This window comes from Gardnerella pickettii (genome assembly GCF_029226345.1).
GTDB classification, from domain to species: Bacteria; Actinomycetota; Actinomycetes; order Actinomycetales; family Bifidobacteriaceae; genus Bifidobacterium; species Bifidobacterium piotii.
In genome coordinates, this window is sequence record NZ_JAKNCU010000001.1 from 1,268,770 (window position 1) to 1,326,440 (window position 57,671).

The 57,671-nt window shown below is 40.0% G+C and carries 50 protein-coding genes and 2 tRNA genes (2 of these 52 only partly in view); 27 read left to right on the forward strand and 25 right to left on the reverse strand.

The window, feature by feature from the left end:
- On the reverse strand, nucleotides 1–527 hold the 5' portion of the coding sequence (locus tag MAF46_RS05115; protein WP_060785792.1) for an ATP-binding protein. It extends 841 nt beyond the left edge of the window; 527 of the gene's 1,368 nt are visible here — the first part of the coding sequence; the start codon lies at nucleotides 525–527; the stop codon falls past the left edge of the window.
- 256 nt (nucleotides 528–783) lie between these two features.
- Between MAF46_RS05115 and MAF46_RS05120 the strand changes: the two genes are divergently transcribed.
- The 3 genes from MAF46_RS05120 to upp all read left to right on the forward strand — a co-directional run bounded on the left by MAF46_RS05120 (nucleotide 784) and on the right by upp (nucleotide 3,624).
- Nucleotides 784–2,016 (forward strand): NUDIX hydrolase, encoded by a 1,233-nt coding sequence (locus MAF46_RS05120; RefSeq protein WP_004131097.1) that lies wholly within the window; start codon nucleotides 784–786, stop codon nucleotides 2,014–2,016.
- 46 nt (nucleotides 2,017–2,062) lie between these two features.
- The gene (locus tag MAF46_RS05125; RefSeq protein ID WP_016832426.1) at nucleotides 2,063–2,722 is read left to right on the forward strand and encodes a hypothetical protein; all 660 of its coding nucleotides are present in this window, start codon (nucleotides 2,063–2,065) and stop codon (nucleotides 2,720–2,722) included.
- Nucleotides 2,723–2,985: 263 nt separating this feature from the next.
- Entirely contained in the window at nucleotides 2,986–3,624 is a 639-nt protein-coding gene (gene upp / locus MAF46_RS05130) for a uracil phosphoribosyltransferase (protein ID WP_004120306.1), read from the forward strand.
- Nucleotides 3,625–3,756: 132 nt separating this feature from the next.
- Here upp and MAF46_RS05135 read toward each other — a convergent pair whose 3' ends face one another.
- The 10 genes from MAF46_RS05135 to ftsY form a co-directional block, all read right to left on the reverse strand.
- Nucleotides 3,757–4,188, reverse strand: coding sequence for a hypothetical protein (locus MAF46_RS05135; RefSeq protein ID WP_004116406.1), 432 nt, complete (start codon nucleotides 4,186–4,188; stop codon nucleotides 3,757–3,759).
- On the reverse strand, nucleotides 4,175–5,197 hold the full coding sequence (locus MAF46_RS05140) for an amidase domain-containing protein (protein ID WP_004131108.1): 1,023 nt from the start codon (nucleotides 5,195–5,197) through the stop codon (nucleotides 4,175–4,177). Before MAF46_RS05140 ends, MAF46_RS05135 begins: the two co-directional genes overlap by 14 nt.
- Nucleotides 5,198–5,413: 216 nt before the next feature.
- Entirely contained in the window at nucleotides 5,414–5,833 is a 420-nt protein-coding gene (locus tag MAF46_RS05145) for a type II toxin-antitoxin system HicB family antitoxin (protein WP_004116411.1), read from the reverse strand.
- Nucleotides 5,833–6,030: a type II toxin-antitoxin system HicA family toxin gene (locus MAF46_RS05150; protein WP_018634701.1), complete on the reverse strand. Its 198-nt coding sequence runs from the start codon at nucleotides 6,028–6,030 to the stop codon at nucleotides 5,833–5,835. The genes MAF46_RS05145 and MAF46_RS05150 overlap by 1 nt, the downstream gene beginning before the upstream one ends.
- 80 nt (nucleotides 6,031–6,110) lie before the next feature.
- Nucleotides 6,111–6,914: a type 1 glutamine amidotransferase gene (locus tag MAF46_RS05155; RefSeq protein WP_016801841.1), complete on the reverse strand. Its 804-nt coding sequence runs from the start codon at nucleotides 6,912–6,914 to the stop codon at nucleotides 6,111–6,113.
- A 14-nt stretch (nucleotides 6,915–6,928) separates the two neighbouring features.
- Nucleotides 6,929–8,305: a Mur ligase family protein gene (locus MAF46_RS05160; protein WP_060785791.1), complete on the reverse strand. Its 1,377-nt coding sequence runs from the start codon at nucleotides 8,303–8,305 to the stop codon at nucleotides 6,929–6,931.
- Nucleotides 8,289–9,752 carry a replicative DNA helicase gene (dnaB, locus tag MAF46_RS05165; protein ID WP_060785790.1) on the reverse strand — a complete coding sequence of 488 codons (1,464 nt, stop codon included), beginning with the start codon at nucleotides 9,750–9,752 and terminating at the stop codon, nucleotides 8,289–8,291. The genes MAF46_RS05160 and dnaB overlap by 17 nt, the downstream gene beginning before the upstream one ends.
- A 158-nt stretch (nucleotides 9,753–9,910) precedes the next feature.
- The gene (locus MAF46_RS05170) at nucleotides 9,911–11,266 is read right to left on the reverse strand and encodes an MATE family efflux transporter (RefSeq protein WP_060785789.1); all 1,356 of its coding nucleotides are present in this window, start codon (nucleotides 11,264–11,266) and stop codon (nucleotides 9,911–9,913) included.
- Between the two features lie 241 nt (nucleotides 11,267–11,507).
- The gene (locus MAF46_RS05175; RefSeq protein ID WP_060785788.1) at nucleotides 11,508–13,025 is read right to left on the reverse strand and encodes an ammonium transporter; all 1,518 of its coding nucleotides are present in this window, start codon (nucleotides 13,023–13,025) and stop codon (nucleotides 11,508–11,510) included.
- 121 nt (nucleotides 13,026–13,146) lie between these two features.
- The gene (gene ftsY / locus MAF46_RS05180) at nucleotides 13,147–14,268 is read right to left on the reverse strand and encodes a signal recognition particle-docking protein FtsY (protein ID WP_060785787.1); all 1,122 of its coding nucleotides are present in this window, start codon (nucleotides 14,266–14,268) and stop codon (nucleotides 13,147–13,149) included.
- A 217-nt stretch (nucleotides 14,269–14,485) separates the two neighbouring features.
- On the opposite strand from ftsY, the gene MAF46_RS05185 reads away from it, so the two are divergent.
- Together MAF46_RS05185 and MAF46_RS05190 are read left to right on the forward strand one after the other, a co-directional pair.
- Nucleotides 14,486–14,749 (forward strand): mycoredoxin, encoded by a 264-nt coding sequence (locus MAF46_RS05185; RefSeq protein ID WP_016635485.1) that lies wholly within the window; start codon nucleotides 14,486–14,488, stop codon nucleotides 14,747–14,749.
- Nucleotides 14,750–14,808: 59 nt separating this feature from the next.
- Nucleotides 14,809–14,881 (forward strand) — tRNA-Lys (locus tag MAF46_RS05190).
- A gap of 164 nt (nucleotides 14,882–15,045) precedes the next feature.
- Here the strand turns inward: MAF46_RS05190 and MAF46_RS05195 are convergent.
- The 3 genes from MAF46_RS05195 to MAF46_RS05205 all read right to left on the reverse strand — a co-directional run bounded on the left by MAF46_RS05195 (nucleotide 15,046) and on the right by MAF46_RS05205 (nucleotide 18,513).
- A complete protein-coding gene (locus MAF46_RS05195) occupies nucleotides 15,046–15,492 on the reverse strand; it encodes an RbsD/FucU family protein (RefSeq protein ID WP_004131125.1) in 447 nt (148 codons plus the stop codon).
- A gap of 275 nt (nucleotides 15,493–15,767) precedes the next feature.
- Nucleotides 15,768–17,204, reverse strand: coding sequence for a DUF4032 domain-containing protein (locus tag MAF46_RS05200; protein ID WP_060785786.1), 1,437 nt, complete (start codon nucleotides 17,202–17,204; stop codon nucleotides 15,768–15,770).
- A 181-nt stretch (nucleotides 17,205–17,385) separates the two neighbouring features.
- Nucleotides 17,386–18,513: an ABC transporter ATP-binding protein gene (locus MAF46_RS05205; protein WP_004131128.1), complete on the reverse strand. Its 1,128-nt coding sequence runs from the start codon at nucleotides 18,511–18,513 to the stop codon at nucleotides 17,386–17,388.
- Between the two features lie 348 nt (nucleotides 18,514–18,861).
- Between MAF46_RS05205 and MAF46_RS05210 the strand changes: the two genes are divergently transcribed.
- The 6 genes from MAF46_RS05210 (at nucleotide 18,862) to MAF46_RS05235 (ending at nucleotide 25,380) form a co-directional block, all read left to right on the forward strand.
- Nucleotides 18,862–20,631 (forward strand): serine/threonine-protein kinase, encoded by a 1,770-nt coding sequence (locus tag MAF46_RS05210; protein ID WP_060785785.1) that lies wholly within the window; start codon nucleotides 18,862–18,864, stop codon nucleotides 20,629–20,631.
- Nucleotides 20,632–20,715: 84 nt separating this feature from the next.
- Entirely contained in the window at nucleotides 20,716–21,654 is a 939-nt protein-coding gene (locus tag MAF46_RS05215; RefSeq protein WP_060785784.1) for a DsbA family protein, read from the forward strand.
- A gap of 107 nt (nucleotides 21,655–21,761) precedes the next feature.
- A tRNA-Thr gene (locus tag MAF46_RS05220) sits at nucleotides 21,762–21,838 on the forward strand.
- 455 nt (nucleotides 21,839–22,293) lie between these two features.
- Nucleotides 22,294–23,748 carry an aggregation-promoting factor C-terminal-like domain-containing protein gene (locus tag MAF46_RS05225; protein ID WP_060785783.1) on the forward strand — a complete coding sequence of 485 codons (1,455 nt, stop codon included), beginning with the start codon at nucleotides 22,294–22,296 and terminating at the stop codon, nucleotides 23,746–23,748.
- Nucleotides 23,749–23,751: 3 nt separating this feature from the next.
- Complete coding sequence (rsmA, locus tag MAF46_RS05230; RefSeq protein WP_060785782.1) at nucleotides 23,752–24,642, forward strand: 16S rRNA (adenine(1518)-N(6)/adenine(1519)-N(6))-dimethyltransferase RsmA; 891 nt, start codon at nucleotides 23,752–23,754, stop codon at nucleotides 24,640–24,642.
- 114 nt (nucleotides 24,643–24,756) lie between these two features.
- Nucleotides 24,757–25,380: a LytR C-terminal domain-containing protein gene (locus tag MAF46_RS05235; RefSeq protein WP_060785781.1), complete on the forward strand. Its 624-nt coding sequence runs from the start codon at nucleotides 24,757–24,759 to the stop codon at nucleotides 25,378–25,380.
- A gap of 48 nt (nucleotides 25,381–25,428) precedes the next feature.
- Here the strand turns inward: MAF46_RS05235 and MAF46_RS05240 are convergent, their stop codons facing one another.
- On the reverse strand, nucleotides 25,429–26,898 hold the full coding sequence (locus MAF46_RS05240; protein WP_060785780.1) for a CCA tRNA nucleotidyltransferase: 1,470 nt from the start codon (nucleotides 26,896–26,898) through the stop codon (nucleotides 25,429–25,431).
- A 42-nt stretch (nucleotides 26,899–26,940) separates the two neighbouring features.
- Between MAF46_RS05240 and MAF46_RS05245 the strand changes: the two genes are divergently transcribed.
- The 5 genes from MAF46_RS05245 to trxB all read left to right on the forward strand — a co-directional run bounded on the left by MAF46_RS05245 (nucleotide 26,941) and on the right by trxB (nucleotide 35,612).
- The gene (locus MAF46_RS05245; RefSeq protein WP_004131150.1) at nucleotides 26,941–27,705 is read left to right on the forward strand and encodes an NUDIX hydrolase; all 765 of its coding nucleotides are present in this window, start codon (nucleotides 26,941–26,943) and stop codon (nucleotides 27,703–27,705) included.
- Nucleotides 27,668–30,013, forward strand: coding sequence for a DUF6049 family protein (locus MAF46_RS05250; RefSeq protein WP_032835974.1), 2,346 nt, complete (start codon nucleotides 27,668–27,670; stop codon nucleotides 30,011–30,013). Before MAF46_RS05245 ends, MAF46_RS05250 begins: the two co-directional genes overlap by 38 nt.
- Nucleotides 30,010–31,815, forward strand: a complete 1,806-nt coding sequence (murJ, locus tag MAF46_RS05255) for a murein biosynthesis integral membrane protein MurJ (RefSeq protein ID WP_004132364.1) — start codon at nucleotides 30,010–30,012, stop codon at nucleotides 31,813–31,815. Before MAF46_RS05250 ends, murJ begins: the two co-directional genes overlap by 4 nt.
- 211 nt (nucleotides 31,816–32,026) lie before the next feature.
- Nucleotides 32,027–34,621 (forward strand): protein kinase family protein, encoded by a 2,595-nt coding sequence (locus MAF46_RS05260; RefSeq protein WP_060785779.1) that lies wholly within the window; start codon nucleotides 32,027–32,029, stop codon nucleotides 34,619–34,621.
- Nucleotides 34,622–34,658: 37 nt separating this feature from the next.
- Nucleotides 34,659–35,612 (forward strand): thioredoxin-disulfide reductase, encoded by a 954-nt coding sequence (trxB, locus tag MAF46_RS05265; protein ID WP_060785778.1) that lies wholly within the window; start codon nucleotides 34,659–34,661, stop codon nucleotides 35,610–35,612.
- 65 nt (nucleotides 35,613–35,677) lie between these two features.
- On the opposite strand, the gene MAF46_RS05270 is transcribed toward trxB, so the two are convergent.
- The 8 genes from MAF46_RS05270 to rpmH all read right to left on the reverse strand — a co-directional run bounded on the left by MAF46_RS05270 (nucleotide 35,678) and on the right by rpmH (nucleotide 41,837).
- Nucleotides 35,678–37,042, reverse strand: a complete 1,365-nt coding sequence (locus MAF46_RS05270) for a ParB/RepB/Spo0J family partition protein (RefSeq protein WP_060785777.1) — start codon at nucleotides 37,040–37,042, stop codon at nucleotides 35,678–35,680.
- Nucleotides 37,042–37,992 (reverse strand): ParA family protein, encoded by a 951-nt coding sequence (locus tag MAF46_RS05275; RefSeq protein ID WP_004132371.1) that lies wholly within the window; start codon nucleotides 37,990–37,992, stop codon nucleotides 37,042–37,044. Before MAF46_RS05275 ends, MAF46_RS05270 begins: the two co-directional genes overlap by 1 nt.
- 268 nt (nucleotides 37,993–38,260) lie before the next feature.
- Nucleotides 38,261–38,968, reverse strand: a complete 708-nt coding sequence (rsmG, locus tag MAF46_RS05280; RefSeq protein ID WP_060785776.1) for a 16S rRNA (guanine(527)-N(7))-methyltransferase RsmG — start codon at nucleotides 38,966–38,968, stop codon at nucleotides 38,261–38,263.
- Nucleotides 38,969–39,063: 95 nt separating this feature from the next.
- Entirely contained in the window at nucleotides 39,064–39,642 is a 579-nt protein-coding gene (locus MAF46_RS05285; protein WP_004131169.1) for a Jag family protein, read from the reverse strand.
- Nucleotides 39,643–39,782: 140 nt separating this feature from the next.
- Nucleotides 39,783–40,793 (reverse strand): membrane protein insertase YidC, encoded by a 1,011-nt coding sequence (gene yidC / locus MAF46_RS05290; protein ID WP_004131170.1) that lies wholly within the window; start codon nucleotides 40,791–40,793, stop codon nucleotides 39,783–39,785.
- On the reverse strand, nucleotides 40,793–41,113 hold the full coding sequence (gene yidD / locus MAF46_RS05295; RefSeq protein ID WP_004131171.1) for a membrane protein insertion efficiency factor YidD: 321 nt from the start codon (nucleotides 41,111–41,113) through the stop codon (nucleotides 40,793–40,795). Before yidD ends, yidC begins: the two co-directional genes overlap by 1 nt.
- A gap of 17 nt (nucleotides 41,114–41,130) precedes the next feature.
- Complete coding sequence (gene rnpA, locus MAF46_RS05300; RefSeq protein WP_060785775.1) at nucleotides 41,131–41,682, reverse strand: ribonuclease P protein component; 552 nt, start codon at nucleotides 41,680–41,682, stop codon at nucleotides 41,131–41,133.
- A gap of 20 nt (nucleotides 41,683–41,702) precedes the next feature.
- Nucleotides 41,703–41,837: a 50S ribosomal protein L34 gene (gene rpmH, locus MAF46_RS05305; protein WP_004114029.1), complete on the reverse strand. Its 135-nt coding sequence runs from the start codon at nucleotides 41,835–41,837 to the stop codon at nucleotides 41,703–41,705.
- 430 nt (nucleotides 41,838–42,267) lie between these two features.
- Here rpmH and dnaA point away from each other — a divergent pair, with 430 nt between their 5' ends.
- From dnaA to MAF46_RS05340, 7 genes are all read left to right on the forward strand, one after another.
- Nucleotides 42,268–44,004 carry a chromosomal replication initiator protein DnaA gene (gene dnaA, locus MAF46_RS05310; RefSeq protein WP_060785774.1) on the forward strand — a complete coding sequence of 579 codons (1,737 nt, stop codon included), beginning with the start codon at nucleotides 42,268–42,270 and terminating at the stop codon, nucleotides 44,002–44,004.
- Nucleotides 44,005–44,421: 417 nt separating this feature from the next.
- On the forward strand, nucleotides 44,422–45,540 hold the full coding sequence (gene dnaN, locus MAF46_RS05315) for a DNA polymerase III subunit beta (protein ID WP_004131176.1): 1,119 nt from the start codon (nucleotides 44,422–44,424) through the stop codon (nucleotides 45,538–45,540).
- 36 nt (nucleotides 45,541–45,576) lie between these two features.
- On the forward strand, nucleotides 45,577–46,923 hold the full coding sequence (gene recF, locus MAF46_RS05320) for a DNA replication/repair protein RecF (protein ID WP_060785773.1): 1,347 nt from the start codon (nucleotides 45,577–45,579) through the stop codon (nucleotides 46,921–46,923).
- Nucleotides 46,920–47,411: a DciA family protein gene (locus MAF46_RS05325; RefSeq protein ID WP_004131181.1), complete on the forward strand. Its 492-nt coding sequence runs from the start codon at nucleotides 46,920–46,922 to the stop codon at nucleotides 47,409–47,411. The genes recF and MAF46_RS05325 overlap by 4 nt, the downstream gene beginning before the upstream one ends.
- A 150-nt stretch (nucleotides 47,412–47,561) precedes the next feature.
- Nucleotides 47,562–49,637, forward strand: a complete 2,076-nt coding sequence (gyrB, locus tag MAF46_RS05330; protein ID WP_060785772.1) for a DNA topoisomerase (ATP-hydrolyzing) subunit B — start codon at nucleotides 47,562–47,564, stop codon at nucleotides 49,635–49,637.
- A gap of 68 nt (nucleotides 49,638–49,705) precedes the next feature.
- Nucleotides 49,706–52,342 (forward strand): DNA gyrase subunit A, encoded by a 2,637-nt coding sequence (gene gyrA / locus MAF46_RS05335; protein ID WP_004131185.1) that lies wholly within the window; start codon nucleotides 49,706–49,708, stop codon nucleotides 52,340–52,342.
- Nucleotides 52,335–52,826, forward strand: a complete 492-nt coding sequence (locus MAF46_RS05340; RefSeq protein WP_004131188.1) for a DUF3566 domain-containing protein — start codon at nucleotides 52,335–52,337, stop codon at nucleotides 52,824–52,826. The genes gyrA and MAF46_RS05340 overlap by 8 nt, the downstream gene beginning before the upstream one ends.
- 116 nt (nucleotides 52,827–52,942) lie before the next feature.
- On the opposite strand, the gene mscL is transcribed toward MAF46_RS05340, so the two are convergent.
- Nucleotides 52,943–53,353, reverse strand: coding sequence for a large conductance mechanosensitive channel protein MscL (gene mscL / locus MAF46_RS05345; protein ID WP_060785771.1), 411 nt, complete (start codon nucleotides 53,351–53,353; stop codon nucleotides 52,943–52,945).
- A 49-nt stretch (nucleotides 53,354–53,402) separates the two neighbouring features.
- Nucleotides 53,403–54,101: a phosphatase PAP2 family protein gene (locus tag MAF46_RS05350; RefSeq protein ID WP_004132376.1), complete on the reverse strand. Its 699-nt coding sequence runs from the start codon at nucleotides 54,099–54,101 to the stop codon at nucleotides 53,403–53,405.
- Nucleotides 54,102–54,312: 211 nt separating this feature from the next.
- Between MAF46_RS05350 and MAF46_RS05355 the strand changes: the two genes are divergently transcribed.
- The 4 genes in view from MAF46_RS05355 to MAF46_RS05370 are tightly spaced (at most 33 nt apart) and all read left to right on the forward strand, a layout consistent with a single transcriptional unit that may run on beyond the window.
- Nucleotides 54,313–55,005, forward strand: a complete 693-nt coding sequence (locus tag MAF46_RS05355; RefSeq protein WP_004131193.1) for an FhaA domain-containing protein — start codon at nucleotides 54,313–54,315, stop codon at nucleotides 55,003–55,005.
- Nucleotides 55,006–55,038: 33 nt separating this feature from the next.
- Entirely contained in the window at nucleotides 55,039–55,566 is a 528-nt protein-coding gene (locus MAF46_RS05360; RefSeq protein ID WP_060785770.1) for an FHA domain-containing protein FhaB/FipA, read from the forward strand.
- Nucleotides 55,567–55,570: 4 nt separating this feature from the next.
- Nucleotides 55,571–57,340 carry a PP2C family protein-serine/threonine phosphatase gene (locus MAF46_RS05365; protein ID WP_060785769.1) on the forward strand — a complete coding sequence of 590 codons (1,770 nt, stop codon included), beginning with the start codon at nucleotides 55,571–55,573 and terminating at the stop codon, nucleotides 57,338–57,340.
- On the forward strand, nucleotides 57,337–57,671 hold the 5' portion of the coding sequence (locus tag MAF46_RS05370) for an FtsW/RodA/SpoVE family cell cycle protein (protein WP_004131199.1). The gene runs 1,105 nt beyond the window's last position; the window shows 335 of its 1,440 coding nt (coding positions 1–335); it begins with the start codon at nucleotides 57,337–57,339; the stop codon falls past the right edge of the window. Before MAF46_RS05365 ends, MAF46_RS05370 begins: the two co-directional genes overlap by 4 nt.

The following is a 57,671-nucleotide window of genomic DNA, read 5'->3' on the forward strand; positions in this document are numbered from 1 at the left end:
TTAGAATATAAAAGACTGTTATTGTTTAGTAGGAACTCACCAAAAGTCATTGGATAGATTGTTATCTGGTCAATTTTGCCTACTGGAAAGAGGAATTGACCAACTGCTGATTTCGACGAATTTTGCTTGTGAGCTTCGCGATGCAATTTGATTCGCACCATTGAACCCGTTGCAATTACGTGAATTCTTCTAAAATCTTGGCAAAAATATTTAAGCGACGAAATAATATTTGGGCATTCTTGGATCTCGTCAAAAATCAGCAAAGTGCCTTCATCTATAGCCTTGGAAAATCGCAAAGACAAGTATTCTATAATCTTTTCTGCGTTTGCTGTGCTTTCGCAAAAGTTACGAACCTCATCTTCTTTTTTAAGATCGATGTAAATATAGCTATTTTTATAATACTTTTCTGCAAATAGATCTTTTACTAGATACGTTTTGCCAACCTGACGCGCACCCCATATTATTAGTGGCTTGCGATTTGGTTTACTATTCCAGGCGATTAATTTTTGTAATGCTAGTCGTTTCATGGCTTACTCTTTTTAATGTTGATATTACAACGATTATAGCATTATTTGCCAGTTTTGGGATGTTTTTTGAGTAATTATTTGCCAGTTTTAGGATATTTTTTACGCAATAATTTGCCAGTTTTAGGATATTTGGAAGATTAGCAAACAATAACAACACTTTTGCTACGCACGTTTATGCCAGTCATGCCTGCGTACAAAATATAAAACATTAAAGCACAACTAAAAGTTACAAAAGAAAAACGCTAAAATAGTGAATATGAGTGCAACAGTAGCGAAGAGATATGTTGAAGCAGCTGGCGGTATTATCTACCGCTTGCGCAAAACTGCTAGCAAAGAAAGCAAGTCAAGCAATCCGAACATCACAAATCCAAATAAAGATTTCGGTAATGTTGGCAGCGAATCCAACGCTTGTAATCAAGTGTTAAACGAAAGCAACATAGAACTTTGCCTTGTTTACCGCCCAAAATACAACGATTGGAGCTGGCCAAAAGGCAAGAACGAAGCCAATGAATCGCATCGTCACACTGCTGTGCGCGAAGTTGGCGAAGAGACTGGCTACGCAGTTACACTTGGACCACATATTGCGCAAATCGAGTATCCACTCGAAAACGAAGGCAAAAAATCGTCTGCAAAAAACGGCATAAAAAGCAGCACAAAAAACGGCTCGCAAAATAACGATCAGCCAGAAGTAATCAAGCGAATTCACTATTGGATGATGCGCGAAATCAGCGAAGGCGATGCAATAAAGCGACTTCCAGCATTTGGCCCAATAAAACCAGCAAAACCTACAGAAATTGGCAATGTTATTTGGCTTACACCCGAAGACGCTCGCAAAAAACTTACGCACGATAGTGATCAACTTGTTTTAGACGCATTCCTTGAACGAATAAAGTCTGGTCAAGCAAATTATAAAACGCTTATTCTTGTGCGTCACGGCAAAGCGGAATCGCGAAAAGCTTGGCAAGGCAGCGAAGCCACTCGTCCAATCACACCTCTTGGGTCCGCCGCCTCCTATGCGCTCGGTCGCGAGCTTGCTTGCTATGCTCCAAACAAAATTGTTTCTTCTCCTTGGAAGCGATGCTTGGAAACTGTAGACGCTTTTGCAAAAAACTCTTCAATCAACATAGAAAAAGTGGCGGAACTTACAGAAGATTTTCACGATAAAAATCCAAAATCAACTCTAAACGTGCTAACAAGTGAAATAAAAAATCTTATAGATACAACTAACGATAGCAACACAACAGAAACAACAACAAAAACAAAATCAGAAACAACAACCGCAACAACAGTTATGTGCTTGCATCGCCCAATTATTGGAACATTTTTTGCACATTTAAGGGATATTTCTAAGCCAAAAGCAAATAAACGCATACTTAGTCAAAAATCGCCATATATGCCTACTGGAAGTGCCGTAATTTTGCACATTGTAAGCACCGAAAAAGGCCCTAAAATCGTAAACATAGAAAAGGTTTTGCCAATTGTCTACTAATCTAAATTCAAAATCTGGCTCAATTCACTCGAGTAGATCTGCGTTTATGCCAAGTCCAATCGGCGCAAATCGCCCTAGTAGGCCAGCGCAAATGGATCCAGCTATGCTCGCGCAAATCGAAGGCGGCACAGACCCACAAATCGTAAGCGAGATTAGCCACACTTCCGCAGCCGTCTTGCTGAACCGCGTTCATAAAACGCAAACTCCCGAGATTGTTGCGCGCGTGCTTAACTTGGTAGAAAACGAAGGCATTGAGATTATTGCGGATTTGTGGAGTAAAGCAGAGGCACAATCGCTTCCTGGAATGCTTTGGAGACTGTATTTGCTTAGAACATCACTACGCAAGAATGGCGACTCTTATGCTGCATATTGGCGCATTGGCGAGCCAGAGGCCACTAGCGCTTCGGCGATTACTGGAGTTGACGAGTCTCCTACAAAAGAAGATATTGCGCGACTTGCAGACTCGATTCTTTCTGGCGCGTTTACTGGCGATTTTGCTGTTGCGCTATATCGCGCTTCTGCGTTTAGCGCGATTATTTCGCGCGGAATGCGCACGTACGCAAAAAGACTAGGCCAGACGCAAAATTCTGAAAGCAGCAGCGCGCAAAAAATTGCCAACGTTTTACACACTTGCGCAAACATGCACGCGCTTTCTTTAGACTTTGCTAGCGGCGCAAAATTATGGCAAGCAGGCAAGCTTGATTAGATTATTCGCGGCGCGCTGAAATCTAAAAGCATGTATACTCAGGAAGTGACGCTGGCTTGTGCTTAAGCCCCGGGCTCCATTTTTTGCCGCTGCGAGCGGCGTTTGCGCCGACAGGCGCTTTCACAAGTCAGCGTTTTTAAGATGTTTTAAATTCTCCAACAATTCACAAAATTCAACCTTCATTAACAATTGTTTATATTTTTTCTAAATAATCACGGCACGCCGCTAGCTTAACGTGCAATGCTTGCACTAATCTAGAAGGTATGGATCTTCATGTTTTACATCATCCGCTGGTGGACCACAAGCTCACCGTTTTGCGAGATAAGAATACACCATCTAATATTTTCCGCGAGTTAGTTTCCGAATTGGTAACTCTCGAAGCATACGAAGCAACACGCAACTTGGAAGTTAGCGATCGCGAGATTGAAACTCCTATTTGCAAGATGACTGGCAAGCATTTGAACCGACCACGCCCAATGGTTGTGCCTGTTTTGCGCGCTGGTCTTGGTATGCTCGACGGCATGACTCGCCTTCTTCCAACCGCTGAGGTTGGATTCCTTGGCATGAAGCGAGACGAGCAAACTCTCGACATCGTCACTTATGCTAATCGTTTACCAGAAGATTTGACTGGTCGTCAATGCTTCCTTCTTGACCCAATGCTTGCTACTGGTGGCACTCTTATTGCTGCTACGCATTATTTGGCAGAGCGCGGCGCTAAAGATGTTACTGCTATTAACATTTTGGCAGCGCCAGAAGGCTTGGAGCGCATTGAGAAGGAGATTGATCCTTCTATTGACTTTAAGGTTGTTGTTTGCGCTGTAGATGAGCATTTGAACGACAAAGCTTATATTGTTCCAGGTCTTGGCGACGCTGGCGATCGTTTGTACGGCTTGATTGACTAATAATCACCAGCTAAATCAAACGAAAACTAGAATCAAAAGCTAGAAATAAAACTACAAAATAGCCTGCTGATTTGCAACACTTTGCAAGCTTCAGCAGGCTTTTGTATTTACATCTTTAATTATTTGTCGGTCTCATATTCGTTTAATTTTATTACTATTAAATTCCAGTTCGTGAATACTCCATAATACCATTGAGACAACTACGATAGATGCAGCTGCAACAGTAGCAACATTAACTTGCGGTCCACGATCCATTGTGTACTTGACCATTCCACGATTCAAAACATGTACAACAATAAATTGGCCAAAGAATATTTCAATAAAGCCAGCAAGTATTAATATGCTATCAATAATAATTAATATTTTCTTACGAATTAATCCTCTATTACACAACCCAACAATCATTTGAATTATTGGTGAAATAATTGAAACTAACACAACACCCAAAAGACTTAAATCAAAATCTGCTGGATACTTTCCTGGCATTTTAATAAGCAATAAAACTGCTAAAAATACAAAAGATAATGGTAAAAACCATTCTTTCCAATATTTAACGACGAACACGATAATAAGCTCCTTCACCATTGAATGAATACCAATTCTTATCCCAATCTAAATAATTTTCAGTGTGTTGAGCTATACGCAATCTACCGTTGCTTTTTAGGAATACAAACCCTATGTGATCGACAGTACCATCATTACTTTCATCAACACCAATAAAATCTCCATCCCTAACATTATCTACTAACATTCCCCAATAACTTGTACTAAATCCATACCCCATATAATTTTTAAAAACATTGGCATTAATCCAAGAAACCGAACGATCTCCTCTAGCTTTCCACCACCACCCTTTAAATACATCATTATGCTTATCCATACCAATACCACCAGCATATAGAATTTGCGAAGCGAAATTTGTGCAATCTGCCGGAAATATTAACTTACTTTTTTCTTCACCATATTTTGGATTTATTTTCCACGCCCATTCTCGCGCATATGCTCTGGCCGCTTCAAGATTTATGCCTGAATTTCTCTCAGTAAGTAAAGGTTTGCGAGGTGTAACCTCCTGCTTTGATGGAAGCCACAATTTTGCAATATTAATAGCTTCCTTTTGTGTTAGTTCATTTTTTAATACTTTTAACTCTAATTTATGCAATTCTGATAGAATCTGATTATTTTCATATTTATTCTCATATATATCTAGAAATTGCAATATTTTTGTTACATTATTGTTATCTTTATGCGAGGAATTAAAAAGAGAATTTTTGTAAATAGTAGCTGTTTCTTCACTAAGAGAAGGAAGCATAGCTTCGCTCTGTATTCTTTGTAATTCTGTAAAATATTTTGAAATATAGAACTTTTTTACTAACTCTGGATTTTCATAAGTATCTAGTAAAGAAAAATACATACTCTGAAATTTTGTCTTATGCTGCTTTTTGGGAAAATCTACATAAGTCTCTGATTTATAGTCAGATGATTCAGCTTGAGCAACATTAGCAAATGACAATATTAAAATAATAGAAAATAGCGCAGCTATAAATGTATAATGCAAGACAACTTTGTTTTTCATATATAACTCCATTATTATATAAAATCCCTTTTCATTATTTTATCACAATAAATACCATTTGTCAAATATACACAGCGGCTATGTAATCATATACTCATCAGTTCTACATTTAAATAGCCTACTGATTTGCAACACTTTGCAAGCTTCAGCAGGCTTTTGTATTAATTGATTGTGCAATATTGCATAACAAATCAGATAATATAGCTAATAATACAACTAAGCTTTATTCACAGCTCCTTTAGCATATAAAGCCTCTAAAGCATCGCGCAAAGCCCCACTGTAGCTGATGCCAGCTTTTTGTGCCCAAGTGTCAAGCCAAGCTGGAACAGTAACATTTTTACGAACTGCCTGAGAACCGTATTTTGCAGCATAGGAATCCATATCAAGCGCAACCATAGACAACTTTGAATTAGGATTTTCTACAACAATATCACTAATATCACTAGCTTTTGGCGCAGTCTTACCACTTTCGAGTTCTGTAAGAACCCATCCACTTGCTGCATCTTCTGCCATAATCAGAGCCTCTGCAAGATTACTACCGCCAGTTACACACCCTGGCAAATCAGGGACTTCTGCAACAAAACCCCCACTATTATCTTCGTATGGAGTAAGAATAACAGGATACGCTAATTTCATCATTTCACCTTTGCTTCACTAATTCCCGCCTGACGCCAAATTGACTTAACAACAGATGGGTTAATATCACCTGGATGTTTAGGCACTGTGACTTTACCTGTTTTAGTTTTATGTACGAATTGACAATGACTTCCACGCTGTGCAAAAAGTATCCAGCCGTCCTTCTTAAGACGTTTTTCAATCTCTTTGTATCTCATAAAAAGATTATACACACTATGCGCATAAAATAAAATAATCAATCAAATTTTTACTAAATCGCGCATATGCCTATGTTAATTTACCGCGGACGAGTTATGGCAACTTGGCGAGCACGCTCGGCTAATTCGTCCAATTTGGCAAGCTCCGCGCGCTGAGCGTCACTTTGCTTTGGCTCAAATTCTCCATAACGATTTTGCGCAGCTGTGCGAATTAAAAAGTCAGCCAAACGCGGATTTTTTGGCAAAACCGAACCGTGCATATAAGTGCCGATAACGTTGTATTTGCGCGCACCTTCCGTGTGGTCTTCGCCGTTGTTTCCACAATTTTCGCCATCAACCGAGCCTAGTGGCTGCGTGCCACTCTCCAAGCTTGTGCGGCCAGAATGGTTCTCGTAGCCCACAATATCGCCAAAATCGCGGCTATGCTCAACAAGATTCCCAATCATGCGCACGTCTTGACCAACCGTATGCTCGCCGAGTACGCCAATGCCTTTAAGCTTTTGACCTTCAACAGTCTCAAAGTATTCTCCAAAAAGCTGGTATAGTCCACAAATCATTAACATTGGAACACCATCTTTTGCAAGCTCACGAATTGCGTCTGCGCGCGCAAATAAATCATCCGTAACTCTACTTTGACCATGATCTTGACCGCCGCCGCCAAGAATCATATCTACTTGCTTTGGCCAATCATCGCCAACGTTGTATTCGTGAAGCACAGGCTTGTAACCGTACAATTCCGCTCGACGCATAATCGTAAGCACATTGCCATAATCACCGTAAATATTCATGTCTTTTGGGTATAGCGACACAATGTCTAATACGCGATTTTCGGCTTTGCTTGCAACTACAGTATTCGCTTGACTAACATCACTAACATTATTCATGACGACTACTTTCTTTACTTTCCAACTCCAACGTCTTTAACGCTTGCGATTTGCCCTAATGCAACTCGCACGCGAAGCATTGCAGTGTATGTGCAATATATGCGTTTTGCGTTTTTAGCATTGCTACTAAAATCACCATTTACAAAGGCTTTAACGTCTTCTTCTAAATCAGTGTTCACGTTTCTAGAAGCAACTTTGTCGTATTGCAAACGCAAAGCCATATCCCACGCGCGTGTGCCAGAAACGCAAGCGACTCCAGTGCTGCTAAAGCACGTAAAATCAACGTCCCACAGCCAGCTCATGTCTCGACCGTCCGCGTATTCGTCGCAAATTGCAATCATTGTGTCATGATTTGCAGGCTTACAAGAAGCGAGCGCAAGTCTAAATCCAATAGGATTTTTCACTAGAACAAGCTCAACAGGAGCGCCGTTAACTTCGATTACTTCGCCTCGCCCAAATGCTGGCGTTACGCGAGAAATCGCATCCATAAGCGCATCGTCGTTGAATTTTGCGAGCGTTGCATCTTTTTTAGCAGCATCCGCCAAAATAGCGCGCACAATCGCAGACGCAGCAGCAGCGTTAAAAACGTTATATACGCCTCGCAACTTAACGCTAGTAGTTTTTCTATTACCATCAATCAAAAAATCGGCTTTATTGCCATCAACTTTTGCCAAAACAACATCTGCATGCGGAAGATTGCGCGAATCACTACGCGAATCGCCACATAAATCGCCACATAAATCGCCATCCAAATCACTATGCAAATCGTCGTCGGTTGGGAACATGCTTCTTAACGAATCATCCAAACCAAAATACTTTACTTTGCAAGGCGACAAAACGTCTTTAGAAAGCGCGGAAATTCGCGGATCTTCGCGATTTAACACAACTACTCGCTTAGTCGCGTGCGCAACATTACTCAGCAATTTAGCTGTAGTGTCAATCTCGCCAAATCTATCTAACTGATCTCGCATAACGTTTAGAAGAAGCGAATAGCGCGGCTTTATTTGATTTACAAAATGCACAGCATAAGCTTCATCAAGCTCTAAAACAGCTATATCCGCATCTAACTTTGTGCCAAAAACAGGCATTTCTTGCACAAGCGACGCCACGACTCCGCGCGTAAAATTCGATCCCGTAGGATTTGTAAACACGCGCAATCCAGCATCTCTGAGCATAGACGCAACCATGCGAGTCGTAGTAGTTTTGCCATTAGTTCCCGAAATTAGCACAACTCCATAAGGCAAACTCCCAAGCGTTCTAGCTAAAAACCCACGGTCTAGTGTTTCTACAACTTTGCCTGGCAAAGCGCTTCCACCGTGGTGCAACGCTCTAGAAACCGCGCGAACCAGCTTTCCTACAGCAGGCATAAAAGCATCAAGCAGCCTGGCCATCATAGCCTCCAACGGCATCGTTTCCTTGCGCATATGATTGCGGCTGGTATCCTTGCGGCATATCTTTAAACTTAGACGTTGCTCCAAGAAAAGCTAGATTAAACGTTTCTGTAGGACCATTGCGATGCTTTGCCATAATAATGTCTGCTTCGCCAGGGCGATCTTCTTTGTTGTAAAAATCAGGCCTATGCACAAGAAACACAACGTCTGCATCTTGCTCAATAGAACCCGATTCGCGCAAATCCGAAAGCTGAGGCTTTTTATCGTTTCGCATTTCTGGTCCTCGGTTTAGCTGGCTTAGTGCAACAACTGGCACTTCTAGCTCTTTTGCAAGCAGCTTTAACGCGCGCGAAAACTCGGAAACCTCTTGCTGCCTAGATTCAACTTTCTTTCCAGAAGTCATAAGTTGCAAATAGTCGATTACAACTAGCTTTAGGTCGTTCGTTTGCTTTAGTCGCCTGCATTTTGCGCGAATTTCCATAAGACTCATATTTGGACTATCGTCTATAAAAAGCGGAGCGTCTTTCATTTTTGACCAAAACGCGTTTAGCTTAGTCCACCTATCTGTTGTAATGTCTTCTGCAGTTCCGCGATGCATTGCCGTCATTGGAATATCCGTTTCGGCTGCGATTATTCTTTGAGCAAGCTCCAATTTATTCATTTCTAGCGAGAACACGATTGTTGTCATATTGTGATGCAACGCTGCAGAACGAGCGAAGTCGATTCCAAGAGTTGACTTTCCCATTGCAGGCCTACCAGCTACGACTACCATTTGCCCTGGCTGCAAGCCTTGCGTCATGTCATCAATATCTCTAAATCCTGTTGGAACGCCTTTTTCAATCTCGTTACTTTGCAACTTGTCTAACTGCTCGAGAGCGTCTTGCACAACTGGGCCAATAGCGGAATAATCTTGATGAACTTTGCCCGAGCTCATCTCGTAAACTTCGGATTGTGCAAGGTTCACAACATCTTCCGCTTGGTCTCCAGTGGCCGAATAGCCCATTTGCGCAATCTTTGTTCCAGCAGCAATCACATTTCGCAAAATCGCATTTTTGTGCACAATATCCGCGTAATATAGCGCGTTTGCGGCTGTAGGAACGCATGCTACAAGGCTATGCAAGTAGTCAGCTCCGCCAATTTTCTCCAGGTTTTCGTCTTTTAGAAGCTCGTTTGCAACTAAAACAACGTCTACTGGTTGCGACCCAGAAAACAGGCTTATAATCGCGTCGTAAATTGTTTGATGCTTTGGAACGTAAAAGTCTGCTGTTTCTAGGATTTGCGAAACTTCGCCAATAGCATCTTTGCTCATTAGCATTCCGCCTAGAACGGCCATTTCTGCGTCTTCGTCGTGAGGAGGAACCTTGTCAAACAAGCTAACATTAGCGTTAGCGTTGTTTAATCGGTTTGAGTCTTTTCGATTTGACTGCCACATATCATTATCTGCCATAAAATCGAGTATAAACGTCTGCACGGAGCACGCAAACAAAAGTTTATATAAACTAACACAAATCGTAAGTTAAATACTTCACGATTTTACAAATCAAATTAAAAGTCACAAATCACAAATCACACTTCACAAATCAACTTAAAAATCAACCTAACAAATCACAAATTTGCGCACTTCATCCAATCATCCGTTTTAATTCTAAGCGAATTTCCAAGCGCGCGTCCGCCAATATACACAGCATTAAGAGCAACCCAAAGCGATATTGTTTTAGTAACATCTCCAGCAAAAAGAGCCACATTCGCCACACAAACCGCGCTAATTACAATAAGATACACAACTGCTGTAATTGAGCACGATTTGGCTAAATACTTGTGATCTCCAGCCCCGATTAACACTCCGTCTAAAGCCCACATAAATCCAGATAGCGGCAAGAAAATTCCAAGAATCGTCATTCCTATTGAAACCAAAAGTTGCACTTCGGCATTTGGACTAAATAGCGGAGAGCATAACCATCCTGCAAATATCATTAAAATTCCAACGATTACGCTACTTAATGCTCCTACTTGTGCACAAACTTTTGTTATTACATTAGCGCGTTTTAATAAGCCAGCTCCAAGCGCGGAGGCGACTATTGTTTGAGCCGCAATTCCTATAGCGTCTAATATGTTCATAACAAAATTCCAGCAAGAATTTGCAACTTGATATGCAGCTAAAGTGTTGGTTCCAAGTCGCGCAGCAGCTGCAACAGTTGCCACCATGCACGCGCGTAATGCCAATGTGCGTATAAACAGCGGAATGCCGCTTCCTGCGCTTTTAAGTATGCTATGCGCTTGTGGTCGCAAACGTGCTTTTTCTCTAGCTGCCCAAAAAATCGCTGGCAGCGTTAAAACAATACCCATATACCATTGCGCTATCATTGTTGCTATTCCAGACCCAGCAATTCCAAGGTTCATTCCAAACACAAATAGAATATCTAAAATCGCGTTTAGCACAGCTCCACTTATTGCAGCAAAAAGCGTGATTTTTACTTTGCTAAGTCCTCTAAAAATGCCATTTGCAGCGTAAATTAGCAACATTGCAGGCAAACCTGGCATAACAGTTTGAGTGTAAATAATCGCGTTTTTAAGCGTTTCGCCATTTGCACCAAAACTTTGGCAAAGCGGACGCGCAAACACCATTAAAACAAGCGTTAGAACAACCCCAAGCACGAGAGCAAGCCACAATCCATCCATTCCAACGCTTAGCCCTTGGCGATTTTTGCCAGCACCCAATAGCCTTGCAACTTGGCTTGTTGTGTTGTACGCCAAAAACAGGCACAGCCCCGTTGTTGTTAAAAGCACGGTTGAGCCTATTGAAAGTCCTGCAAGTTGCGTTTTGCCTAAATGCCCAACTATTGCAGTGTCTACTAAAACAAACGCTGGCTCTGCAATAAGCTGGCCAAATGTAGGAATAGCTAGAGAAAATATGTGTTTCAGTAGGTCTTTTTTGTTAACGTTTTCACTCTGATCGCTCATAATAATGGCCTATTTAACGCCTTTTCATGCCTTTTTGGTAATTGAATCATTTATCTTGAATTATGCAATCGCTATCATAAAACTTTTTGAATTGCAAACTGAATATGATTTCAAAAAAGTTATCCGCAGGATATCCACAAAGTTATCCCCCATTTGTGGACAACTTTTATAGATATACACAGCAACACGCCTAAAATGTGGATAACTAAAAGTTTTATCCACATTGCGCAATCCGAGTGTGTCACATTTGCGTCTTATCTTCAGCGTCAATCGCAGATTTTTCTTGAGCAATACCAGAAAAATCATAAGCGCGCTCACCTTGATCCGCTAAATCAACACCCTTACGCTCTTTAGCTTCCGATATTCTCCAACCAAAAAGCTTCTCTAATCCAAACGCAAGCAACGCTGTAACAGCTCCAGAATAAAGAATCGTGATTGCAAGAAGGCATATTTGCGCAATTAGCTGATGCCAATCGCCAGTGGAAAGCAATCCGCTCGCATCCGCAAATAATCCAACAGCTAGAATGCCAATAAACGCAGCAATGCCATTTACGCTTACAACGTGTAGCGCACCATCGTAGCGAGTAAAAGTCTTAGAATGCGTAGCAAGGCATGTAACAACACCAACAATCGCACCCAGTACAACCGCCCACAAAGGCGCTATAACGTCCGCAGCGGCGGCACTAGCAGCCAAACCAGCCATGATTCCACTAGCTGCTCCAACGGCGCTAAAACATCCCGAGCGCAAGCGTTCCGTAACGCCCCAAGCAAGCATAGACGCAGACGCTGTAATAGTTGAGCTAACCCATGCATATCCAGCAACTCCTGGAAGACCTACAGAAGATCCAATCATTAAGCCAAGCCATCCAAACCAAATGATGAAAATTCCAAGAACAACAAATGGAACATTGTGCGGAGCTCGTGCAGAAACATTGGAAAAATGGCCATTAACCGCAAGCTCGCTAGAGTTTTCTAAAGAAGAATCGCCCTTAGCTTTAGAATCATCGCTAGAAGCAGCAGAATCATTAGTCTTATTAGACTTTGCGACTTCCATCAAAAGTGCGCGAACTAAATTGCCCTTGTGCTCCGAATTTGCGCCACCCAAAGTCGCAAAAGACTTGGTATGCAAAACAAAATTCTTAAGAGGAAAATGAGCATGACCGCCAATAATAAGAACAATTGCTAAAGCCGAAACAGCCGCAGCTACGTGCAGCAAAGATCCGCCTGCAAAATCGTGAACCTGGATTCCAAGAGCCTGAGATATAGCGCCATTTGGCGAAAGCAGACCGCCTCCACAAACCATGTGCGCAAGAGGCGCAAACACAAGAGTTACCCAAACAGCTACGAATATTAGCCAAATCGCGTAGCGCACACGACCAGCAAGCGCGCCAGTTATAAGAGCCACAGCAACAACCGCGCACGCAAGTCTAAATGCCGCTGGAATTCCGCCAGCAAGGCCAGTGTTTGCATCCATCGAAGTAAAAATGCCGTGATCTGCCACCATTGAATCACGTAGCAGCAATCCGCTTACAGGGTCGCCAACAACGCCGCCAATCATGTCTTTGCCAGCAAAGGCCATTGACCAGCCCCAAAGCGTCCAAACTATGGTTGTTACCGCAATTGCACCAGCAGAAAGCATCATCATGTTAACCATTGATGTTGCGCGCTCACGGCCACCATAAAACAGTGCGATTCCTGGAGTAATTATAAACACTAATGCGGCAGCTAGTAACGCCCATTGCGGATCTATTGCGGTCATTTTTCACCTCACAAACGCAGCCATCGGTGGTTGCAATTTAATTTATATTCTAATCAACTCAAGCTAAAAGTTACTAAAGCAAAATTACTTAATCTAAAATGCGACTAAAACCAAAAGCAACTCAAGCCAAAATGCCGTCTACAAAACTTTCTGGGTCAAACGGAGCAAGGTCATCTGGGCCTTCCCCTAGCCCAACAAGCTTTACAGGAACTCCAAGCTCGCGTTGAACAGAAATCACAATTCCACCCTTTGCGGAACCGTCTAACTTTGTTAGCACAACGCCCGTAATTCCAATAGCTTGAGCAAAGACTTTTGCTTGAGCCATTCCATTTTGGCCAGTTGTAGCATCAAGAACTAAAAGCACTTCGTCTACAGGGACAGTTTTCTCGATTACGCGGCGGATTTTGCCAAGCTCTTCCATAAGATTTGCCTTATTTTGCAACCTTCCAGCCGTGTCTACAATCAAAACGTCTGCGTTTGCTTCTTTGGCAGCCGCAGCGCCATCAAAAGCCACGGAAGCAGGATCTGCGCCATCTTTTTGACTACGCACAACTTTAACGCCTGCAGCATTTGCCCAAGTTTCAAGCTGATCGGCAGCAGCCGCGCGGAAAGTATCGGCAGCAGCAAGAATTACAGAACGATTTTTAGAAACCATTAGTCGCGCAAGCTTGCCAGCAGTAGTGGTTTTTCCAGTGCCATTTACGCCAACCATCATGATTACGCTTGGCTTATTTGCATCTTGCAAATCTGCTTTTAGACTTCTATCTGCTTTGACTCCAACAACATCCAGCAGTTTTGCGCGCAATGTTTCGCGAACCTCTTGCGCGCTTGCAGCATCAGAAATCCTGGCGTCTTTTTTAAGCGACTCAACCAACTCTTCGCTTGCTTGAGCACCAACATCCGCCATTAAAAGCGTATCTTCTACATCTTGCCAATCATCTTCACTAATATTATCTTTGCTTAAAATGTTAAAAAGCGCGCGTCCAAAAGGATTTTGACTATTCGCAAGCTTGCCTCTAAGCCTAGCCATTCTAGACGTTGCATTTTCTGGCAATTGCGCGCTAAAATCGCCATTATTTTCAGCGCTACTAGACAATGGGTCTTCTTTGCTAGTAGGTATTACTGGGCCATTCGATTTTCCAATAATTCGCAAAACAACAGCTACCGCCACTAAAGCAACAGCTAAAATAACTGCGCCAACAGTAAACCATATAACCAAATTTAAGTCCATAACCATGTTCATATAATAAGCCTATGAAATTAAAGGGACACATTAAAGGGAATTTGCTCAAATTTTAGTTAAAATTGTTGATTATTCGCAAAAATTACACAAATATTAGTGTTCTAATACAATGATTTTACAGACCATTATGAGTGAAAATTTATGCTACATTTGCAAACCACTTTAATGACCACTTTAATGGCCACTTTACAATCAAACTGAATTGGGGTGATAGTTTATGGAAAATTTGCCATTAGTCAATGTTTACGGAGCCGATTGGTGTGGCGATTGCATTCGCGCAAAGTCCGCGCTTAACCAGTTTAATGTTGCTTTTACTTGGCACAATATTGAGTCCGAAGACGGAGCTGCTCAAAAAGCTGTTGAGATTAGCGGTCAGAAGCATATTCCTGTTGTGACTTTTAGCGACGGCAGCTTTATGGTTGAGCCATCCGCAAGCCAAATCAAAGATAAGCTTATGCAATTAGGACAACTTGCAAACTAACACGCCAACATCAAAGAAGTTGGATTAGTCTACAAAATGTAGTACACTAAGCATTTGTTGCCCCTTTAGCTCAATTGGCAGAGCAGAGTCCTTTTAAGTCTTGGGTTGTGGGTTCGAGTCCCACAGGGGGCACAAAATAAGCACTGCACGTAGCAGATGGTTCTTAAATTCCAAATCATCTTGTTGCATGCAGTGCTTTTATGCTATAACACTTAGATTTCTATATCTCTACAAACAGATAACAAGCAAATAACAGATAAATAGCATATAAATATGAACTTATTTACCTATTTACGCTACTCTCCAGCAAACACCACGCCCTTACGCAGCATAATGTTAGCGTATTGAGCACGCTCACCCGTGGCAACAACACAATATGCCTTCTTTGCCTCATCGTAGAACGCAAATCTTTCAAGAGTTCCTAAAGTGCTTGCTCCACGTTTATCGTATTTAGCAATAATATCTTCATATTCTTTCCAGATTGGAGTTTCGCAAGGGTCTCCTGGAACAACTTCCATAAGTGTAGCTGGCTTATCTGTGTATTGATCAAGTGGCATCAACTTTAAGATTGCAGTTAGCAATTCCGAAGTTCCATGACCATCGCAGCGTACAACTATAGCGTCTTTTCCTACAGACTCAGTTGGAAAATTTCCATCGGCCAATACTAAAACATCTCCATGGCCCATTTCGCAGAGAACCTTCAGCAACGCTGGAGGAATTATAGAATCTACACCTTTTAACATAATAATCTCCCTTGATTAATTGATAAATAACTATGATTAGTTGGCAATCATTGACAACTAACAAGAAAATTCTATCACCATTCACAAAAGAAATTAACAAAATTCCTAAAATAAATACGAATTATTCCACATTTCAGAGAGAATAATTCCACACTTCACTAAACAAAAGTAAAGCAAATGTAAAACAGGTGTAAAACAGATGCAAAGTAAGGAATCTCTTAAAACGCTAGCAAAACAAAAATGCCCACAAAAGCACGCAAAAGCTCACAAAAAGCTCAGCTTGCCCAAACACTTGCGTCTTGATCGTACTCGTCATCGTCGTCGCTCGCCGCAACCGCAGGAGCGGCTGCAGGCGCAGGCGTGGAATACGTGTACTCGTCATCTACAACGCCAGAATCCGCATCCGCATTAATCGCAGCCAAAACGCGCTTATCCATCTTGTATTGAGGCAAAACGTTCTTAATGTAACTTGTTACTGCATCTTGCATAGAAACGTCGTGCCCAACGCGCTCTGCCATAAACCAACGATGATCCAAAACTTCATGGAAGAACTGCGCTGGCTGGATTTGCGACCTAAACTCAGGCGGAATCATGCGAACAGTAGGCTCAAACACTTCGCGCATCCAGTCTGTAGCAACAATCTCCAGCTCTTCGCCTTGACGCCATGTAGAAGTGCGATACGCATCTAAATCGTTAAGAAGCCTACGAGCTTGATTTTCTTGCACATCTAAGCCAGTCAAACGCAAAAGCTTTCTAGAAGCGTATCCAGCGTCCACAACTCGCGGTCTAACCAAAACTCTTCGTCCATCTTCGGAAGTCTTCATCTCAAGCTCGTCTACGTCAAATCCAAGCTCGTTAAGACGATTCACGCGGCGCTCAATACGCCACATTTCGTCTGGGCTAAACTTATCTACGTCTGTAAGCGTGCTCCAAAGCGAATGGTATCTGTCTACAAGCCTGTTTCCAATGCTAATTTCGTCAACTTCTCCAGGCAAAAGCTGGCCAGAACTCAAATCCATTAATTCGCCGATTATATTTGTGCGAGCTAAATCAATATCGTATTCTCGCTGACCTTCGGTAAGGCTTCCGTGCAAATCTCCAGTTTCCGCGTCCACCAAAAACGCAGTAAACGCGTCGGCATCGCGCAAGAATAGAACGTTAGAAAGCGAAACATCTCCCCAATAGAATCCCGAAAGATGCAAGCGAACCATAAGCACAGCAAGCGCATCAATCAAACGCTCCGCAGTATCTGGGCGCAAAGTTCTAGCAAATAGTGCTCGATAAGGCAGTGAGAATTTAAGATGACGAGTAACAAGCATTGCTTCAAGCGGCTCACCATTCTTATCTTTTCTACCAGCAACAACCGCTATAGGCTTAACTGTTGGAAGTTCCAGCTTGCGCAAACGTCTTAAAAGCTCATATTCGCGCTCAGCGACTTGACGAGTAATCTCCTTCATTGCGTACACTTCGTCGCCTACGTGCACAAAACGCACAACGTGCCTAGAGATACCGCGCGGCAAGTTTACAAAAAGATTCGTAGGCCATTGAGATAATGGAAGCTCCCACGGAAGCATAAACATTTGAGGATTAGAGCTTGCGGCAGTAATCTTCAAAGCTTGAGGCTCTGCAGAAGATACAGTTTCATCCTGCGCAGATACTGATGTTGCTTGCATAGCACGTGGATCCAATAAAGGAGTATCGTTCCATTCCATAAACTTTAATCTACCCGTTAAGTTCGAACGCCAATAATCGAATAATAAAATCGCAATTAAATTATAACTAATCGTAAATAATTCAAATGATGCGAAAACGGGGCTCGCCTAGCGAACCCCGCCATACCCTTATACAGAAATCTTGGGCACTCAAAACAAGAATCAAGTGCCCAAGAAAACGCTAGTTCAAACGCAACTCTGTAGAAGGTGCAAACAGGTGCATCTTGGATGGATCAATCTTAATCTTTACAACGTCACCAACCTTTGGAAGCGCACGTGGGTTCACGCGAATCGTTGTGAGCTTGTTCTGGTCGCTCATCATTGTAGATGCTTCTTCTGGAGATCCATCGGTGATGATGTTTCCGTAGATGTAACCGTCGGAGCCAAGATCTTCCACGTTTACAACCTTCAAGGAGAAGGCATTTGGATCGTCGGAAGTTGCCAAGCTTGCATCTTCTGGACGGAAGCCAACAATAATCTGACCCTTATCTTCCTCGGTAAGCTTATCAACAGCTTCTGCTGGAAGAGTGATGGAATCCTCGCCAATTTGAGCCTTGCCATCAACCACTGGATGCTGGTTAATATTCATAGATGGGGAACCAATGAAGCCTGCAACAAACACGTTTGCTGGGCGGTCATAAAGCTCGGTTGGAGCACCAACCTGCTGCAAAATGCCAAGCTTAATAACGGCAATGCGGTCGCCCATTGTCAAAGCCTCGGTCTGATCGTGCGTTACGTAAAGAGTAGTAACGCCGAGCTGACGCTGCAATGCTGCAATCTGCGTACGAGTCTGTACGCGAAGCTTTGCATCAAGGTTGGAAAGAGGCTCATCCATAAGGAAGACTTTTGGTTCACGAACAATTGCGCGACCCATTGCAACACGCTGACGCTGACCACCAGACAAAGCCTTTGGCTTACGATCCAAGTACTCAGTCAAATCCAAAACTTCAGCAGCTTTTTCAACGCGCTTGCGGATTTCTTCCTTGTTTACGCCTGCAATCTTAAGAGCAAAGCCCATGTTATCTGCAACAGTCATATGTGGATACAATGCGTAGTTCTGGAACACCATTGCGATATCGCGATCTTTTGGCTGCATTGTAGTAACGTCTTGACCACCAATAAGAATGCGACCTTTGTTAACCTCTTCCAAGCCAGCCAACATTCGTAGCGTTGTGGACTTACCGCAACCAGATGGACCAACGAGTACAAGGAACTCGCCATCCTTAATAGTCATGTTCAAATCATCAACCGAAGGCTTATCGTTGCCTGGGTAGATTCGAGTTACATGATCAAATACAACTTCTGCCATGATATTTTCCTTTCATCGGCAGGTACGTGCCGAACGATCCGTTGTGAAGGGTGTGCACTAAAGACCCCAAGTCCTACATCGGCGGCGTCAATCGTCCACATTTACTTACATGGTTCATTGAAGGTTCTCTTCGTTGAGCCATGATTCAATATATCATGTTTATTCAGTAAAAACAGCAAAATTACAGTATTTTCTAACACTTCGGCGTGTCGAGTATAAAAATCACTCATAAACAAAGGCTCATAAACGCGATTACTTTTACAGTAAATATCTAAACATTTGTTTATAAAATAGCGTGTTTAGTGTTAAAAAACAAATTGGCATAGCTGCACACTAACATAATGCATTATGGAAGATGTGAGCATGTTTGACTTGCGCTCTGGCCAAAATGTTGGCGGATACACGCTGATTGAGCGACTAGGTGGCGGCGCCATGGGCTCCGTTTGGCGAGTGCAAGACGACGGCGGCCATTTTTACGCAATGAAGATTTTGCGCGCATCAATGCTAGAAAACGAAGATGATAGTTTGGAGTCTGCCGAAGTTAGCAATCCGCAAGAGCAAGCAAGACTTAGACTTAGGCGCGAGGCGCTAGCTTTGCAAAAAATACACCACGAAGGCGTGTGCTCAATAGTAGACATGGAGCTTGATGCTTCAATCGCTTTTATAGTCACAGAACTTATTGACGGCCACAATCTTAAAGAAGACGTTGCAATTAACGGCCCATACGTTGGTGGCGATTTAGAACGACTTGCACACAAACTAATCGACGCTGTAAAAGCAGTTCATAGCGCGGGCATAATTCACCGAGATATTAAGCCTACAAACATAATGATTTCCACTACTGGCCCTGTTTTAGTTGATTTTGGAATATCTATGGGGCAGGGCGAGTCGCATGTTACGCGAACTGGCCTTGTAATGGGAACACCAGGATTTATTGCTCCAGAAATCATTGAAGGCGGAGAATCGAGCGAACTTACAGATTGGTGGAGCGTAGCTGCCGTTCTAGCTTTTGCAGCAACAGGAAAGCCTGTTTTTGGAACCAAGCCAATAATGGCAGTTTTAGAAAGAGCAGCATCTGGGAACGCAAATCTTAATGGCCTTCCAATAAGAACAATGCAAGCGTTCAAAAGCGCATTGAATCCTAAAAGAAGCGAGCGATGCACTCCAGAACAGCTTGAAAACGCAATTTTCCAAGATGCCATGAACCCTACAGACTGGCAGGATTCAAGCTACCCTTTTGAGAACAGCTTTAGTGGAGAAACTGTACCTAATAATGCCAAAACTCACGATTTTAACACGACTTTTCAAACAAAAAAACTTCCAGAAAACCCTAGAAAAATGTGGGTTTCTAAGAATATTGACAATACAACTTTGTTACACTCTACAGAATCGGATTTAATAGACCCCGAGCCAACATCTTTACTAGACACCACTAGCACATCCACTACCAAGGTATACGCAAACGGGTTAGAACAAGCTATAGATCCAGAGCAGATTACAGAGCCAGAACAAATCACAAACTCAGAACAAGCAACCAAAATTGCCGAGCCGCCTGAGTTAGATGAAAATCCGCATCCAAACGTAAATAAATACTTATTTCGCGGGCGAGTGGCGTCGGCTATATTCCTTACTCTCGCAAGCTTACTAGCTGCGATTTCTCCAATAGATGCGCTTGCAGCAAATGTTATTTTTATGCTAATTACAGCAACAATCGGATACAATGTTTGCTCAAGCGTACGCAGAAAACGCGCGAACGAATCCGTTGGCGGAAAAGACGTATTCATAAGAATCGCTAGCATACCTTGGCATTTTATTAAAGCAATAGCATACTCGATTAAAAAAGTCATAACTCTTGCAATAGCAGGAGTTATTGGAGCATACGTGTACCCAATTTTAATCCACGCATCTAGCCAATTAATCAAAGTTCAAGTTTGGTCAATTAGCGTGATTTTACCAACATACGCTCCAGATATTTGTTCGCCAACTTCAATTGGATACATTATTGGATTTATTGCAGGATGGATTATTTCTTTTATATTAGGTAAAACTAAAATATTCGCCGTTGGAGCAGGGGCCATTTGCGGCGCGGGAAAATCGCAAGCAACCGATGGCGATTAAGCCCGTTGATACCGTAATCTAAACTATTCTTTTAGATTAATTTACTTATGTATGTTATTTGTAAAAATCAGGGGAAGGATAGGCATGCCTAACAGTAGCAAAAGCGCGCAAAATCAATCAAATCAAAATCTTCAAGCGCGCAAAGCTAAAGAATTACGCCAACAAACAATCGTTGGAATTGTTGTTGTTGTCATTTTAATTGGCATGATTGCAGCAATTGGAATTACAGCCCTTAACGCCACTAATGCGCAAAATCAAAAGAATGTCGAGCAAGCTCAACAAGCAAGACGAGCTGTTAAAAAGCTTACGACTAATCAAAAGCCTAAGTACGCAAACGAACAAGGCGGAATTTTAATCAGCAAAAACGGCTATAACACAACGGCTCCAAACGCTCCGACTATAGCGGTTTATGCCGATCCTCTGTGCCCAGGATGCGGTAATTTTAATCGCGATTCCGATCAAATGCTTATTGCAATGATGAAAGCCGGCCAAATCAACCTTGAGATTCACCCAATGTCGTTCTTGGATCGAATTTCTAGCGACCACTATTCAACACGCGTAACTGGCGCAATCGCATACATTTCTTCTAACGACGACAATCCTTCGCACTTACTTCAATTTATTAACAACATTTTTGCCGAAGACTTCCAGCCAGAAGAAGGCGACGACTACAAGCCTGTTAGCAACAAAAAGCTGATTGAGCAAGCCATAAACGCTGGCGTTAGCGAAGATGTGGCAAACAAAGCATTCGACAGAAATTATCTTGATTGGCAAAACGCTATTAATGCCGATACACCAAATCGCAAGGCTTTGTGGAATGTTAGTGGAGCAAATAAGGGAGCTATGACAACTCCTACAACCACTATCAACGGGAAGCTGCTTGATATGGTTGAGGTTAGCAAGAAGAAGCTTAGTACACCAGATGCAATTCTTAAGTCTATTGGATTAGATAAGTCTAAGGTTGGAGTTGAAGGTGTTATGCCAAAGGTAACAGATAAAGATCAGCCAAATCCTCTTGACTAGTTCTTGTTGATTAGTGTGTTGGTTCCAAAAGTTGCACTTGGCAACGGGTGCTGATACACTAATCAATGTTTTGCTCGCGAAGATTTTTAACTAGCGTGCAAGAACTCGCCTCCTTAGCTCAGATGGCCAGAGCGGCCGCCTTGTAAGCGGCAGGTCGCCGGTTCGATCCCGGCAGGAGGCTCCATTTTATAGGCGTTTTGCATAACAAAAACGGTCTAAATTATAAAAATCCACTTGTATGCATATTATGAGTCATAAGCATATAAAAAGTTTTTAGTAAATTTACAATAACAATAATAAGATAATAAATTATAAATAGATTTATTTTATGATGAATCGTAAAGCTTACAAAAATACTTTATGCTGATTACTTCGCTTGAGTAAGTTCTCGGGAACCTTCCCCCAACTCAGGGTTTCCGAGCATGAGGATGGAGCGTCCCCCAACCAGCTCCTCCTCATGGGGGCAGGACAAATCCCCTTCTCTCCTGCCCCCCTTTACCTTTTATAGTTTTATAGTTTAAGTTTGATTCTTCTTAACCCATTTTTAATGAGTTAGATCATATGCTTATAGTCTTATTTTTGGCTGATTGTAATCATTGCTATAATTAAAATTCAGTTTTGCATTGAAAGTGAGGTTGAATGGCACGCAGATGGACGCCTCAGCGGTTTGTAATAATGAGAAGACTACGCGTTTTTATATGCGTTCTAGCTCTTGTTATTTCTAGCACTGGGATTTTTGCACTTTCTGCGCGTAAATCTATTGCTTTAATCATAAACGGCAAAACTAAAGTAGTAACAACTTATGCATCTACTACACAAAGACTTCTACAAGAACAAAAAGTACCAGTTAAAACACACGACCAGGTTATTAGTACTTCGGGAGACGTACTAGCAGATCACGCAACTGTTACCGTTAGAAGCGCTTATCAAACATCCATTACAGTAGACGGTGTAACAATACCATTTTGGACCGTTGCAACAAGCATTGACCAATTAATCGGATTCTTCCAAGCAAACGCAGATCATGCTGCAAAAATAACTGTTAATTTGCAAAACATTTATAACAAGCTTACTGGTGGACTTTCTATAAACAAAAAAGGACCAGTCACAGTTATTTGCGATAACAAAACAAGAGTTGTTCCAGACGGAACACTGCCAGCAAGCTCAATTCTTGATTCTTTAGGAATAGTCTTAGGAAAAGAAGACCAAGTAACTGTTAGCGAAGAAAATGGAAAAACTTTGCTTCGCATTCTTAGAGTAACGCATGGAAAAGAATCTAGAAACGTTGTTATTCCATTTAGCACTATAAACGTAAACGACTCAAGTCTTGCAATCGGAGCTAGAGTTATTAAACAAGCTGGCGCAAATGGCGAGCGCATAGATTTGTATAACGTGACTTATGTGGATGGCAAAGCTCAAAGTGCAACGCTAATAAAGCAGTCAATTGTTAAGCCGTCGATTGATCAAATTGTTGCAATTGGCGCAAAGTATACTCCTAGAACACAAAACGAATCTAAGCCAAGCAAACGAATCAATAAACAAGAAGAAAACAAGAAACCAAATAGTCAAACTAATCAAACTCAATCGCAAAAAACAAACACGAATCAACAAAATACACAAAACAAGAGCGCACAACAGGGCGCGCAAAATCAAAATACTCAACAAAATAATAACAACAATCAGCAAAATTCTAAGCAAACCGATGAAACTTCACAAGCTATAAAACAAACACCTGCCCCCGCACCTGCCCCAGCTCCTGCAGATAACCCAAACGGCATGGTTCATGCAACGCCCGAACAAGCAAAACTTTATGCTCAAGCAGCATGCGCACAACTTGGTTGGACTGGCGTAATGTGGGAAGACCTTGTTAAATTGTGGACAAAAGAATCGAATTGGCGTTGGAACGCAGAAAATAAAAGCTCTGGCGCGTACGGAATTCCGCAATCACTTCCAGCAGATAAAATGGCGAGCGCGGGAGCAAACTGGCACGAAGACGCGTCAATACAAATAACGTGGGGCCTTAGTTACATTAGAAGTAAATACGGAAATCCTAGCGAAGCATGGAAGCATTCACAAGAAGTTGGATGGTATTAAAGTTTGGATGGTATTAAATTGACGAAAGATAATATTGAAAATCAACAAGGCCGTCTTCTTGGAGCAGTAGATATTCGCGCAATCGCAGCACAAGAGGGCATTACACCTACAAAAAAGTTTGGTCAAAATTTTGTTATTGACCCAGGAACAGTTAAAAAAATCGTTGCTGCGTCAAAAATTAACTCAAACGATTTTGTTATGGAAGTAGGCCCTGGTCTTGGCTCTCTTACACTTGCGATTCTTCAAGCGGGCGCAAATCTTACTGCTGTAGAAATAGATCCGCATCTTGCTAAGCGTTTGCCAATAACCGTTAAAGAATTTATGCCTAATGCTTTAGAACGGTTTAATGTGATTCTTAAAGACGCGTTAGAGGTAAATGCTCAAGACGTTCCCGATTTAGCAAAAGCGGCGCACTTTACGCTTGTTGCAAATCTTCCATACAACGTTGCAACACCGATTATTCTTACTCTTTTAGAAAAATTCGATAATCTTACAAGCTTTCTTGTAATGGTTCAAAAAGAAGTTGCAGATCGCTTATGCGCGCAGCCTGGCAATAAAACGTATGGCACTCCAAGCGTAAAGTTGGCATGGTACGGTACTGCTCAAAAAGCTGGTTTGATTGGCAGAAACGTATTTTGGCCTGCTCCAAACGTTGACTCCGCGCTAGTGTACTTTAAGAGAAACGATAATCCAAAAGGCAGCGAGCAAGAAAAAGAAAAAGTGTTTAAGATTATTGATGCGGCATTCCAGCAGAGAAGAAAAACGCTAAACGCAGCACTAAAGAGCATTGTTTCTAAAGAAGCCTACGAACTTTCTAAGATTGATTCAACAAGACGAGGCGAAACTTTAACTTGCGACGAATTTTTAGCTCTGTCTAAAGCTTTTAACAGTTAAAATACGCTTATAAACGCCGTCATGCATAGTAAGTAAAATAGCTAACACTTATGCATACGCATATGCACGCACAATGCGCACAATACAAGCACACAGCACAGATCGGAAGTTAGCATGACGCAGTTTTACGACGAGCGACTAGCCCGAAGAGAGTTCATGTATCAAAGAAAACGATTTGTGCTATCGTCTGTTGCAATCGGAGTTGCAATTGCCTTTGTTTTAGCTCTTATTGTGCAATCTCATCTTTTTGGAATTGGTGCTCCTAGAACTCCAGAAGTCGACCCAAACTATGGCGTTCAAGCGCCTTGTGCTGTAAAAAACAAAGACGAAAATAAAGCGTCTTATATAGATAATCGTGCTGTTTCTATACGCGTTCTAAATGGAACAAAATTCCGCGGATTCGCGCGAGCAGTCGGGGAAGGCCTTAGAAATCGCGGTTTTAACTTAATCGAAGTTGGAAATAGCGAAACACGCGTTAAGCGCACAACAATCTATTTTGGAAAACAGTCGATTAACGAAGCTTATACACTAGTTGCCAATTTTAAGGACGCTATTTTGCGCATGGACGACCGTCAAGATAAGCTTATTGACATTGTTTTAGGAACCACTTTTAGCAATCTTCGTCCTAAAACCGACGTTCCTGCTGCTGGAGCTACGATTAACGAGATTAGAGGCTGCGCAGCGTATAACACAATTAAGAATCTTCCAAAAGCTGCAAACCACAAGCCTATTCAGTAGTATTCTAGCTTGTATAGACGCTTATATAGACGCTTTGCGTGATTCGCTTTATTCAGCTTGACTTTCGTACCATTTTTTAAGCTCTTCAACAGCAACACTGTGCTCTACAGGACCATTATCTAGTCTGTATTCCAACATGTGCTTATATGCCTTCCCAACAATCGGTCCAGGCTCCAAGCCAAGAAGATTCATGATTTCATTGCCATCCAAGTCTGGACGAATTGCGTTAAAATCTTCCTGCTTTTTTAATTCGCGTACGCGATCTTCCATCTCGTCCATAGCATGCTCAAACATAAGCGACTTGCGCCTGTTTTGTGTAGTAGCGTCTGCGCGAGTTAAGCGATTTAGCCGCTCGTACAAATGCCCAGAATCCTTAACGTACCTTCTAACTGCAGAATCCGTCCAAGGCTCGTCTACGTAGCCATGGAATCGCAAATGCAAATTCACAAGCTCGCTTACATCGTCAATAATATGATGGTCAAAATGCAAAGCTTTCATGCGTTTTCGAGTCATTTTAGCTCCAACAATATCGTGATGATGGAAGCTAACTTTTCCGCCGTCTTCAAACTTTCTAGTACGCGGCTTGCCAATATCGTGCAAAAGAGCCGCAAGTCGCAAAGTCAAATCAGGCCCAGGAACAGCACCTTCGTCATCTGTTTCAAGCGCTATTGCGCGCTCAAGAACCATCATTGTGTGCTCGAAAACATCCTTATGCCTGTGATGCTCATCAATTTCTAAGCGCAAAGCAGGAATTTCTGGCAAAACCCTATCTGCAATACCAGAATCAACCATTGCTTCAATTCCTGCGCGCGGATTTGCCGAAAGAAGCATCTTTGTTATTTCGTCGCGAACGCGCTCCGCAGAAACAATATCTAATCTAGAAACCATGCTCAAAATGGCCTCAGCCGTGCTTGCTTCAATAGTGAAACCAAGTTGAGCAACAAAGCGAACAGCACGCATCATTCTTAAAGGATCGTCGTCAAAAGATTGACGTGGGTCTACCGGAGTTCGCAAAATACCTTTAGATAAGTCGCTTGCTCCGCCAAATGGATCCACAAATTCTAGACTTGGCACGCGCAAAGCCATTGCGTTTACAGTAAAATCGCGTCTAGAAAGATCACCTTCCAAAGTATCGCCATATTTTACTTCTGGCTTTCTGGAATCTGGATTATAAGCATCGCATCTGTAAGTTGTTATCTCTACTTTTACTTCGGTTCCGTCTTTTCTGCGCTTCAAAGCTCCAAGCGTGCCAAACTTTCGACCCATGTCCCAAAAACCGTCATGACCCCAAGACCTAAGAAGTGGCTCAAACTCTTCTGGCTTAGCAGATGTGCAAAAGTCAAGATCGTGCGAAACTCTATGCAAAAGCATGTCTCGCACAGGGCCGCCAACAAGCGCCAACTCGTAATTGTGATCGGCAAATAATTTACCCAACTCTATGGCTTCTGGCCAAACTTCAAAGTTCACAGACACGCTTAAAAACACCCTTTCAGCAAAAATCAAACTACATTCCAGCATACCGTTACCCCAATGCACAGCGGATTGAGTAAGGTGGAGTGTATGGTTACTCCGAAAGACTTAAGACGCATGCTCGCCAGAGCCTCGGATAATCATACCCAAAACACTCCAAGCATTCGAGTCACTCCTCTTGATGTTGCTAGAATGAAAAGCAAAATTCATCCACAACAGGCCGAAGAAGAGGAGTCGATTTTTGTTGATATTTCGGGCTTTTCAGGCAGCTACACTGTTGAAAACATTCATGTTAATATAACGGAATCCAGGCAGCAAATATCTTCTATTAATGCCCCTTCTCCTGCATTAATGCCTCAAAGAAGAGTTAATGACGGCCCTAAAACTTTTGCTTCTCTAGACGCACAGGATTTGCCTATTGTTCGAGAATATTCCGCTGGAGGATTAGTTTTTGACTCTCTTGGGCGTGTCGCGGTTATAGCACGGCATTCGCGAAGTGGCCACATGGAATGGTGTTTGCCAAAAGGTCATATTGAAAAAGGCGAAACACCGCAACAAACAGCAGTTAGAGAGATTCGCGAAGAAACGGGTATTCTTGGCGAAGTTGTTGATTCAATCGCAACTATCGACTACTGGTTTACTGGAACAAGCCAGCGTGTGCATAAACTTGTTCACCACTTTGCGCTTAAGTATGTTAGCGGCGAATTATCTGTTCTGGGAGACCCAGATCACGAAGCAGAAGACGCGATTTGGGTTGATTTTAAGAACCTTAACGACATTTTAAGCTACCCAAACGAACGAAAAATAGCATGGATGTATGCTAAAAAGGCGAATAGGCGGCAAAACCGTGATTAACGTTACTAACGTGATTAATGTGATTGATTTTTCAAAAAACCAGTTGCGTAAGTCGCAAAAAAACGCGTTTTTAAGACTTTGCGTAACCACAGTTCTAATGGCACTCTTGCTTGCGACTTTCCCATTTTTCTTCGCACCAAAAGTCGCGTATGCTAATCAGTCTTCCTTAAGCTCCTACTCTTTGTATAACACAAAATTCAAAGGAATCTCGCTAAAAATCGTAAAGTCAACTTCGATTCTTACAGATAAAAGCGGATACCACATTAATCTTCTGCTTAAAAATAACAGTTCTAAAGATTTTCCAGAAGGCAAAATTCAAGTCACTTTTAACCCTTGGTACACTTTTATGTCTAGAACCGACTTGCAAAAATGGAGCCAAGCCGAGTCTAGGATTCCAACGCCTCAACTAATAGGCGAAGTTAGTGTTCCAGCGCTTGCAAGCGGAAAATCCTATAGTGCGCAAATTGACGTTGATGCAAACAGTCAAAATCTTTCAAACATTATTTATTGGGGTCCAAAACCTGTTTCAATAACGTATTCTTCTTTAGATTTTAAGCATTATTATTCTGTTAAATCGTTTGTAACTCGAGCAAATATTGGCATTAAAAACGTTCAAACTCCGCCAATTAATGTGACTTTACTAATGCCAATAATCGCAAAATCTTCCGATTGGCGTTTTAACATTAGCAAGCACAATATTTCTCCTTCTATTAACGCCATTAGTGAATCGCAAGAAGATTTGTCAAGCTCTACAGCAGGCTCTACAGCAGACTCCACAACTAACAGAAAAATCAGACTTAGTAAAAGCAGTATTAAGCGCATTACTTCTTTGATAAATCTTGTTCAAAAGCATCCAAAGTTGCAAACAATAGCAGACCCAAACACTCTTAAATTTAGTGAACCAACATTTACGCCTTCCGTATTTATGCAAAATAACGGTTTTAACATAAGCAGGTATGCGGAATCTGAAAATCGTGTTTCTTATAAACTAGCTGGAATTGGTTTAGATTCTTGGAGTAAAAAATCATCTATATTAGAAAATTCAACAACAAAGCCGCTAAATCTTGATTCCTACGCTTTTCAAACAGGCGAAAAATGGACTCTACGCGCACTAGAGAAGGCTGCCGCAAACGGATACAAAACAGTAGTGGCCACTAGCGGATTCGACCCTCTAGCAAACCGTTTTGCCGTAAAAAATGGTGTTTACGAGGTTCAAACATCTTCGGGAAGCGTAAAAGTGCTTTCTTGCCAAGAAACGCTTAACGAATTAATAAATGGACATTTTACAAGCGCTCAATCGGCAGCAGAAACTACTAGCGCAGGACTTCTAAACAGACTTGCAGCACAAAGCGCCTTCTACCAGATGGAACAGCCTTATATGCCTAGGCATTTGCTACTAACGTTTAGCCCAGATTCTTCTATACCTTTAATCGAATCAGTTGTAAGCATTCTAGAAAAATCGCCTTGGATTAGTCTTCTAGATATAAATTCTTTAACACACTCAAAAGCTATTACTAAAGAACACCTTGGATATAGCCCAGTTCCTAAGGCGAGTTCAATCGAAGGAAAATCATTAATCGCAAGCAAAGCTAAGATTAGCCAACTAGCTTCCGATAGAATGCTAGTAAACCAATTTATAAACAGCATTCTTGATCAAAATGAGCTTAATAACCATAAAACCAGCGAATCAGATGCTCAATCTCTTGCAAAGCAAAACGCAAAGCTAAAAATTAATCAAAATAGCAAAATCTGGAGCGAAAATCTTATTAAACTTTTTGACGCAATGGCTCAAAGAGAGCTAGATAATACGTTAAATAGCGCTAGCCAATCAAACAGTAGCGCTAGCGAATCGCAGACACAAACCAAAAATGGCACTCACGATTTGGCTAAAATGCTCATTTCTGGAATCAATATTATTCCTCCAAAAGACGTTACTCTTGTAAGCGAAACAGCAACCATGCCGATTACAATCAGCAACACAAACCCATACCCGATTAGCGTATATTTAACTGCGTATACCAATTCTATGGAAATAGTAACTAGAAGAAAAACACCAGTTAAAATCGCAGCAAATAGCGAATCCCAGGTGATTTTGCCACTTAGATCTACAACATCTAGCAAAGTTAAAGCCACTTTTGCTCTAGAAGATAGAAACCACAACGTTTTTAGTAGCACTAAAGAGACGGCAATCACAAGCACGCTGCAAATCAGCGATAAAAGCGGTACGATTATTATAATATTTGCTTTTGCACTTGGAGCTTTTGGGCTTTTCAGGCAGTTTAATCGTAAAAAGGATCCAGACGAATGAATTCAGTAGGCCGCAACTCGATTATAATGGCAAGCGGCACGGCTGCTTCCAGAATAACTGGCCAGATTAGAACAATTTTGCTCGCCGCAGCCCTTGGCACAACTGGTTTGGCAGCAAACGCTTACCAGGCTGGGTCTATGATTCCTCAGCTTATTTATACGCTTGTTTCTGGCGGAATTTTCAATGCTGTTCTTGTTCCACAAATCGTTAAGACTCTAGAAAAACAAGATGCAAAAAATAGGCTAAATAAGCTAATAACATTTGCTATTATTCTGCTTTTAGGCGTAACCGCTTTAATGGCGATTGCCACACCTGTTTTAACATGGCTTTACGTTGGATCAAACCCAGCAATGATTGCACTTACAAACGCTTTTACGCTATGGTGTATGCCTCAAATATTCTTCTACGGCCTTTATACCGTACTCGGCCAAGTTCTGGCTGCTAAAGGCAAATTTGCAATGTATGCTTGGAGCTCGGTTGCTGCAAACATTGTTAGTTGCACGGGATTTGGCGTGTTTATTGCGATTTTTGGAAAGGCAAGTAGACAGCCTGCGCATTTTTGGAACAACACTACAATGCTTTTAACTGCAGGCTTTTGGACTTTAGGCGTTGCAGCTCAAGCACTTGTTTTGTTTATTCCTCTTAAAAAAATCGGATTAAAGTATAAGCCAAGTTTTGGCATTAGTGGCATTGGCTTGCGCTCTATGGGACCTGTTGCAGCTTGGAGTTTTGCAATAGTGGCTGTTAGTCAGCTTTCTACAATGGCTACAACTCACATAACAACAAGCGCACCTTCTATAGCCGAAGAAACATTGGGATTAAGCCAATTTGATGTTGCAGGAAACGCCACTTTTCAAAACGCATACACAATGTTTATTCTGCCATATTCGCTTATAGCTGTATCGGTTGCAACCGCTGTTTTTCCAAAGATCTCCAAGTCGATTGCACAACACGATTTATCTACAGTTCGCGCAGATTTAAGCTCCTGCATTAGAAGCGTTAGCATTTTAATGTGCTTCTTTAGCGTTGCTTTTATTGTTATTCCAATGCCTATCTCTTTGGCTCTTTTGCCTTCAATTAGCATAAAAGAAGCATACTTAATGGCGGATCCGCTTATGATGCTTTCGATTGGCTTGCCACTATCTAGCGCCTATTTGATTATTCAACGCACATTCTACGCTTTTGAAGACGGAAAGCATCCATTTATGTTTTGTGCAGCGCAACTTTGCGTAGAGCTTGTTATTGTGTTTTCTTGCATAAAGTTCCTTCCACCAAACTACTGGGTTAGCGCTTTAGCAGCAGCTGCATCATTTAGCTACATTCTTACTTTCCCTGCGCTTGTTAAAATGATTAGGTCTCGTTTTAACAATAATTTAGACGATAAGCAGCTTATTGTTACTCACATAAAGGTGATTGCGGCTTCGATTGTTTCTATTGTTGTTGGAATTTTGACTAGAGAATTTATTTACAAGTGGATTTCTTTAGATTCACCAAAGCTTCGTGGTGTTAATCGATGGTTGCTTGCGATTTTTGTTTGCGCAATTATAACTATTATTCTTGTAATCGTTTACGTATCTACTCTTTTGCTTTTAAGAACAAGCGAATTGGCGATTATTATTAATCCAATTCTTAAAAAAATCGGCGTAAAATGGTCGTTCTTGCTAAATCTTGAGCGTGCAAATGCTGTTAAAAGTAATGTAAAAAGTAATGCCAAAAACAGCAGCGAAAGCAGCAGCAACAATGGCAACAAAAATAATTCGTCTCGCGTTGTTCGTTCAAAAATAGGCAAAAACAGTGCATAATGTGCAATAAAAGGCCACAATAGTCAACAATAAATCGTCGCAATAAAAGTCGATAAAAATAAATCAACACAGTGAGCAATAATTAAATCAAAATAATTAAACAACAATAATTGCAAAATAAGGAGCGTTTTACTAAATTCTGCAATTACAATAATTGATGGGATTTATTATTTACGCATATTCATTACTCATGTAGGAAGCCGGGGAGTAGATGAAACCTCAGTTGGGAGATATTATACTTAATCGCTATGCTCTAATATCACCTTTGCGAGAAGAAGCAGGCGTTCAAGTATGGAAAGCTAGCGACCGCATACTTGCTAGAGATTGCCAGCTCTTTATTGTGCGCGACCGTAGATTCCTTCCCGAAGTAAACACAATATCTTCTACTCTTGCACTATCTAGAATCCGCAAATTTACGCCAGTTCTAAAAATTCATAACATAGATGATGTTGCTATTATTATAACTGAGTTGGATTCTGGAATAACTGTAGACGACTACATAAAATCACATAGCTCTACACTTAGCTACGAAGCTATACGCTCTATTGTTGCCGAAGCAGCAAATGCACTTAGCAAACTTCTTGCATCTGGAATAACTCATTATGCTATTTCAACAAACACAGTAAGAATCACAAATAATGGAGTAGAGCTAGCTTGCGCGCCAATAAGCCCTCTACTAAAAGACGTTACTGTTGAATATTCAAAGCAAGATTCGCAAAAAAACAAACAAGATAAGCCGAATACTAAAAATAAGCAAGACGCGCAGGATTCGCAAAACGAAAGCGAAAATCAAGACAAAAGCGAAGAACAGTCTAACAACTTGCCACAAAGTGTAGAAAACATTGCAACACATCAGCTTTCTGCACTTTTATATGCTCTTCTTACGCGTACAGGATACACGCAAAATAACACAGTTTTTAACGTTTCTAGACTTGCAGACGGCGTTCCTGGCGAATTTGTTATGATTTGCAAAAGAGGCCTTTCTTCTGCTAAGGATTCAAGCATTATTCCAATGGCATCTATTGGGGAGCTTCTGGCACTTTTAGGCACATATACTCCTGTTAAAAAGCTTAGCGAAAAAGATATTATTCTTAACAATAATGCAAGCGAATCTTCTATTCAAAAAGCACTACTTTTACCTTGCAAAGACGAAGATCTTATTGATTTTCCAGAAGGATTATCTAAGAACGAAGATTTGCTTGAAAACCAATTATCAAGTCAAGAATCTATTGGTATTTTAGATTCAAGTGATTTATCAATAAAAAACGAAGACGAAAAGCCTAACAAGTTTGGCAAAAACGCTAAAAATACTGGTCTTAAAAATGCAAGCAAAACCATTGGTGCTTTAAGCGCTTTGCTAAAAAGAAATGGTGATAATTCTGGGAAAAAACTTGATTCTTTGCCAGAGTCCGATTCAACTGGAACAGACTACGACTTCCACGATATTGCTGCAGCAGAAATGGCGAATATTTTAGCTCCAACTGAGCTAGACGCCGATGATTCAATTTTCCACAATTTGTCTTCAACATACACAAGTTTCCCTAGCTATTCAACCGATAAATCGCAAGCAAGCGAAGAGAATAAGGTTGGCGAAAATAAAAATAATAAAAATAACGAGAATAGCAAGAATACAAACATTGGCAATGATTCTACAAACGACTCGTACGCAAAAGAAAATGGCAATAAAAGCGCGTTAAACGCTTTAGACTCGCTAACTTCTGGAAACGATTATTCACAAAAAGATGACTTATCTTCGCCACTAATGCCTAGAAGATTCGACTTTGAAGACCTTCTAAGCAGTAACACAAGGCACACGGAGTTGCTTTCTAAGCCGCAAATCTTGCCATTAGAAGCCGAATCAACAGGAAGAGTGCCTGTTGTAGACAGCAATGGGCGTTTTGTTGCTCCTGGCGAAGAATCCGCTAGAGCGTTGCGAGAAGAGGAGCTAGAAAACGAGGAATATGGCGATTATAGCAGCCAAAATACTGGATTATTGTCTCACTCATCCATGCCTCCTAGCTTCCAGCCTCACGAGCATCAAGACGACTTAAAAGCAAAGAAATCTTCTGGTCAAAACAATGTAGACATTGCAGATGCAAAGATTTTTGGAGGACTTTCTACAAAAGTCTTAGCTATTGGCATTGTTGCATTGCTGGTAGTTGTTGTTTTTGCAATATCTTTGCATAGTCTTTTTAACTCTCACGAAGCGCCATCAAACTTTGCAAAATCTAATTCTTGGGATTCGCAAAGTGTTGAAAATGTGCCTTTTGGAAGTCAAGGTGTTCTTTCAGAAGATAAAAGCGATTCATCTAAAGAAAAGCAACCAAATAAGCCTGGTACTAGTGAATCTGATGCAAATAAGGCTGGCGAAAAGAATAAGAGCAATAAGGATAATAAAAGCCTTAAAAACAAGCATAAGAAACAAAATAAACGCAAGAAAGTAAAGCAAGTACCAAAGCCTAAAATGCCTACTAACAACACGCCTTACCCTATAGATATTCAGCAATTCTTGGAAGATACGGGCAATCAGCGCGGCTACGGCTACTACATGCACTTAACTCAGCCTCAAGAAGCATACAGATTTGTTGTTTCGATTCGCTCTTCGGGCGGACATGGGTATTTGATTGCAAATTCCAAGAACGATCCTAGCGCTGGAGAAAAAGTTGCAGACTTTACTTTTGACGCTAGCGGAGTAACAGATGTAAAGTTCAAAAAGCCTATAACAGCGCAAGACTTTATCTTGTGGGTTCCACAAGGGTCTATACCAATGAATGGGCTATACATAAACTACGTTAGAATTTACTAAAAAATATTAAAACTGTTAGGAATATTAGGAATATTTTATGAAAACTGTACAAAAAAACGTAATTATTATTGGCTCTGGTCCTGCTGGGTACACTTCTGCTTTGTATTTAGCGCGCGCCGGCTACAGCCCTCTAGTTATTGCTGGAGCGCTAACACCTGGCGGGCAGCTTATGAACACTACCGAAGTGGAAAATTATCCAGGATTTGCAGACGGCATTTTAGGCCCAGACCTAATGGAAGCAATGCAAAAACAGGCAGAAAAATTCGGAGCACAAATCTTGCTTAACGATGTTATTTCTGTAGATTTTAATGGCGATTTAAAAGCGGTTACAACAGATGATGGTGTAACTTATACATCTAAGGCTGTAATCGTTTCTACGGGCTCACAAGTGCGCAAATTAGGCGTTCCAGGAGAGCAGGAGTACTCGGGTCGCGGTGTTTCTTATTGTGCAACTTGTGACGGATTCTTCTTTAGGGAAAAGCCTATTGTTGTTGTAGGCGGCGGTGATTCTGCTTTCGAAGAAGCACTTTTCTTGACTCGTTTTGGCTCTTGCGTAACGCTTATTCATAGGCGTGATTCATTCCGCGCGTCTAAGATTATGGTTGACCGCGCGCGCAAAAACAGCAAAATCAATTTTGTTTTAGATTCTGTTGTTTGCTCTGTAAACGGCGTGGATGGAGATGCACAATCTGTAACTGTTAAGAATGTTAAAACCGGCGAGACTCAAAATATTGAGGCAAGCGGCATTTTTGTTGCTATTGGACACTCCCCATCTACAAGTTTCTTAAATGGTGCTTTAGATCTTAACGAAGATGGAACTATTTCTGTACAAGGAGCATCTACTAGAACTTCAGTTCCTGGCGTTTTTGCTGCTGGCGATGTTGTAGATAGCGTATATAGGCAAGCAATATCTGCTGCTGGCATGGGCTGCCGCGCGGCCCTTGATGCACAAGCATATTTGAATGATTTAACTGATTTGAACGAAGAATAATTTTTTGTTCCACGTGAAACAATAACCCCCAATAGCTGTATTAACAGCTTATTGGGGGTTTATTATTAATCTTTTTTATCTACTAAAATATTGACTATTCGTTGCAATTCTTCTGGAGAAGAAAATACTATTTCGATTCTTCCGTGATTTTCACTTCCCTTAATGGCAACTTTTGTGGAGAATCGATCTTCAAGCTGCTTTCTAATTGGAGAAGACACCCACTTGTTGTTTCGTTTAACTCTAGTTCTTCTAGAAGAATCGTCGCCATTGTCTACTTTAATAGAAACAATTTCTTCCGTACTGCGAACCGATAAACCTTCTGCAATAATGCGCTTTGCAAGAGCTTCCATTTCTTCTGTAGAAGCTAATGCAAGAAGAGCACGAGCGTGACCTGCAGAAAGCACTCCCGACGCAATATGCTTTTGCACACTGGCTGGCAAATTCAAAAGTCGCAAGGTGTTTGCGATTTGCGGACGAGACTTAGAAACGGACTTAGAAAGCTGAATTTGCGTAAGTCCAAAATCATCAATCATTTGAGCATAAGCTGCAGCTTCTTCTAGCGGATTTAATGCAACTCTGTGCAAATTCTCCAAAAGCGCATCCCTAAGCATGTTTTCATCAGAAGTGGTTCTAACAATCGCTGGAATCTTTTTAAGACCTGCTAATTGCGTTGCTCTCCACCTTCGCTCGCCCATTATTAACTCATAATGAGCATTGTGTAAATCATCTTTACTTACATCCTTAATTTTTCGCACAACAATCGGCTGCAAAACTCCAACCTCTTTGATTGAAGCAGATAATTCTTGAAGTTCTTCTTCATCAAAAATTGTACGCGGCTGATGAGCGTTTGGAACAATATCACTTGGATCTAAATATTCTAAATACCCACCTTCAATAGGCTTTAGCTCTTGCGTTTGGCTTGTTTGTTTATCTTGCGATATTTTTTCTGCAACTTTATTTTTATCATTATCTTCGTTCTTTTGCTTTGAAGAAACAAACGACTTAGAAGCAGAATCACCAAAGAAAAAGTCAATTGGCCTTGTAACGTCATCAATTGACGGCATAGAAGTTCGCTTTGCTGAATGCTTGTTTTTGCTAGCGATTGACGGCACTGTTTCACGTGAAACAGAAGTATTTTCCCCAAATTTTTGGCTTAAATGCGGGGAAATTGAGTCATCAACGCTAGGAACTTTGGCGGTCTTTTTGACAAACACTTTGGTTTCACGTGAAACATTTTTTTGCGTATTTTTATCTATTATTTTACTGTCTGTTTCACGTGAAACAGTGCTCGAAGTGTCATTACTCTCTAATGTTTCATGTGAAACATCTTCAATCTTTTTGTTAGCAAACTCATCTAAACTATCTTCTCCAGGAAGTGCAGGGAATAATGCACCCAATCCTTTACCCAAACGCGATTTACTTGCACTCATCACTCATTACCCTCTCTTTTTGAATCAATAACAGACAAAATTACGTCAGACTTATTAGCTATCTCAAATGCAGCTTCTCTATAAGACACAGCACCTGTTCCATGCGGATCGTAGGTTATAACACTTTGATTAAAACTTGGCGCTTCTGGAATCTTAACAGTTCGCGGAATAGTGGTATTAAGAACAATATTTGGATAATGATTTTTAACTTCTTGAAAAACTTCCCTACCAAGAAGAGTTCGCTTATCAAACATTGTTACAAGCATTGTAGAAACAACAAGCGCAGGATTATAGTGCTTTTGAACCAAACCAATTGTTCTAATCAACTGACCCAATCCTTCGAGCGCATAGTATTCTGCTTGAATCGGAATTAGCATCTCGTGCACAGCACACATTGCATTAATTACTAAAAGCCCAAGAGAAGGTGGGCAATCAATAAAAACGTAATCGTAATGTTCGCTGCTAGAGCTTAAAAACTCATCAATTGCATTCTTAAGAAGATTATTCCTATCTTCCATTTGAGCAACTTCTAATTCAGCACCACTTAACTCGATCGAAGCTGGAACAACATCTAGCCCTGCAATATCTGGGCACTCTTGTTTAACATCAGCAATGGTCTTTCTTCCTTCAATAACATCATAAATAGAAGGATCTGCGGAAGAATGTGGTATATTCATTGCCGTAGAAGCATTACCTTGCGGATCCATATCAATTAATAAAACTTTTGACCCACCAACAGCCATTGCTGCCGACAAATTCACAGCGGAACTGGTTTTTCCAACTCCGCCTTTTTGATTCGCAACCGCAATAAAACGTGTAGTCTTCGGCTTAGGGAACACAACGCCATCAATGGCGTGAAAGCGACTGGTTATATCTGCCAACTCACTGCCCAAGGAAGATCCAGAATCCCCAAAAATACGTTTAATTGTATCTTCTGCTGATTCCACCATTCACACCACCCCGCCCACCTATGGGAAATTACCAAACTTAACCAATTTAACCGTAGTATTTTCAAGTTTCCTTTCTTCTATGGACATAAAACACCATAAAAATTGCAGAAAATACTACAAAAATATTATAAAAACACACAGTTTCACGTGAAACATATAACATTTTTATTCAGTTTCACGTGAAACATTCAATGAAAGTTAACGCAACAAAATAATTGCGCATAAAAGTACAGAACTAAATCACAAAACTTAAATCAGCCTTTATAAATCAGCCTTTATCAATTATTACAACACTTGTTGATTGAAGGCCTTTAGCAACAGGGGCATCAACTACTCTAGGATTTAACCCTTTTACTTTTTTAATCATCTTTTCAGCTTTATCAATCTCCGCTTGTGCAGACTTTCCTTTTAACGCGATTAGTTGGCCATTCTTGCCTAATAGTGGAATGGTCCATACAGCCAATTTTGTCATAGGTGCAACAGCTCTACATGTAACTACGTCAAAGGCTGGAATTTCGTGAGACTTAACTTTAGCAATAACTTCGTCTGATCTTCCATGAAAAACTGTAACATTTTTTAGGCTCATAACCTCTACGCATTCTTTTAACCAAAGAACTCGTCTTTCCATTGGCTCAATTAATGTTACTTTGCAATCAGGCAAACACGCAGCTACAACAATTCCTGGAAAACCTCCGCCACTTCCAACGTCTGCAATAGATTTCTTACTTGACTTTTCAACTGCTTTTTTAACAAATGGAACAACCGCAGCAGAATTTAGAATATGCCTTTCCCAAAGAATATTCATATCTCTAGGACCAACAAGGCCGCGAACTAATCCCTCTTTCTTAAGTTTCACGTGAAACATCTTGCATTTATCAAGAGCATTGCCCAAAACTTCACTCAACAAAGGGGAGTTGTCTAATTCATCTACATTGTTTTCATCTACATTGTTTTGTAAATTGTCAGCCTGTTCCATATCTAAAATCTTTTCCGCAAATCAGCCCCTCAAACAAAAAGTAACACAATAAAACATTTTTGTTCTATTGTGTTACTTTTTATTTAAGCTAATTGCTACTCTGTATATTCTTCGTCCAACTCTACGTCTACATCATCCATGTCTACATCCACATCTTCATCTAAATCATCGTCTTCAATGGCGCTTGCAGGCATATAAACAGTAACGTAGCGGTGTGGTTCTTCTCCATGAGACCTAGACCTTAAGCCTTCTTCTCTAACTGTATCGTGAATAACTTTACGCTCAAACGAATTCATTGGCTTCAAATCAACAGAATCGCCAGTTTCGCGAACTTCATCAACAGCATCCAACGCAATATCTCGCAAATGTTGACGCTTACGCTTAAGGAACCCATCAACGTCTACAATTAAGTGCGATCTTTCACCAGTTTTTTGCTGAATAGCTAGACGGCTCAATTGTTGCAAAGCATCAACAACCTCTCCATCTCTACCAATCAAATGCTTAATATCTGAATCGTCGTCTGCAACAATTTGAATCATTGGTCTATTGTTGCGAACTCCCATTTCAATATCACCTTCGTAATCAGCAATATCTAAAAGTCCTTCTAAGTAATCGGCAGCTATATCAGCTTCCTCATTGAGCTGGTCAATGCTCCTGGTCTCGTCTTGTGCCATTTACATACTCCTTAATTTCAATAAATGTCAAGAATCACAATTCTGTGTACAGTTTAACTGAAGATAAATCCAAATTTATAAATTATTTTAATAATTTTAATAAATCTAATAAATAAATTCACATTTACCTTGTTTTTACATTATTTACTTGTTTTTCGCTTGCGATTAGGCTGCTTACGTTGGAACCCTTCGGATTCTCTGCGCTTAGCTTCTTCTCGAGCCTGTTGAAGCTTTTCTTCTTCAATAGAAGGCAAACCTTCGCGCTTTCGGCGCTCGGATTCTTTTTTGTAATCGCGCTTTTCTTTTTCCTCTGCTGCAGGAGATCCTGGAGTTGGGAAGGCATACACCTGCCAAATAGAGCGAAGCATATTAATAATGTTGTTTACAAGCCAATAAACAAGCATTGCAAATGGAAGAGCAAATGCAGAGAAAACATAGATTAATGGGAATCCCCACATCATAAGTTTTTGCATTGTGTACTGGGGACCCTGCTTCGATTCTGGCGGAAGATTCTTACGAATATTGTTAAATTGCATGTACCACATTGCAGCACACATCAATATAACAAAGATTACAATAACAACTTTTCCGCCTGCTTGAACCGTCATAAACGTGTCGGAAACACCAACACCAAACACATGCGTTTTAACGAATTGCTGTGCTGTAGTAACATCAAAAGCACCCAAAGAAGCATGCTTTCCACGAGCAATGAACGGAATCACAGAAAGCGTATACCAAATACTCATAAATGCTGGGCCTTGAATCATCATTGGCAGGCAGCTTCCAGCAGGATTTGCGTTATTCTCCTGATACAGCTTCATCATTTCTCGCTGCATGGCTTCTTTGCTAGCAGAATCGTTTTTACCCTTATACTTTTGCTGAATTTTCTTCATTTTAGGAGCGATCGCTTGCATATTGCGCATACCTTTAATGCTTTTTATAAAGGCAGGGAATATGCACGCGTGCACAACAAGCACAAGAAAGACGATTGAAAGAACCCAGGAGAATCCAATTTCATTCATTCCAATAAGAACAAATAGCTTGTGGAAAAGCGCCATTACTTGAGTCATAAGCCACTCAACTGGCGTAAGGATTTTATAGAACCATCCCCAAATTCCATTATCAAGTAAAAAGTGGTCTTGATTAAACATTAGTTTTCCTTGTCTTGATCAGCCAAGGGAGTTAACCGTGGCTCTTCATGCGCTTTGGACCAAGCGCAACGATAAAAAATTGAATATTTGCGTGGTACATCGTCAATACTGCAGCTGGTCCATGGTCTACAGCGCAATAGTCGCAAAGCAGCTAGGATACCGCCCTTAAACGCTCCATAGCGGCTAATTGCTTCAATAGCGTATCTTGAGCAAGTTGGGTAGTATCGGCAGCAAGCTGGTCTATTAGCAGAAATCGCGCGTTGATACCAGCGAATCGCTTTTATAATCAAATTCGCTACAACACTTTTTCTGCTATTCATAGCTGTATCACTATTCCTTAAACCAACTTATTGTTGTTTTCGCCGATTTTCAACGATTCTGATGGTTGATTTAGTTGGCATTCTTGGTGTTCTTCTTGCGCTATTTGCTGGCTTTGATTTTGAACAATTTTGGTTATTTTCTCAAAAATCTTTTTAACCTGCTTATTTAATGATTCAAACGATGCACTAGCAGCAGTAGATTTAGCTCTTAGAACTACGTCACAACCATTTGGAAGTAACGATTGATGCTGTTTTGCTATTACTCTAAAGCGTCTTTTTACTTTATTTCTAATAACAGCTTTTCCTACGCTTTTAGATACAGCAAGCCCTAGCCTTAAGTCAGCTTCATTTTGTTGAGGCTGATTTAAGGTACCACAAAATGCCGCGGGTGTATTACCATCACGACCCGTGGCAATCTGATTCAGACTTGTTTTTTCGCCTTCGTTAAGCGCGTTTAACACGGCTATACCGCCACGCATGTTGTAATGCGCGACGATATCCCGTGAACACACCTTGCGTCGTTTTTTGAGCACCGCAACAAAATCGCGATGGCTTTTCAGCCTATCCATGCTTTACGACGCGCCCCATCTCAGGCAGATAGTGTCTTACGGCCCTTGGCGCGACGACGATTAATCACTGCGCGGCCAGCACGCGTACGCATGCGAACGCGGAAGCCGTGCTTCATGTGACGACGACGGTTGTTAGGCTGGAATGTCCTCTTCATAACTAACGCTCCTGTATTTAGCCATGCAAAAGCACGGCTCCGTATGAGTCAAGCTATACTAAATTACTATTACCCCTCACCAATAGTCAAAAAACTTTTGATTAAACGTGTTTATAAGTACGCTTTAATAAGTCAAATTTTTCAACACCGTAAAATTTTCTGTACCATTTTCACTAAATCAAACAACTTGTAAAAGCCTTGAAAAATGTGGATTAAAAGCTTTTATCTTATCCACAAATTACACACATGTTATTCACAATTAAGTATTTTCAACACGCGAGGCTGTGGATAACTTCTTAGGGTCGGAGTAAACATATTCTACTAGCACTCTTTACGCGCGCGAATGGATATGTATCTCTGTTTTGCATATCTGTTTTGTCTAAGCGTAAAGAATTGAATAAATGTTTCTGCAAGTTTATGGGGGTGTAGCATGACGGATTCTTTTAGCGATCCAAATGCGCAAGCCACTATTGTGTGGTCAAATACCCTTGCAGTATTGCGTCATAATGCCCTTTTAAGCAACCGCGATAAAAGCTGGTTTGAAAGCGTAAAACCTGAATCTATTTTTGGAACTACTATTGTTCTTTGCGTCTCTAATATAGAAACACAGCAAGCTTTGCAAAATGAGCTTAGTTCAGCTCTTCTTACATCATTAAAAATTTGTACTGGAAAAGATATGTTTCCAGCATTTAAGATTGTTTCTCAATCAGAAAATAACAATACTTCAACTAACAGTGCAGCCGCTAACATCAATGCCACTAACAGCACTTCCGATTTAAGCAATCTTAATCAAAATGTAAGCGAGACTTCCCGAGTATTTTCAACATCTTTAGAAGAAAATACAAACGTTAATTCAGACTTATCTTCTTCTAAAAGCAACTCTTTAGAGAACGTAAAATCAAATTTTGGCGCACAATCTGTTGAAAATACTAACAATCTTGTAAACACTAATAGCGTTGAAAATGTTGGTTCATCTAGCAATACTCCTATTCAAAAAGATTTTGACTACGCAACCGGCTTAAATACCATGCAAAACACTGGTTTAGATGTTTCTGGTATTAATTCTGGTATTAATAATCCGCAAGCAAAAATTCCTTCTTCAATAAAAAGGGATCCCGTTACTCACTTAAATACTTGCGCAACTTTTGATACTTTTGTTCCTGGAGATTCTAATCGTTTTGCGCGCACAGTTGCTTTAGCTGTTGCAGAAGGCTCTGGAAAAGACTTTAATCCTTTATGTATTTACGGCGGATCTGGTTTAGGTAAAACACATTTGCTTAATGCTATTGGCAATTATGCTCTTGTTAAGGATTCTTCACTTAAGGTTCGTTATATTACAAGCGAGGAATTTACTAACGAATTTATTGAGGCTTTACAAAACACAAGTCAAAATCAGGGTCAAATCGCTAATTTTAATAGGCGCTTCCGCGAAGTTGATGTTCTTTTAATCGATGACATTCAGTTTTTGGGAGGAAAAGAAGCAACTCTGGAACAATTCTTCCATACTTTTAATGCTCTTTATCAAGCAAGTAAAAGAATTGTTATTGCTTCTGATGTTGCTCCTAAAAATCTTAGAGGATTTGAATCAAGACTTATTTCTAGATTTGAGTCTGGCTTAACTGTTGATATTAAGCCGCCTGATTTAGAAACCCGAATAGCCATTCTAAGAATGATGGCATTAATGAATAATTCTAACGTCCCTAGCGATGTTCTAGACCTTATTGCGGAGCGTTTTACAGAGAATATCCGTGAGCTTGAAGGTGCTTTAACTAGAGTTACAGCCGTTGCATCTTTAAGTAATCAACCTGTGAGCAAAGCCTTGGCAGAACAAGCTTTACAAGACTTCTTTGCTTCCGATATTGAAATTCGTCCAACAGATATTATTGGTCAAGTTGCTAAGTACTTCCATATGACTTTTGACGAGATTGTTGGCAGATCTAGAACTAAGAATGTTGCTTTGGCACGTCAAATTGCAATGTATTTAGCTAGAGAAATGACAAGTATGAGTCTTGTTGATATTGGCGAAGTCTTTGGCGGCCGCGATCACACGACTGTTATGCATGCTTATACGCGCATTAGCGGAGAGATGCAAGAAAAGCAGGAAATCTATAACTATGTTATGGAATTAACTGTTCGATTAAAGCAAAATCCTACGAATAAAAAGTAGTTTTACACAAATCTATACAACTCTGTTAATTAAAATAAAAAAAGTTATCCACATAGTTAGTCACAAATGTGGTTAAACCCTGCGAATAAGTGGTGGAAAACGCCGTTAAAAAAGTGAATAAACTGTTTATAAAGTCGCTCAAAATGTGGATTAATGAAAAAATAGCTTCGAATGTGGATAACTCGACTCTTTTTGCACACAATTACTCATAGGTTATCCACATTTTTCTTATGTGGATGATGGCTTTAACAAAGCTTTTCTAGTCACATGTTAACATTTCCACATTGCTTATTACTATTATTACTTTATTTTTGAATAATAATAATATTTTTTATTAACGATTCGCACTTATTTCTAAATTAGATTTTCATTAGCCAATGAGATAGAATAAACACAGTTTTACTGAAATGAGGAAATATGAAAGTTGAAGTTAATTCCGCTTCTTTTGCAGACGCACTATCTTGGACTACTCGCGTTATAGATAATCGTCCAGCAAATCCTATTCTTGCTGGCTTAAAGCTAGAAGCAAAAGACGGAACTTTGCAGCTTTGCGCATTTAACTATCAACTTTCTAGTCGTCATCACGTTGAAGCGGGTGTAGATGAAGCAGGGAGTGTGCTCGTTTTAGGCAGACTACTTGCAGATATAACAAAATCTTTGCCAGCAGAAAAAACATATTTATCTTCTAACGAAACAACTCTTACAATTACTTCTGGAAAGTCAACATTTACTTTGCAACTTATGCCAGAAGGAGAATATCCAGATTTACCAGAAATTCCTTCAAAACTTGGTCAAGTAGATGCTCCTACTTTTGTTCAGGCTGTAAATCAGGCTTCTGTAGCAGTTTCTAGAGAAGAAGATAGGCCAGTTCTAACAGGAATTCATGCTCATTTTGAAGACGATACTGTTACTTTTACAGCTACTGACAGATATCGTCTTGCTCGTTCCACTTTTAAGTGGACTCCAGAACATAGCGATATAAATACTTCAACTCTTATTAAGGGAAGCATTCTTAAAGATATTTCGCGCTCTGTTGACGAACATCAAAATGTTGTTATTAACTTAAACGAGCAAGAACCTTCTATTCTAGGATTTGAAAATTCTGGAAGAGTTAGCACTTCTCAACTTATTGATGGAGAATTTCCTTCTGTAGATCGTCTTTTTGTTGACGAGTATCCTATTCACGCAATTATTAATCGACAAATGCTTATTAACGCAATTAAACGCGTTGCTATTGTTGCAGAAAAAGATGCTCCAATCTACATGTCTTTTGCGGAAGATGAACTCACTCTAAGTGCTGGAAACGACAGTGAATCTAAAGCAAAAGAAATTATTGACATAGATATGGATGGTCAAGATATTATTGTTGCTTTTAATCCTAACTACTTGATTGAAGGATTAAGCGCTATTAGTGAGCCATTTATTCACGCTAAAATCACGTCTGCTGTTAAGCCTGTTGAATTTAACGGTCAACAAGAAGCAGATGGAGATGAATCCATGAATTACAGATATCTTGTTGTTCCAATGCATCCTTAAAACTAATAAATGTAAACGAATAACGTAGCCAAATAAATGTATGTTTCAAAGCTTGCATTAGACCATTTTCGCTCGTGGAGTAGTTGTGTATTCGACTTTTCCCCCAAAATTAATATTCTATTAGGTTCAAACGGTTTAGGTAAAACTAATATTGTTGAATCGTTAGAAGTTATTTCAACGGGAACAAGTCATAGAGTATCTTCTTTAATGCCATTAATAGAGATAAATCATAATTGCGCTACAATACGTGCAAATGTTAAGGATTTTAACAATACTTTCAATAGCAATACTTTAGATAGTTCAAATGATTTAGACGAAACAACATTTGAGCTAAGCATTAATCTAAAGGGTGCTAATAGAGCAAGGATTAATGGTAAAAAATCTCTATATATGAAAGATATAGTTGGCTTAGTTCCTTGTGTTTCTTTTACTCCAAGAGACCAAAATTTGATTGTTTCAGATCCTACTGTTAGAAGAACTTTTATTGATCAAGCTGGAGCATTATTAATACCAAACTATTTGCCTATTTTGCAAGAATATAATCATATTGCAAAGCAGCGTTCTGCACTATTAAAAAGTTTATCTAATAATTATTCACCAAATTCAATGAATAATTACAATACGGTTTCTGATTTAGAAGTATGGACTGCTAAGTTTATTGAAACTGGAATAATTCTTACAAAATTACGCAAACAAATAATAGAGTTACTTAATAATGTTTTTTCAAATATTGTTAAACATCTTTCTAACTCATCTAATTTTGCTTCAATCGAATATAATCCTTCTTTTAGTGAGATTGATTTTAGCGAAAACGATTTTGAAGAAAATAATGATAATTCTATTAGGCTTGCGATTAGTGAGCATTTTCAAAGAATTTATAATGGAGAAGTTGCAAGAGGATACAATCTAATAGGGCCTCATCGAGACGATTTTACTATATTGCTTAATAATTATAATGCAAAAGAATTCGCTTCAAACGGTGAATCTTGGACTCTTGCATTAGCGTTAAAAATGGCTTTATTTAAGTCATTAGAAAAAAAGAATGGGAAAAAACCTATTGTTATTTTAGATGATGTTTTTGCACAATTAGACGAGTTTAGAAGAAAACAAATTTTAGAATTTGCAAAAAATCAAGATCAAGTTTTTATTACTGTTGCGTCTTTAAGTGATATACCAAAAGATAAAAGTGTGTTAGAACACTCGATTATTGATGTGTCTAAAATAGCAAAAGATCAAAATGAAGATGATTCTAAATCTTTAGAAAACAATATTGATATTAATCATAAAATTTTATTGGAAAATATTGTTAATAGTCGTAAAAATAGTGTTGATTATATTGAAAATAACCAAAATAAATCTACTGACTTAGGGGATATTAGATGAAAATTCCCGTAAATAAAATACTAAAATTAGATACAAGAAAGCTTCCAGAACTAATTTTTACGCCTATTAAAAAGAAAGCAATAAAAAAGGTAGTTAACGAGCAGAATGCTTATAAAGCTTTAGAAAGTTTTGGAAAACCTGGTAGAGATCCACAAAATCTTTATTCTTTACTTGCAAATTTTGCTAATCAAAACAATTGGAATGAGCAACTTTCTATAGCAAAAATGCGCGAAGATTGGTGGAAAATAGTTGGAAAAAGCGCATCATTGAATTGTTATATAGACAAAATAAAAGATGGCGTTTTAATTGTTAGAACAAAATCAAATGTTTGGTATACGCAACTTAGCTATTGCAAGCCTATGCTTGAGAAAAAAATATTTGAATATTCTAAGAATATTAATATTAAAGAAGTCAAAATAGTTGGCCCATCTTTGCAAAAAACAGGCAAAAAATCAATAAACAGTAGGTTTAATATTAAGAATCACTAATAATGGCTCTTAATAAAGAGCGGTCATTATGCATGTGTAGAATGTTATGTAATATAGTTAAATCGCTAGAAGACCCTTTTTTGTGCTTTCTAGCGTGTATCGACCTCGTAAATGCCTCTTGGCATGAGGTAATACGGGAAGGGATCTAAAGTGTTAAACACTGAAGATAATTCAATGGAAAATTCTGTTGAAGAACATAAACTAGATGATGCTCAGCTAGATGATTCACTTTCTCCTGAACATTATGATGCTAGTGATCTTCGAGTTCTAGAAGGATTGGAAGCAGTTCGAATTAGGCCAGGTATGTATATTGGTTCAACTGGCCCTAGAGGATTGCATCATCTTGTATACGAGATTGTAGATAATTCAGTTGATGAAGCTTTGGCTGGTTATGCTTCTCACATTGAAGTGACAATTTTGCCAGACAATGCAATAAAAGTTGTGGACGATGGACGTGGTATTCCAGTTGACGAAGTACCAGGCGAAGGTGTTTCTGGTGTTGAAACAGTTATGACTAAGCTTCACGCTGGCGGAAAGTTTGGCGGCGGCGGATACGCTGTTTCTGGCGGCTTGCACGGCGTTGGCATATCTGTTGTTAATGCTCTTTCTACGCGTGTAGAAATCGAAGTTCGTCGTCAAGGATTCCATTGGACTCAAACGTATGTAGATCAGCATCCAACGGCTCCTCTTAAAAAAGGTCAGCCAATGGAAGATGGTGAATCTACGGGAACTTCTGTAACGTTCTGGCCAGATGGCGCAATTTTTGAAACAACTACGTACGATTTTGAAACTTTGCGATCTAGATTCCAGCAAATGGCTTTTCTTAACAAGGGATTGAAGATTTCTCTAACCGATTTGCGTAAACCCGATGAAGCAGGGGATGAAGTCACTGGAGAAAATGAATCAACTAGCGAAGAAAAGCATCAAAGCGTTAGTTACAAGTATGATCACGGAATTAAAGATTACGTTGATTACTTAGTTAAATCTCGTAAAGCTGTTCCAGTAGAGCCAGATGTTATTGATTTTGAGGCAGAAGACCTTGAGATTGGTATTTCTGCAGAAATCGCTATGCAATGGACTGTTGCATATTCGGAAGCGGTGCACACTTTTGCAAATACGATTTCTACTACAGAAGGTGGAACTCACGAAGAAGGATTCCGTGCTGCGCTTACATCTCTTGTAAATCGTTATGCTCGAGAAAAGAACATATTAAAAGAAAAAGATACTAATCTTTCTGGAGACGATGTTCGAGAAGGCTTAACAGCAGTTGTTTCCGTAAAGCTTACAACTCCACAGTTTGAAGGTCAGACTAAAACAAAGCTTGGTAATTCCGAAGCTAAGACTTTTGTTCAGCGAGTTATGACCGAAAAGCTTGGAGATTGGTTCGACGCTCATCCAAGTGAAGCAAAGAACATTATTCAAAAAGCAATTGAAGCATCGCGTGCGCGTCTTGCAGCTAAGAAAGCTCGCGAAAATACTCGTCGCAAGTCGATTTTTGAAACTGCTGGAATGCCAGATAAATTGAAGGATTGCCAGTCTAATAATCCAGAAGAATGCGAGCTGTTTATAGTGGAGGGTGATTCCGCAGGTGGCTCCGCAATTCAAGGACGAGATCCTATTACGCAAGCAATTTTGCCATTGCGCGGTAAGATTTTGAATACTGAGCGCGCATCAATCGACAGAATGATGAAGTCGGAAACTATTGAATCCTTAATCACTGCTGTTGGTGGCGGTTATGGTGAAGATTTTGACTTAAGTAAAGTTAGATATCACAAAGTCATTATTATGGCTGATGCTGATGTTGATGGTGCTCATATTGCTACATTGAATTTAACACTGTTCTTCCGCTATATGCGTCCAATGATTACAGCAGGCTACGTTTACGTTGCAATGCCTCCTCTTTATCGCTTGAAGTGGAGCAAGGGTGCGCATGATTTTGTTTATACGGATGCAGAACGAGACAGAGTTCTTGCAGAAGGTAAAGCTGCAGGCAGACAACTTCCTAAAGGCGAAGGCATTCAGCGATACAAGGGCTTGGGTGAGATGAGCTATCAGGAATTGTGGGAAACAACAATGGACCCTGAGCACAGAATCCTAAAGCAAATTCATATTGAAGATGCTGCTCGAGCTGATGAAACTTTCTCAATGCTTATGGGAGACGAAGTGGAACCTCGTAGGCTCTTTATTCAACGTAATGCTCACGATGCAAGATTTATTGACGCTTAAAAATTGTTAAAAATTGTCAGTAAAAGCATTAAAGCAAATAAACTTAAAGCTAATAAAAAGGAATTACAGTGGTAGACGAAATAAATGCCGCTAATAATAGCGAAGAGCCAGATCAGTTACCTGACGGTTCAATGGAGCCACAAAGCCCGCAAGAAGCAGATAATACGGATTATGGCTTAATGAAGGGTGCTCGCGTAAAGCATATGGATTTGCAACAAGAGATGCGCGAATCCTATCTTGCTTATGCACTTTCTGTTATTGTTGAGCGTGCTTTGCCAGATGTTCGAGATGGTTTAAAGCCAGTGCATCGTCGCGTTATTTACGCAATGTACGATGGCGGATATAGGCCAGATCGCGGATACAACAAGTGCTCTCGTGTTGTTGGCGATGTTATGGGTAAGTATCACCCTCATGGTGATTCTGCTATTTACGACACTTTGGTTCGTATGGCTCAATCCTGGTCAATGAGATACTTGCTTGTTGATGGTCAAGGAAACTTTGGATCCCCAGGTGATGATCCTGCAGCAGCAATGCGTTATACAGAATGCCGTATGGCGCCTCTTGCTATGGAAATGGTTCGAGATATTGACAAAGATACTGTTGATTTCTTGCCAAACTACGATGGAAAAACTCAAGAGCCAACAGTTTTGCCATCTCGTTTCCCAAATCTTTTAGTTAATGGTTCTGCAGGTATTGCTGTTGGTATGGCAACTAATATTCCACCTCACAATATGCGCGAGGTTGCCGATGGCGTACATTGGGCTTTAGATCACCCAGATGCCAGTAATTCCGAGCTTCTAGAAGCATTAATTCAGCGAATTAAAGGGCCTGATTTTCCTACTGGAGCAACAATCTTAGGCCACAAGGGAATTGAGCAAGCGTACCGCACTGGTCGCGGATTAATTACAATGCGCGCTGTTGTTAATACCGAGGAAATTAAGGGACGTATGTGCTTGGTTGTTACTGAGCTTCCATACCAAGTTAATCCTGATCGTTTAGCTGCTTCTATTAGAGAAGCTGTGCGAGACGGTAAGATTCAAGGCATTGCAGATATGCGCGATGAAACGTCTGGCCGTACTGGTCAGCGTTTGGTTCTTGTTCTTAAGCGAGATGCTGTTCCAAAAGTTGTTTTGAACAACTTGTATAAGCATTCGCAATTGCAGCAAACTTTTGGCGCTAACATGCTTGCGCTTGTTGATGGTGTTCCTAGAACTTTGAGCTTGGATGCGTTTATTCGTCATTGGGTAAGTCATCAGCTTGAAGTTATTGATAGGCGTACACGCTACTTAAAGCGCGAGGCAGAAGAGCGAGATCATATTTTGCAAGGCTACTTAAAAGCTTTGGATATGATTGACGAAGTTGTTGCATTAATCAGATCTTCTAAAGATGTTGAAACAGCTCGCACTGGTTTGATGAATTTGCTTGATGTTGATGAAGTTCAAGCAGATGCTATTCTTGCAATGCAACTTCGTAGGCTCGCAGCTTTGGAACGTCAAAAGATTCTCGACGAGCATGAAGAATTAATGCGCAAGATTGAAGATTACAACGATATTCTTGCAAGCCCAGAGCGTCAGCGCAAGATTGTTGGCGATGAGCTTGACGAAATCGTAGCAAAATATGGAGATGAGCGCAGAACTAAGATTCTTCCATTCTCGGGAGAAATGAACGTTGAAGATCTTATTGCCGAAGAAAACGTTGTTGTAACAGTTACTCGCGCAGGCTATATTAAGCGTACAAAAGCAGACGAGTATCGCGCACAACACCGTGGAGGTAAGGGTATTAAGGGCGCAAAGCTTCGTGAAGATGATGTTGTAGATCACTTCTTCTTAACATCTACTCACAATTGGCTTTTGTTCTTCACTAATCGCGGACGTGTTTACCGCATTAAAGCATATGAGCTTCCAGAAGGATCAAGAGATTCTAAAGGTCAGCATGTTGCAAATCTTCTTCAATTTACTCCTGGAGAAACAATTCAAGCGGTATTGTCAATTCAAAATTATGATGTAGCAAAGTATTTGGTTTTGGCAACTCGTTCTGGAAAAGTTAAGAAAACTGCTTTGCAAGAATATGATTCTCCACGACAAGGTGGCTTGATTGCTGTTCGACTAATGGCAAACGAAGAAACTGGGGAGCCAACAGACGAGCTGATTGGTGCAGCTTTGTGCAACCCAGAAGATGACATTATTCTTGTTTCTAAACTTGGTATGAGCCTTAAGTTTAGAGCAGATGATGAGCAACTTCGACCAATGGGCCGTCAAACTGCAGGCGTTCAAGGCATGAGATTTAGAGAAGGCGACGAATTGCTGGATATGGATGTTGTGTCGGTAGATACAAGCAAAGATCTTCTTGTTGTTACAAACGAAGGATTTGCTAAGCGTACAGCTATTGAAGAGTATCGTTTGCAAGGAAGAAACGGCTACGGTGTTAAAGCGGTACAGCTTACAGAAGGCCGCGGTTCTTTGGTTGGTGCTTTGATTGTTGAAGAAACAGATCAAGTAATGGCAATTATGAAGTCTGGTAAAGTGATTCGTTCCGACGTTAACGAAGTTAAGCGCACAGGTAGAACCACTCAAGGAGTGACTTTAGCAAAGCCAGATAAGGGTGATGAAATCATCTCGATTGCTCGAAACGAGGAAAGAGATGATGATGAAACTCAAAATGAAGAATCATCAGAAAAAACTATTGGAAGGAACTTAGATGAGTGAAGATTTTGAAGCATCCAATAGCAAAGTTAGTGGAGAATCTAATACTAGTTCTCCAAGAACAGTAGGTGCAACAGCTACGTCTTCTTCTAATGCGTATAGCGTTAGAAAATCTACTCAACCAAGAGCTAGAAGGATGAGTCTTTCCCTAGTTAGAGTAGATGCTTGGAGTGTTGCAAAAGTAACATTTTTGCTAAGTGTTGCTGGCGGAATAATACAAGTTATTGCAGCGGGATTAGTTTGGCTATTTCTAAACATGATTGGTGTTTTTGATCAAGTAACACAGATTGTTTCATCAACAGGCTTAAATAGCAACGGTTTTAACCTTGCAGACGTTTTTTCTTTGCCAACTGTTTTAAGTGCTGTAATAATTTTTTCTGTTGTAGAAATAGTTATTGCAACATTATTATCTGCAATTGGATCTTTGCTTTATAACGTTGTTGGATCATTAGTTGGTGGAATTCACTTAACTCTTGGTGATGACTAAAGCAAAAGCACTTATAATTAATAATTTAATCTCATAAAATTAATCCCCACTAAACTTTAAGTAGATTAGTGGGGATTAGTTTTTATAAAAATCATTTATAAAAATCATTAAACAAACTATTTTTTATAAGATAGATCTCTAATATCTTCCAAAATTTTAATTATCTTTTCTTCGCGATCTTTGCGTTTTTCTTCATCACTCTTTTCTTTTTCAAATTGTAAGAAAGGAAGACCAATCTCCCTTAACTTATTAATAGGAAGAACAATGCAAAAATAAACAGCTGCAGCAACAATAAGGAAGTTTAAGATTGATCCAATAACTGCACCAAAAGAGATTGTTGCACCATTTATTGTTATTGTTAAAACACCATCAAGATCTGGCTTTCCGCAAATTATTGCTATAAGCGGATTAATAATGTTTTTAACAATCGAAGTAACAACGGAAGTTACGGCGCTGCCCATAACAACACCAACCGCCATGTCGATTACACTACCTCTTGCAATGAATTTTTTGAAACCGTTAAACATAGAAAATCCCTTCTGCTATTTAATATTTGATGTCTATTTGATATCTATATTATTTTAATTTTCTTAATATTTTGTTGTAAATAAAACTATTACTTTTAGATAGATTAAGAATAGACAAAACAAGTATTGGGTACATTATTGCAGAAGTTAAAACATCACTAGGGAAGTGTGCTGCAACAACAAGTCTAGAAATTGCAACAATAGCAACAATAATAATGCTAACGATTAATCCAAGCCTTAAGAAAGACTTATTTGCAATATAAATAATCATAAGAGCCATTGAACAAATAGCTACTGCTGCTGCAGTGTGACCGCTTGGAAAACTTGGATCTGGTGGAACTTTAATTTTTACACCAATAAATGGCCTAGGTCTATGAACTATGAATTTAACAGCAAAAATATAAATCATTGGCAAAAGGCAAGTCGCAAGCTGTATTAGAGTTATGCGCCAATCTCGTTTTATAAAATAAGAAATAACAGCCAAAATAAAAAGTATAACAATGCATGATTTTGTAGAAAAAACTATTGCAAGCAATTTAGAAAGAGCCATTATAAAAGACGGAGAATAGTTGTGGAAAAATGCTACGATTCCTGCTTCAAAAGATCTTTCTGCACTATTAACAAGCAAAAGTTTTCCAATTAAAGGAACTAAAATCGCAAGAAGTATAACAGTAGAACACTTCTTATTATTAGTTATATAGAACTTTATTTTTTCTAAAAATTCGTAAAGCTTATTTTTTTGATTCATAATTAAAGATTACACTTAGAAATATATAATAAACTTGTAATATTAAATTGGTTTATAAGTTTTATTTGTTTATTTTGCATAATTTTGTAAAAATGTAGTATATAAACAAGTATGTAAATAAATTTAGCAAACGCATGTTTGGTATTTAGATGTGATTTGTACACCGTACGAGGTGACGAGTAATATGAGGAAAAGGTAGAAAGGGTTTACAATGAGCGTGCTTGACAGACTTGAGAAGAGCGTTGAAGGTGCAATGAATGGAGTCTTCGCAAAATTCGGGTCTAAAGACTTGCAACCTGTTGATCTTTCTAGTGCATTAGAGCGAGAAATTGATAACCAGTCTATGCCAATTGATCGCGATCGTACGGTTGCACCAAATGAGTATCACTTTAAGCTTAGTACTCCAGACTTTGATCAGCTTGGTAGTGAAGCTTTAGCAAATGAGCTTGCGGATAATCTTACACAGTATGCAAAAAGTCAGCATTATGCTTTTGTTGGCCCAGTTGCAGTTATTTTTGAAGAAGATACCGATCTTACAAAAGGTAATTTCAATTTAACTTCTGATTCTGTTCCAGGAAACGCTGTTCCTGTAACAACGCAAGAGCAGTCAGAAAATCATCCAATGCTGGAGATTAATGGGAATAGGTATTTGTTAACAAAAGATCGCACAATATTAGGCAGAGGTTCTGGTTGCGATATTGTTATTGATGATCCTGGAATTTCTCGTAGACATCTTGGAATAGACGTTACACCAGATGGTGTTATTGCTAGGGATCTTGGATCCACTAATGGTACTTATGTTGAAGGTCATCAAACTCCAGCAGCAACGCTATTAGATGGAAACACTATTACTATTGGGCGCACCCGTATTCTTTATTGGGCTTCGGATCAAGATCAGGAGTAGTAGACGAATACGTAAAGAGATACGAGTACACGCATGATATTAACCGAGTTGACTTTTGCTATACTTAAGTACAGTTTTTTAGTACTTTTGTGGGTATTCGTATGGTTTGCTGTTCAATCTTTACGAAAAGATATTGAAATTTTTAGTCCTAAAAAGTCTAAAGCTTGGAAGAATAAGTCTCATCGCAGACCAAATCCTTCTAATGATGAATCTTTAAGAAATAACAATATTGCTTCTGCTAATTTAGAGAAGAATAATCAAGCTGAAATGCCAACTTTGCTTGTTATTATTGATGGTCCTTTAGCTGGTTCGTCATTCCCGTTGGAGCCTTCTGGCGTAACTCTTGGAAGATCTGCAAACAATACGGTTGTTCTAAATGACGAGTTTGTTTCTTCTCATCACGCGCGCGTGTATTTTAATCAATCTGTAAATTCTTGGGTTCTTGAAGATTTAGGTAGCACTAACGGAACTATGATAGGTCATAGTAGAGTTAATGAACCTGTTGTTTTGCCTCCGCGCAAGCCTGTGCGAATCGGAGCAACAATGTTTGAATTGAGGTAAGTAAATGGCGCAATTCGATTCAAACATTGAAGATAAAACAAGTAATCAAAAGCAGCAAGATCAAGTTGATTCTGCAAGTAATAACGTTTCAAGTAGTGACGTTGCAAATGTTGTAAGTAGTGAGTCTGCAAATAGCAGCGATACAAATAATAATCCAGTAAATAATGCTGTAAAAAGTGAAGAACAAAACTTAAATAAGGCCTATTTTATAGACAAAGCGTTGTTTATGTATTCAACAGCTGTTAGCGACGTTGGTACTGTTAGAAGCAATAATCAAGATTCTGCGTTTGCTGGAGAAAGATTGGCCGCTATTTGCGATGGTATGGGCGGTCATGCTGGAGGAGATACTGCTTCTACAATCGCAATTAGGTCTTTAGCGCACATTGAGCAAGATTCAAGGCCAAATGATGTAAAAGCTGTTTCTTCAATGATGGAAACCTCGATTATGGCTGCTCACGACGCAATTGTTGGCAAAGCCAAAAGAGAGCGCAGACTTGCTGGAATGGGAACAACAGTAACAGCCGTATCTCTTGTAAATGGTTACTGGGTTCTTGCACATTTGGGTGATTCTAGAGCGTACTTGTTGCGAGATAATCATCTTATAAGAATGACTTGCGACCATAGTTACGTTCAACATTTAATAGACACGGGTCACATTACGCCAGAAGAAGCAAGAAATCATCCGCAGCGAAATGTTGTTATGCGCGTTTTAGGTGATTTTGATATTGACCCAAGGCCAGATATTGCTATTAGGCAGGCACACCCTTCTGATCGTTGGCTTTTGTGCTCGGATGGTGTGTGTGGAGTGTTAGAAGATTCCACAATTCAAGAAGTTATGAGCACTGTATCTAATCAAGAAGAGTGTGCTCAAAAACTTGTTTCTATGGCACTTAAAGCAGGAAGCACAGATAATGCGACTGCTGTTATAGCGGATGCAACTTTGGCACTAGACGCAGATGCTTTTGACTTGCCTCACCAAACTCCATTAATTGGCGGTGCTGCAAGCAAAGATTTAGAGTCTATAGCAGATATTGTTAATAAGGCTGTTTCTTCTACGCCACCATTGCGTGAAGGTAAGGATTCTCCTGCTCAAAGAGCTGCTGCTCTTATACAAACAGACGCAAAATCGGCGGAAAAAGATGAGAAAATTGCAGAAACCACTCGTCTTGTGCAGCCTTCGCATTTAAGAAATGAAGAGGAGCTAAGGTCTACAGACACAAACGAGATTCCTATTGTAAAAAAGAAGAACGGTAGAATATCAACAGATCCTAGGGATCCAGATGTTCAGCGTGCTGTTAAAAGAGAACAAGCAGAAGCACACAAAGCAAATAGAATTAGAAGAAGATGGATGAGAATAGGTGTTGCTTTTGCAACGCTTGTTGTGTGTGCGATTGTTGCTTGTGGAGCTTATCTTGTTTATTCTTGGACTCAAAAGCAATACTACATTGGCAAGGGAAACGGCAAAGTAGTTATTTACCAAGGTGTTCCTACTAACATATTTGGATTAGAGCTTTCACACCAGATTGAAGAAACAAATATTAGAGTTAAGAATTTAGATAAGTCTTGGCAAGATCAGCTTGATGAAGGTATTAGTTTTAGCAGCCTTAAAGAAGCAAGAGGTCATGCAAGGCTAATTGGAAGAGAAATGCGCGCTCGAGAAAGCGAGAAGCGTGGTAATAAGCCAAAAAGTATTATTTCTAATTCAGATAATAAAGACGGAAATAATAGTGGAGTTGTAGATTCAAGCAATGATTCAGGAGGTAAAACCTCGTGAACATGTTTAGTATGCGCATTAAGCAAATATCTTTGTTGCTGTTTTCTGTAATTATATCTTCAATAGCATTTTTACAAATGTTTCTAAGGATTGATGGATTCGTTCCAGCAAACTATGTTGGTATGCTTGTTTTAACAACGGCGTTATACCTTGTTTTGTGGGGCGTTTTGATTGTAAAAAAGCCTTATTCTAGTCAGGTAATACTCCCTTGTATTCTTCTTCTTACAGCTATTGGAACTGTTATGATTGCAAGAATAGATAAACAGCACAACACTAATGTTGCTATGAAACAGCTTATTTGGGTTTGTGTTGCTCTTGTATTATCCATAAT

What these genes read in the sequence shown, in the direction of transcription:
- dnaN (WP_004131176.1), top strand. Translation starts at nt 44,422, where the DNA reads ATGAAAGTTGAAGTTAATTCCGCTTCTTTTGCAGACGCACTATCTTGG.
- MAF46_RS05210 (WP_060785785.1), top strand. Translation starts at nt 18,862, where the DNA reads ATGGAAGATGTGAGCATGTTTGACTTGCGCTCTGGCCAAAATGTTGGC.
- MAF46_RS05120 (WP_004131097.1), top strand. Translation starts at nt 784, where the DNA reads ATGAGTGCAACAGTAGCGAAGAGATATGTTGAAGCAGCTGGCGGTATT.
- MAF46_RS05235 (WP_060785781.1), top strand. Translation starts at nt 24,757, where the DNA reads ATGACGCAGTTTTACGACGAGCGACTAGCCCGAAGAGAGTTCATGTAT.
- MAF46_RS05140 (WP_004131108.1), bottom strand. Translation starts at nt 5,197, where the DNA reads ATGAAAAACAAAGTTGTCTTGCATTATACATTTATAGCTGCGCTATTT.
- MAF46_RS05150 (WP_018634701.1), bottom strand. Translation starts at nt 6,030, where the DNA reads ATGAGATACAAAGAGATTGAAAAACGTCTTAAGAAGGACGGCTGGATA.
- MAF46_RS05250 (WP_032835974.1), top strand. Translation starts at nt 27,668, where the DNA reads ATGCTAAAAAGGCGAATAGGCGGCAAAACCGTGATTAACGTTACTAAC.
- recF (WP_060785773.1), top strand. Translation starts at nt 45,577, where the DNA reads ATGTATGTTTCAAAGCTTGCATTAGACCATTTTCGCTCGTGGAGTAGT.
- MAF46_RS05195 (WP_004131125.1), bottom strand. Translation starts at nt 15,492, where the DNA reads ATGTTAAAAGGTGTAGATTCTATAATTCCTCCAGCGTTGCTGAAGGTT.
- yidD (WP_004131171.1), bottom strand. Translation starts at nt 41,113, where the DNA reads ATGAATAGCAGAAAAAGTGTTGTAGCGAATTTGATTATAAAAGCGATT.
- trxB (WP_060785778.1), top strand. Translation starts at nt 34,659, where the DNA reads ATGAAAACTGTACAAAAAAACGTAATTATTATTGGCTCTGGTCCTGCT.
- MAF46_RS05240 (WP_060785780.1), bottom strand. Translation starts at nt 26,898, where the DNA reads ATGCTGGAATGTAGTTTGATTTTTGCTGAAAGGGTGTTTTTAAGCGTG.
- MAF46_RS05360 (WP_060785770.1), top strand. Translation starts at nt 55,039, where the DNA reads ATGATATTAACCGAGTTGACTTTTGCTATACTTAAGTACAGTTTTTTA.
- dnaB (WP_060785790.1), bottom strand. Translation starts at nt 9,752, where the DNA reads ATGGCAGATAATGATATGTGGCAGTCAAATCGAAAAGACTCAAACCGA.
- MAF46_RS05185 (WP_016635485.1), top strand. Translation starts at nt 14,486, where the DNA reads ATGGAAAATTTGCCATTAGTCAATGTTTACGGAGCCGATTGGTGTGGC.
- rnpA (WP_060785775.1), bottom strand. Translation starts at nt 41,682, where the DNA reads ATGGATAGGCTGAAAAGCCATCGCGATTTTGTTGCGGTGCTCAAAAAA.
- MAF46_RS05205 (WP_004131128.1), bottom strand. Translation starts at nt 18,513, where the DNA reads ATGGCAGAAGTTGTATTTGATCATGTAACTCGAATCTACCCAGGCAAC.
- MAF46_RS05245 (WP_004131150.1), top strand. Translation starts at nt 26,941, where the DNA reads ATGGTTACTCCGAAAGACTTAAGACGCATGCTCGCCAGAGCCTCGGAT.
- MAF46_RS05270 (WP_060785777.1), bottom strand. Translation starts at nt 37,042, where the DNA reads ATGAGTGCAAGTAAATCGCGTTTGGGTAAAGGATTGGGTGCATTATTC.
- MAF46_RS05285 (WP_004131169.1), bottom strand. Translation starts at nt 39,642, where the DNA reads ATGGCACAAGACGAGACCAGGAGCATTGACCAGCTCAATGAGGAAGCT.
- MAF46_RS05260 (WP_060785779.1), top strand. Translation starts at nt 32,027, where the DNA reads ATGAAACCTCAGTTGGGAGATATTATACTTAATCGCTATGCTCTAATA.
- MAF46_RS05225 (WP_060785783.1), top strand. Translation starts at nt 22,294, where the DNA reads ATGGCACGCAGATGGACGCCTCAGCGGTTTGTAATAATGAGAAGACTA.
- MAF46_RS05200 (WP_060785786.1), bottom strand. Translation starts at nt 17,204, where the DNA reads ATGGAATGGAACGATACTCCTTTATTGGATCCACGTGCTATGCAAGCA.
- MAF46_RS05325 (WP_004131181.1), top strand. Translation starts at nt 46,920, where the DNA reads ATGAAAATTCCCGTAAATAAAATACTAAAATTAGATACAAGAAAGCTT.
- MAF46_RS05340 (WP_004131188.1), top strand. Translation starts at nt 52,335, where the DNA reads ATGAGTGAAGATTTTGAAGCATCCAATAGCAAAGTTAGTGGAGAATCT.
- ftsY (WP_060785787.1), bottom strand. Translation starts at nt 14,268, where the DNA reads ATGAACATGGTTATGGACTTAAATTTGGTTATATGGTTTACTGTTGGC.
- upp (WP_004120306.1), top strand. Translation starts at nt 2,986, where the DNA reads ATGGATCTTCATGTTTTACATCATCCGCTGGTGGACCACAAGCTCACC.
- MAF46_RS05350 (WP_004132376.1), bottom strand. Translation starts at nt 54,101, where the DNA reads ATGAATCAAAAAAATAAGCTTTACGAATTTTTAGAAAAAATAAAGTTC.
- MAF46_RS05365 (WP_060785769.1), top strand. Translation starts at nt 55,571, where the DNA reads ATGGCGCAATTCGATTCAAACATTGAAGATAAAACAAGTAATCAAAAG.
- rsmG (WP_060785776.1), bottom strand. Translation starts at nt 38,968, where the DNA reads ATGGAACAGGCTGACAATTTACAAAACAATGTAGATGAAAACAATGTA.
- MAF46_RS05145 (WP_004116411.1), bottom strand. Translation starts at nt 5,833, where the DNA reads ATGAAATTAGCGTATCCTGTTATTCTTACTCCATACGAAGATAATAGT.
- MAF46_RS05175 (WP_060785788.1), bottom strand. Translation starts at nt 13,025, where the DNA reads ATGACCGCAATAGATCCGCAATGGGCGTTACTAGCTGCCGCATTAGTG.
- MAF46_RS05275 (WP_004132371.1), bottom strand. Translation starts at nt 37,992, where the DNA reads ATGGTGGAATCAGCAGAAGATACAATTAAACGTATTTTTGGGGATTCT.
- MAF46_RS05155 (WP_016801841.1), bottom strand. Translation starts at nt 6,914, where the DNA reads ATGAATAATGTTAGTGATGTTAGTCAAGCGAATACTGTAGTTGCAAGC.
- murJ (WP_004132364.1), top strand. Translation starts at nt 30,010, where the DNA reads ATGAATTCAGTAGGCCGCAACTCGATTATAATGGCAAGCGGCACGGCT.
- rpmH (WP_004114029.1), bottom strand. Translation starts at nt 41,837, where the DNA reads ATGAAGAGGACATTCCAGCCTAACAACCGTCGTCGTCACATGAAGCAC.
- MAF46_RS05160 (WP_060785791.1), bottom strand. Translation starts at nt 8,305, where the DNA reads ATGGCCAGGCTGCTTGATGCTTTTATGCCTGCTGTAGGAAAGCTGGTT.
- MAF46_RS05215 (WP_060785784.1), top strand. Translation starts at nt 20,716, where the DNA reads ATGCCTAACAGTAGCAAAAGCGCGCAAAATCAATCAAATCAAAATCTT.
- MAF46_RS05170 (WP_060785789.1), bottom strand. Translation starts at nt 11,266, where the DNA reads ATGAGCGATCAGAGTGAAAACGTTAACAAAAAAGACCTACTGAAACAC.
- MAF46_RS05355 (WP_004131193.1), top strand. Translation starts at nt 54,313, where the DNA reads ATGAGCGTGCTTGACAGACTTGAGAAGAGCGTTGAAGGTGCAATGAAT.
- mscL (WP_060785771.1), bottom strand. Translation starts at nt 53,353, where the DNA reads ATGTTTAACGGTTTCAAAAAATTCATTGCAAGAGGTAGTGTAATCGAC.
- MAF46_RS05125 (WP_016832426.1), top strand. Translation starts at nt 2,063, where the DNA reads ATGCCAAGTCCAATCGGCGCAAATCGCCCTAGTAGGCCAGCGCAAATG.
- yidC (WP_004131170.1), bottom strand. Translation starts at nt 40,793, where the DNA reads ATGTTTAATCAAGACCACTTTTTACTTGATAATGGAATTTGGGGATGG.
- dnaA (WP_060785774.1), top strand. Translation starts at nt 42,268, where the DNA reads ATGACGGATTCTTTTAGCGATCCAAATGCGCAAGCCACTATTGTGTGG.